Below are 55942 nucleotides of genomic sequence, written 5' to 3' on the forward strand. Positions count from 1 at the left end.
TTGCTCCACCCGCGCCACTTGGCGTACAAAACCCCGAGACTCTAACCGCCACCGGATGAAAACTCAGTGGCAGGTCACTTGAAGCCAAACCATTCCTTCCGCCGAAGTTCGAGCTCCTGTCCGGCATCAACAGGTACGCCCGCCGCCGACCGCTCGATCATAGATGCGCGCGGAAATTGGCGACGCCGGTGATGCCGGCATCCTTCAACGATTCGGCCCTATCCTCCCAGCAAGCGAACGGGTCGATCATGATTATCGCCGCATAGAGAGCGGACGTTGCCTGGTCGAGGGTTAGCAAGTCTCGCAAAAGACAGTCGTTCCAGTCGAGGATTGGCAGGGTCGCCATGACCAGCCGGAAGCCTTTTAGAAGGCTGCGCAAGGAGGGCGCGTAGACTTGCAATTGTGCGCCTTTAGCTATGTCCGACATCTGTGTAGCAAGTTTGCCGCAAACTCTCGCTCTCAACGTTTCTACCCAATATTACCCATTTGGCCGCCTCACCAATCTTATACCCGGGTAGAGCCGGGTCTAGACCACCTGTAGTTAGGAATGGTCTGGGAGGAAGATCGTGTCTCACCATTGTACGGACGACCAGAGGTCGGCCCGTGATGGTAACCTGTCCGAACTGGCGACTGGATCCGCGGCTACGGATGCGGTCGCGATCGTGGCCACGCTGGATACCAAGGGCCGCGAGGCGTCTTACCTTGCGGACATTATCGAGGCGTGCGGCCGCAAGACCATCCTGATCGACGTCGGCACTGGGAGGGATGGCGGCGACAAACCAGCCGATGCGAAGACCCCCACGGAACTCTTGAAGCAGATTGCTGAAAGGACGCGCAGTAAGGTTGGTGATCTCCTGGGGGCAGGAACGATCAGCGCGATTGTCGGGGTTGCGGGGGGTAGGGGAAGCGCGGTTTTCGGCGAAGTTGTGTCTGAGCTGCCTTATGGCTTTCCGAAACTTCTGGTGAGCAGCGCAAGGCCTGCGCTACTCGCCGAATTGGCCACTCACAGCGACATCATCCTCTATCCGACGCTGGTCGATCTGTTCGGCATCAATGTCTTTACCACTAGGGTGCTCAAGAACGCGGGGCGGGCCATTGCGGCCACGCACTATGCTCCCGTCAAGCTTGGGCGAGACAAGAAGATCGTTGCGATAACGGCCTTCGGCGTGACCACGCCGGCCGCGAATCAATGCGTAGCGCGGCTTGCCGACGCCGGCGTAGACGCGATCGTCTTTCCGGCTAACGGGGCGGGCGGCCGTAAAATGGAGCGGCTGATCGCGGCTGGTGAATTCGACGCCGTCATTGATTTGACCATAACGGAGCTCGCAGACGAAATCGTTGGAGGCACCGCAAGCGCCGGTCCGGATCGGCTCAAGGCAGCGTCGCGGCAACAGATTCCGCAAGTGATCGCGCCCGGTGCGATCGATATGGTCAATTTTGGCCTGCCATCGAGCGTTCCTGATCAGTTTCGGGGTCGCCAGTTCTATGCCCATACGCCTTACACGACGCTCATGCGCACAACTGCGTCTGAGAACGCGAGCATTGGCCGGCTTACGGCAGAACGGCTATCGCGTGCCAAAGGACCCACGATGGTCCTTTGGCCGGCGAAAGGCGTATCCGATTACGACCGCCAAGGAGGCATCTTCTACGATCCCGACGCCGACAAGGCTTGGCTGGATGCGGTCAAGGGACATCTCTCCGCGCACGTCATGGTCCGCGACCTGAACTGTCACATTAACGATGGCGAGTTCGCCGAGGCTGCCGCGGCATGGATCCTGGAACAACTCACGCAAGAAGGTGCATCCCATGCGGATGTTTGACCGAACCGAAATTATTTCCAGGATCGAAGGACAGGTGACGGAGCGAAAAGCAATTCTCGCGGCAGGAAGTAGCTGCGGCCTGGTCGCGAAATGTGCCGTTCTTGGAGGTGCCGACATGCTGGTGGTCTACTCGACCGGCCTGTCGCGTCTGATGGGGCTTCCCACGAGCCGGATTGGCGATTCCAACGCACGCACGCTGGAGCTTGCGGCGGAAATTCGTAACGTGGTGTGTTCCGTGCCGGTAGTTGGCGGTATCGAGGCTTGGGATCCTCTCCGGCTCGACCTCGATGCTCTCTTGGACAAGTTCTGGGCTGCTGGGTTCTCCGGCGTCATCAACTATCCGACGATCTCAACCATGGGCGACAACTGGCGTGACCGCCGCGGCCGCGTCGGCCTTGGCTTTGAACGTGAGGTCGAACTGATCGCTCTCGCGCGAAAGAAGAATATCTTTTCGCTCGCCTATGTCGCAAGCCCTCAAGACGCCAAAGCGATGGCAAGTGCAGGGGCCGACTGCATCGTCCCACATGTCGGCGCAACGCGCGGTGGCCTTGTCGGTCATGAGGAGGGGCAATCCCTTAAGGAGGCGATCCGGCGCATCAATGAGATCAACGCGGCGGCGCGAAGCATCCGGTCGGACGTGCTCTCGCTTTGCCATGGTGGGGCAATTGCCGAGCCTGAAGATACGATCGAGGTCTATCGGACGACCGAGTGTGTTGGCTTTGTTGGCGCATCCTCGATCGAAAGAATTCCAATTGAGCGGGCAGTGAAAACAGCGGCGGCGGAATTCAAAGCTGTCCCGCTTCCGCAAACTCATTGATGTTCACTGCAACGTGCAGCGAGGCCGTATGAACGCACCAAATGACCGAGCTAAGCCGGACACGATCGCTTTCGCCTCAAAAGGAGGGACGAGGGCGGATCAGGACTGGGAGACAGATGTCCTCGTGATCGGAAGCGGTGCGGCCGGGCTGTCGGCGGCGCTCTATGCGGCAAAGGCCGGACTGCGCGTCATTGTATGCGAGAAATCTCCGCGACTTGGCGGAACGACGGCCCTTTCGAATGGCATGATCTGGGTTCCTTGTTCTGCACAGGCGCGCGCGGCTAACATCGATGACACCATCGCCAATGCGAGGACATACCTGCAGCACGAACTCGGCGTTCATTATCGTGCGCAATTCATTGATGCTTATCTTGAAGACGGCCCGGCGGCGCTAACCGCGCTCGAGAACGGCACGAGTGTCAAGTTTACCCTGGCCACTACGCCCGATTATCACTCGAGCCAACTTGGCGGCGCTGATAAGGGACGGGCACTGAGCCCGGCCCCCTATGATGGGCGGCTTCTCGGCAAGGACTTCGATTTGATTGGTGATCCCATTCGGGTTGTGCTCGGGGGCATGATGATCTCATCGAGCGAGGTGAGAAGCTTTCTCAACCCACTCCAATCTGTTGCGTCGCTCAAACACGTCGTAACTCGCCTGAGCCGCTATGCGCGGGACCGGCTCAGCTTCAGGCGTGGTACTGAGCTCAGCGGTGGGAATGCCTTGATCGCGCGGCTGCTGGTGAGCCTGCACGAGTACGGCGTAGAAATTTGGCCATCTTCTCCAGCGGTCGAACTCACGCAGGAAGGCGGGCGCGTCACGGGTGCCATTATCAAGCGGATCGACGTTGGCATCCGCGTGCGCGCCTCACGTGGTGTTGTTCTCGCAACTGGCGGCTTTGCCCGGAACGCGCAGCTGAGAGCGGACGTCAGTGGTGCACACCAGCATGATGTTACGTTGGCCCACGCCGATGTTAACGGTGATGGCATTGGGCTTGCAACTACGCTCGGGGCCGCCATCGACAAAGATGTCGCATCGGCAGGCTTCTGGACGCCGGTTTCAATTCTGAAACGCGGCAGCGGCTCGCAGGTTGTGCCATACGGCTGGCTCGACCGGGGCCGTCCTGGGGTCATTGCTGTCGGTCCAAACGCCAGACGCTTCGTCAACGAATCGAATTCGTATCACGATATTTGCCTGGCAATGTTTGAAAACGGCTATCCAGCAGATAAGCGATTCTACTTCATCTGCGATCACCAGTTCGTTCGATTGAGGGGCATGGGGCACCTACTGCCATGGCCCTGGACGTTGAGTATCGGTAAATATGTCCGCCTTGGCTACGTCAAGGCAGGTGAAACGATTTCTGAGCTCGCAAAGCAGCTGGGACTAGATCCCGCTGTGCTTCAAAAGACGATCGAGGAACACAACGCGCACGCTGCCCAAGGACGGGATCCCCTCTTTAAGCGTGGGGAATCGGCTTTCAATCGCACGCTCGGCGATCCGACCGTCGGAAAAAATCCAAATCTTGGACCAATCAAGAACGGACCATTTGTCGCGCTGCCGATCGTTCCGGCAACGCTTGGCACGGCAACCGGATTGGCGACGGACAGTTACGGAAACGTCCTGGATGCACAAGGCAATGCAATCCAGGGTCTTTATGCTTGCGGCAACGACATGACGTCGCCGATGCGCGGGATTTATCCCGGGGCAGGCATAACAATCGGTCCCGCCATCGTATTCGCATATCGCACTGTCAACGCAATAGTGCTTTCCGCTGATCAGGAGCAAAAAGCCGTCGCCTCCAGAGCTTGACCATCTACCACACTCGTCTGTGGCGGGGAATATGTGCTCGGGTCCGGGGCGCGCATCGATAGAAACGTCGGCCCCGACCCGCGACATCCTCGAGGGGCGGCCGGGTTCGAGTTTGGTGAGCCCCGGCGGAGGGGGAGATCGCCGCACCAACTGTCTACGATGTATCGCAAAGAGCTGGGCTCCCAACAGGTGTTCCAAGACATATGACAGCGCGAGAAATCGATCGTTCAACAGCTAGGCGGCGTAGTGAGGAGTCGAAAATGTCAGGACAAGCAGCGCAGGCGTCTGCTTCCCCGACGCGATCGCAATCCGCTGGCCGCGAGGCAGTGATGCAACTCGACAAGATCGATTTTCGTCTTCTTGATCTTGTCCAACGAGACAATCGCCTCTGTAGTGAACAACTTGGAGGGAAGGTCGGCCTATCCGCATCCGGAGTTCAACGTCGGCTGAAACGCCTTCGATCGACGGGTGTCATAGAGGCCGACGTTTCCATCATTTCTCCAAAAGCAATTGGCCGTAATGTGACCGCAGTGGTTCTCATTTCCTTGGAGCGCGCGCGTGCCGATACCGTTGATCGTCTAAAGAGGCAAATTCGCAACATGCCTGAAGTGATGAGCGCATTCTGCGTTACAGGTCTGGCTGACCTCGTCTTGCTCGTTACCGTAAACGATATGGAAGATTACGAGCGGTTTGCCCGGCGCCTTACAGACGAAAGTTCAGACATAAAGCGCATTGAAACAATGGTTGTCATGGATCGGTTCAAAGCAGGATTTACTTTGCCAATAGCCTCCATCGCATGGTGTTAAGCGACTGACGAAGAGGACATTGGCTTGCTCAACTACCGTCGACCGCAGTCCGTAAGGGGCGGCTTTGGTCTTTATGACTAGATCGATGTATCGGTCGCTGATTGAGGCTTCTCGAGCTGACGTGGAGAGGACCCCTTCGCATGCCGTCGCGGCCGCGGGGGCAGATCTTGCCGCTAAAATTGGCGCCAAGGTCATCATCGGGTTCACGGCAGGCGGGACGACGGCTGCTCGGATCTCGCGCAGCCGGCCGCCGGTGCCGATCCTTGCCCTTACCCCGGACGAGAAAGCGGCTCGGCGCATGTGCTTGTTGTGGGGGGTGCACAGTGCCGTGTCTAGCGGTCCTTCTGGTTATGAGGAGATGACGCGGATCGCCTCGGCGGCCGTGCACCACGAAGGCTATATTCGATTGGGCGACTTGGCTTTGATTGTCTCTGGAGTGCCGTTTGGACTTAGAGGCGCGACAAACAATCTTCGCGTTGTCGCTTGTTAGGAAAATGCCCTTATCGCGCTGCAGAAGGCCACCCGATCGTCATATGGACCACCTCAGGATTCAGCTGTGACCGGGACCGATATTGCTTGAGTTCGAGGCAGCATCAGCCTTCCAAGCTGAATACGAGGGTTCGATTCCCTTCACCCGCTCCAATCTTTTCAAACACTTCCAGCATCCTCAGTTTTCCATTCGGACAAGCGTGCTGCTGCTCATTCGGACAAATGTCCATCTTTCGTTCGCGACGCGCGGCGCTTTTTGGTGCCGCTGACAATCTGCCGCGTGGTGCGTTTCACGTATTTCGGCAAGGTCTTGATCGTTGCCTTTCGGCCCTGTGCCATGATCTCCCGATCGGTCAGCTCGGCATCTCCGGTCTCGGTGAAGCCGCCGTGCCTGAATGATGCGAAGGATAGCTCGTCGCGCAATCCGGCTGCGCGAATCACCTCTTTCACCTTGCGGCTCATGTGGGTGAAGTCTGGCGTGTCTGGCTTCGGCCACGTCGGCCAGGGACCGCGGTTGCCCCAATCGCGACAAAGCATCAGGCCGCCGATGCGGTCGCGCTTGATTGCGTCGAGTTCGGCCATCAGTTCGGGGTAAAGCGCAGCGCCATCATCGTCGAACAATGGCACCCAGCCGCTTTGCTTCGTCTTCTCGTCGACAACGCGCACCATGTTGGCACGCTCTTTGGGACGATAGTGCGAAACGTCGAAGGTCGCGAATATGTCGGTCTCCCGCTGCAGCCATTCCCAGCCGATCAGCGCGGCGGTGGCGAGAGAGGAAAGGCCCATCTCGACGGCCTTGGTGCGGAACGCCATCAGCTCGTCATAGGTCGCGGTCGGTGTTTCGCGGTCGGATGATCGCAAGCCCATTTTCGCGAACGGATTGACCAGCGGCAACTTGCCGGGATTCCGGCGAGCGCAGACATTCCACGCGCGACGGCAAGACTTCATCGCGTGATTGATGGTAGTGCGGCGCTCTCGCTCGACCGGGTCGCCCTTAGCGTCGGTTGTTCGAAGGATCAGCAGCTTCTCGTAAAGATCATCGGTCAGCGCCGCATCGATCACCGTCAGGCGCCAGACGCGTGCCGTCCTTTAGGATATAGCCGCCGACCAGCTTGAAGCCGACCTCGTGGTTGCGCTTCGATTTGGGATCGAGCTTGGAGTAGCGGCGATCGGCGCGGTACTCGGCGAACATCCAATCGAGCGTCCCGACCGCGGCGATCGCCGGGGTGGTCGCAGTGCTGGTGTCGCCGGTTCGCCACGCGTCAAACGCCGGCAGCAAAATCTCTTCGGCGCGCTTCACCGCGGCGGCATAGTCGAGACCAAGAGCCTCGCTGTGCAACGGACAGCCAGTGCGTTTCGCCCACGTCGGCACATGGAAGAAATGTGCCCATCCGGCGCCCGTCGGTTTGCGTTCGACGTAGCGGGGCAGCGGCAGGGCAGAGCGGGGCGGCTTCATAGCAGCTTCCGGAGGTCCGCAGAGGTTTCATCATGGGTGTCAGGTGCGCTGGCCGGCGCGGCGGGGACCACGATGATCTCGCCCGGGACGATCTCGATGCGCCAATCCTTCACGCCAGACTTCGCCGCGGCCTTCATGGCCTTGGTGAGGTCGCCCTGCTTGAACGATTGAGCGCCGCGCGACATGTCGAGAAGGTCTCCATCTGGGCGCCGGCCGGCCAAGCCACAGCGCGATCGTGGTTTCGAAAATTCGAAAACCGGGCCCAGATGAAGTAGGGAAAGGTTTTCGCGACCACCCGTTTGGCCACGGGGATATCTCGACCATGATCAGCAGCGATTGCGCGGCGTCCGTCAATTGGATTTTTCCTCACACAGAATGGCGCTTTGCTGAATGAATCCAGTTGCTGGAAAATCAGATACTTACAGTTAGGTCGCGATGTTTTGGCGCGCGATCACTTTTTCGATTGTTACCCACGCCGGCCGCTCACAGCCGGTCTTACGCGACTGAGGCCCCGGATCATCTCCGGGGCCTCTTTCATTTTGCTTTCTGTGGGTCCGACTAAGGTTGGGGCGCGGCGCTGTGAACACCGGTGCTTAGCCCGTCTTCTATCTGGTCGATCGGCGGCGGAAGCGAGAGCAAGCGATGCCGGCTGCTGTAGGATTCCAGCAGTCGCTTGGCGCGCTCGACGGTGTCCTCGGTCCGGCGCATCATCGCCAGCTCGCGCTCCAGCCTTTCGAACAGCGGAACCACCACCGGACCGTCACGTTCGATGAGATGCGCACAGAGCGCGAGCGCGCGCTCCAGGCGTTCGATCGTGACAGGTTCACTCATCGCTGTCGTCCTCCGCGGCGATGGCATCAACCAGGGCCGCATTATACGCGGCGCGGAATTCCGGCGTCGTCGGATCGTTTGGCAGCGGAACACGAGCGCCTCGGTCGACGCAAAACCACAAGCGCTCGCTGCGATCGCGCTCGACATACCTCGGCAGGGGGGTGGCCACACGCGTGACTTTGCGCGCGCCGGTCTCCTCGCGGAGAGAGATCAAGGAGACGAAGAGGGCGAAGTGTGGAAATGTCGAGTGATCGGACCTATGGTCCGGCTTAGCTTCAGTCATGTTCATCCCATGGTTGGAGTTAGGTCCTGGCCGGTGTTGGAAGCACCGGTCAGGTCCGCCTTTCATAGCGCGAATCGCGCGAAACCCCAAATTCCAACGTCCAACAAGACTCCCAGCTCGCAGCTTCAGAGGCGGTCACGGGCGCCTGGCCTAGATCCGCTGCTTAAGCTGACGATATCGTTTAGCAAGTTTCTGGGCCTCTGGTGTGTACTCGGGGGCAAATGACGAGCCGCCGTGGGCGAGAACCATGGCGAAGCTAAGGAGCTCAAGCAGCGTGATCAACCGAAGGAAATTGACGGCATTGCCATACTGCTCAAAGATGCCATGCAAAATTCCGTGCCGATTGAGCTGATCGAAGCCGTTGTAATCGTCGGTGTGAACGAGGAGCCGTTCCGCGAAGAAGTCGCGTAATCCGGTCAACATGACGATCCGTTCTTCGAAGGGATGCGGCGAACGATCTTCCTTAGCTATCAACTCTTCAAGCTCGGCGATGACCTTCCTGGTGCCGTTGCCGACCTCTCGCTGACTTTCCCGCGCAATCTTGCGGATGACGCCCTCTAGGACAGGAACCATCGTAGCCACGGCGGCATGGTGCAGTCCCATGAACCAAGCCGTGATCGCCTCAGCCATCTGCGCTTTAAAATCGCGGACATGACGTGTGTGTCCGTACAGCCCGATCAAGAAGCTAGCGAAATGTTGCTCATCATAGACGGCCCGCAGCACAGTCTCTAGTTCTGCTTGCTTTTGTGGTTCGGCGGCCCGTTCGATTGTCCCGGCACAATAGGACAGCGCGCCGAGCGGAATGTACGCCGGAACAACCCAATCGACGCTCTTAAATATTGCTGCCAGACGATGGATGCCGCTGGCCGAAATGTCAGTGGTAGGCTGCGCAGGCATGTCTCGATTTCCCTCACCAAGTCTGAGGCCGGCGGCGGAGCCGTTCGGGGGGGCGAGCTAGCTTGAATTGGCGATCGTCGTCAAACGCTGCATAAGCTGCGTCCCGTCAATCAATTCAAGCCTGGACGGCATAAAGGGAGCGATCAGCGGATCTTTGCGCAACAAAGGCGCAAAGTTAGATGTCGTCGTTAGAAACCCTTTGGACGCGGTGTCGGTCTGCAGCACGCCCATGAGGGCGCGCACGTCATTAGCGGTCACCAGGTGATCAGGAGCGTAAGCCTTCACCTGATCAATGACGCGGACGCTGCCAAGTCCATGCTTGACGGCAATTACATCTCGACCGAGATCGGCGCTACGCGGCGTCAGAGTGACCTCGTCGAAGCCCGCTTTTTTGTAGGCACCGGCAATGATCTCTTCCCATTTTTGCGCTGGAATCTTGAAGGCCAGTGACGGGTCTGCTTCAAGCTGCTTGATGATTGCGAACCATGGCAGCGCAACCGCTTGGATCAGCCGTCCCTCGCTCGATTTATTGCCAGGAATGATCACCGCTTGCATCACCAGACTGGATGAAGCGGTAGCGGATTTGAACAAATCTGCGTTTCCCACTGCGACGAAGGATCCAGTGCGCGGCTCAAGGCGCACAGTGCGTGCGGTTGAGCCGCAATCAGGACATGGCTGGTGACCCAGTTGGTCTAGGTCGTCCAGCATGGACTTCCCACATCCAGAACAAATTACACTCATTTTGCGAGCGCGCCTTCTTCGCGCGCGAGAATGCGCTGGACTGTCTTCGCATCGTACTTGTCCAAGCCGAACTCGCTCATCCAGACGAATGCGATGCTGCGCAGGCTATCTCGGTTGGCCTGCATACCTCGGGCGCGCCTCAGCGCGTTTTGCTCATTGGTGTTCGGTACCAGCCGGCCATCGACGACATCGAATCCGAAGGGCCTTTTGCCGCCATTGTAGAGGCGCTGCGACGCGCGATGACGCTTGGCATCGCGCACCCGCTCCCGGATGCGGTCGCGCTCGTTCTCGGCCACCGCAGAGAGGATGGTGAACACCAGCTTGCTGATGCCGTTGCCGGTCACGTCGCCGCCGAGGTCGATCATGTGGAGTCCGACCTTGTCCTCCTTGAGCTGCTCCAGGGTGCCAAGCGCATCGGCCGCGTTCCGAAAGGCGCGATCCAGCTTGGCGGTGATGATAACGTCACCGGGCTCCAATGTGGCCAAAAGCGTATTCCCCTGGACACGTTCGGCCAGCGGCACACCGCCCGATATGCCGTCCTCCACGAAGAATTGCGTCACCTGCCAGCCCTTCATCATGGCGTAGCCGGTAATCTGCTGCTGTTGCGTTTCCAGCGACATGCCGCCGCTGACCTTTTCAGCCCTCGAAACCCTGCAATATCCGTAGACCTTCACGGCAGCCTCTGTGGCGTTGCTTTAGCAATGCCACACTGTGGTCAATGCCACAGGCAAAAGCAAGGGAAACCAGAGTTGCGGAATCCTTGTTTCGGACCCGGCATCGTCAGGCTCGTTTGGCTTCGCGCAGCTCAATCGGAGGGCGTGCGGGACAGTTGTGCTTGACCAAGGGATGTGATCTTTTTCTGGCACACAGCTGGGGGCGTAGTCCGTGCATGTTCGGTGGCTCGACTGAGCACCGCATCGGATTCATGAGGCCGGGTGCGAGCCATCCCGGTCGCCCAGGTCGGGGGTGAAATGGTCGGATTGGTAGTAATTGGCGCGATTGTCGCGTTTTTGCCGTTTCTCATCTGCGCGACCGGGCGCGGCGGTGTTTGGAAATTTCTTTGTCTGCTGTGCTGCATCCTCGCTTTAGTTGGCAGCGTGAGCATCGTTGGTGGCATCGTCGCTTGGATTTTGGCGTGGGTCTTCGCTGGCGTTGCTCTGTCAGCCGCTCATACTGAGAGGCGCATGGCGCGCATGGAGAGCAGATCACGCATGGCAAGCGGCTCCACGACCGGACCATTCGTCCCGGATGGAGTTGAAGCCGGTGTCCCGTATCGAATGCTTAAGAATGGCGCGATCGACGCGATGATGCAGGGGTCGGTGGTCCCGCTTTGCGAACATGGATCGCTTGCTCGATGCAACGTCCGGGGGATTCCTACCGTCCACAAGTGGTGCTGATACGCCAGCGGACGACTTCGGATCGAACGAGAGGCAACCTTGGAAGTTAAATCGCGATCTCGCTTGTGTGATCGTGGTTGTCCTCGTTGTGGTTGCGATCATCTATCTCGCGTGAAGCGCCGACACCGAGATGGTGCGATTTCGTTGGCGGGGGTAGCGTCCCCCTATCGAGGTCACCGGCGTGCCTCAACACCGGTGCTGCGAATGCTACCATCGCCCGCCGGGGCGACGGGCGCGGGGCTGTAGCTTACCTCTCCTGCCTCAAGGACATAGTTCAATGATGGGGCTGTTCTCGGCGATCGTGGACAGAGAAGCCCCGCAGCCCCCGGCGCGGGGCCTTCTAGTTCGGCTCCTCGGTGAACCTCTCCGGTTCACGAGAAACTCCACCGGATTTCCGGGATTTGGGGAAAAGTTCATCCATCGGGATCGCCTTGACGAACCGTGATGAAGCGGTGTTGAGGATTTGAGACGCCTTCTCGTGCGGGCTGGTGAGCTTCAACAGGTGATCCTTGATCGCCTCGACTTTCCAGACTGCCTCAGTGACACCCGATCCGCCTGGGCTGTCCTCAATGATGTGAAACACGTACTCGCGGCCAACTTCGAACATTCTGTTCTCCTGTTCTGGCACATGCAAACTGAGGGTGTGTCTTCAGCCCTTCTTCGGATATACCCGCTCCAGCAACTCAACCATCAACTCGGCGAAAGTTGCTTCTGTCGCAGAAGCAATCGGAAAATCTTTCCCGAAGTTGGTCGTCGTATGCATATGGCGCACTACCACCTTGCCAAACGCGCTGACGTTCACGCTCACCCTAGGATCGTTGCTCGTGGGCTTTCCGTCGCGAACGAGCATCAAATAGAAGCGCGCTTTGGCCGGCGCCACGTCGTCTTCATAAGTTTCTCTAAACTCCATTCGCTGATCTCGGATCGATGCATTCACAGCATTGCAGGCGCTCGTCACGAGAGGGCGCGCTTGATCCCAGGCCAATTTTGCTTCAACTTTCTGCCGAGTCTTGTCGGCCTCTTCTTTGGCCGCGGCATCAGCCTGCGAGGCAAGCTCGGCATCGTTCGCCTGCTTGCGTATTGCGACGCTTGCGAGCCTCTTCGAGAGTTCGTCTTCCACCGAATGCTCCTATGATTCGCGAACGCTTACGGTATCACGCGCCCTGACACACGTCAGGGTTACGCTGAACGCGTGCGGCTGACAAAGTCCAGACCGCCAGGGACGCCAGGGCTCCGGCTACTCGGCCTGGACCATGGTCGGCGCCTTCCGGCTGGCGCGCGCGGCCGCAACGCTGCGGATCGTTTCAAGGCGCGCGGCAAGGATACGCTTGCGCTCGCTCGCCTGCTGGCGCGCCAGGGCTTGCCGTGCATCCCGTTCGGCCTCGCTCTCGACGGGCGCGGGGGCGATCTGGCGCGCGTCAGGATGCCGCCGGCGCCAATGCCATGTTGAACGCGGCATGCCTGCTACTTCCCAAGGCGCTGGCTGCTTCGCATCACGTTGGCACCGCCCCGGGTTTTTCCGCCTCCAATGCCACGTGCTCTTGGGAATGCCCTCGACAACCTAAGGCGCCGGCTGTTTCGGGGTTTCGTCTGCGGCATCTGCACGCTCATCAGCCCACCTCGCACGGCGGAACGCCGTCGTCTGTCAGCGACCACGCGTCGTAAGCGGCAAGAGCCACGGCGTTCTGCGCCTCCGTCTTCGGCAGGCCGCCGAGAATTAGCAATGGTTCTTTCAGCTCTCGCGCAACCACGCCATCTTCGCCCGCGCCGTAGGGACGAATGCGCCTCTTGAGATGCCTGCCGAGCAGCGCGCCGGTGCGATGGTAGATCTGCCGATAGAGATTCTCGACCGCTCTTTCTCGGTCGCGAAGCCCGCGCATGATCTCGTTTTCGAAGAATGGATTGGCCTCAATGAGATTTTTGCGCGTGAAGAACCAGGCGAGCTCTGAAATCACCTTTCCATCGAACTGCGCAATTTCATGGCTGTAGCGGATGCTCCAGAAGTTGCTCTGCTCAAGCATTGGCTGGACGAAGCTCTCGATGCCGCAACCGGCTGGGTAGAAGCTTCCGATGTCTTCGTGCCGGAAGTCGCGAAACACGTAATGCATCAATTCGACGACGCCGCTGTCGCCGCAGCCGGAAATCAAAACACGTTCTTTCTTTGCCGTTCGCAGGCCTGGGCGATATTGAAGCGCCGAGCCGGATTTCCAATAGCTGAAATCGTCGATGGAAAGCCGGTTCTGCTCATTTCCGAAGCCCACGGCAAAGACGGCCAGATCGACCGTGTGATCGACCGTCGAGCCTCGCCGTCCCTTGATGGTGAGCTTCACCCCGCCGTCCGGATGCGGGCGACATCCCACCACCTCGGCGCGGGTCATCAGAAAGATAGGCAGATCTCCATAGTAGGTCTGGAATTCGCGAAGCCAACGATGCGCAACGTCGCTTGCGGTGCCCTCGGACCATTGGAAAATCGGCGCCTTGTAAATGGCGCGCGAATAGCCCGGGTCGAAGCGGGGCGGCAGGTCCCGCGAGTTCAAGTTGACGCTGATAAAGCGGCTGTGCGAGTTCCTGAAGCGGTCCAGCAGTCGGTCGGCCTTTTCATAAATATGCACGACACATCGTCGCTGCACGGCGAGGCTGACGGCGATCATCAGCCCGGAGAAGCTGCCGCCGACGATCGCGACGACGCTGCCGTGCTTGATTTTTGTTGAGCCTGGTCAGGGCCCAGGCGAGATTGGCTGCGCGGGCCTGTTGATGCAGGATCGAGATGTTGTCGTTGCTGTATCCCGTTGCGACGTAGGCGCCGGGGCAACGGCGCAATTGCGCCTCGTCGAGCATCCCGGTGGCTTGTTTGTTCAGAGAGGGTCTGTCCATCGGGTGCCGGTGATCGCGTTGGCTGGCACGGCGTTGGTCGCGCCGCGGAATTGTTCTAAAGAGGATCTGGAAAGGTGCGCGGCGGTTCTAAAAAATGATCATGCTCAAACGACAAACCAGGGCGCAATGGGCAGTCATCCTCATCTCATCGCTCCTTAAGCGGAGGTGTCGACGACTGCCTCGATCCTCAGGCCGTCGGTGTTGAGGGCCTTGATGACCGCCTGGTTGAGACCGCGCATGTATTTGAGCGTTTCCACGGCCTCTTTTGCGTAGGCCATGAAGTCAGCCCACATGAAGCCCATGAATCCGGAGTTCTCCCAGGACTCGAAGATCTTGGCCTTCTGCTTGTTACTGTGGGCAAGCCCACCATAGATGATGATGTCGACGAGGGTGCGTAAGAGCATGTAGCCGTCGGGAAAGGTCACGGTCGCTGGATTGTCAAGGTAGTCGTTCAGCTGGTTGCGGGCATCTTCGAAACATTCGCGCGCGGAAGGCGGCATCCACTCCTTGTCGTAGATGACGGCCAGCGAGGCGATTGAGAGCCTGTCATTGCGCTGGCTGAAGATGCGAGGGGGACGTCCACGGCCCCGATCAGGAAGCTTCACGCCGTGAGCGGCTGCGAAGCTTTTGGCCCCCATCGGGCGGCCTGCCGTGACGGCGGCCCGGATCTGGTTGGCCGCATCGCGCGTCGTGCCTTTGGCCAAAAATGCCTCCCAGGCAAAGACGCGGCTGGCGAGCCCTGCGGCCTCGATGATGTCCGAGCATTCGGCCTGGTGCGCGCGGTAGCTCGACCATGGCCGGAGTGCTGCATGCCCGCACAGATTGGCGCGAACCGGATTGAGCAGAACGTAGCGCACCGCCTCGAGCAGGTGCGGTTCATCGAGCGCTGCGGAATAGAAGCGGCTTTGCCAGAGCGCGCCGGGGCGGTCTTGCCTGCGGTTGACGAGGCGCGCAAAGCTGCGTGACGCTTCGCCCATGCAGCGGCCTAGCCCGTCGGGCCTGGAGGGGGTGAGGATCAGATGGACGTGGTTGGGCATCAGGCCGTAGGCCCAGATCGCCGTGCCGGTGCGCTGCGTTTCGTGCTGCAGAATGCTCAGGTAGCTTCCGTAGTCCGCCTCGCCAAAGAACACGCGTTGGCGCTCAAAGCCGCGATGGGTCACGTGAAGGGGATGGCCCGGTGCAACCATCGAAGGATCGTCACGGCGGGTTTAACTCGTGAAGCGGTAGAAACTGCTGCGTGAGACGGCTTCACCAGGTGTCTACGCAGACAAGAGCGTTTAGTCGTGACGCCGATTGCTGCAGATAGCGCGGCGTGCCCCGTTGTGGGCGGCTGCAAAGCCGAGCTCCGATTGCCTGATGGATTGGATGCCAATCGCAATTGCGTGTTCGACGTCGCGTCAGGAGCTGGCGGCAACCCTTCTGGTGGCGTGGATCGCGAGCACATTGGTCACAAAGCGAACGCCGCTGTGACGTGCCGCAATCGCACAGACCAGGTATTGTGCGGCAAACAGGGCGGCGGCTGCCGCGCATGCGATGCCGGACGAACCTGCAAAAAAGAGCGAGGCAGGCACAAGCGGTATGAGCATGATCGAGATGCCCGCCATATCACGGTACAAAAGGTACAGTTTGTGTGCCTCCGCGACGGCGGGGTCGCGGCTCACTCTCCTATAGAGCTTGTACCATTTCGCATTCTGCTCCTGTGGATCGCTGGGCAGCACGCCGACGTTTCGCTTGAGCGCGGCCATGTCGATGCGCGCGTCGGCAAGAGCATGCCTCGTGAAGGCTTCACTGCCCGGCAGCGGGTTGGCAAACTTCCAATAAACGAGGCGAGCCTTGGCCTCGTGAGAGAGTAGACCATTCAGGATCAGTACCGCGACGGGGAGCACCGGCGCCAGGCTCGCACGCAGAGCCGTGAACGAATCGGCGCGCACCAAGCCTGGCGCGACGAACAGAAAAATCGCTCCGGCGTCGAGCATGGCCATCATGACCAGCCACTTGATGTTACCGGCCTTGAGTGTCTCGGATCGGCTTGCGGCAGTCATTTTGCGGGCTGCAGCGTGTACTCGGTTTCGACGGTGATACTGCCGATGTAGCCGGAAAATGTGTTCTGGTGCTCGTTATCGAGGTCGTCCCGCGAGTATCGCGGATTGGATGCATAAATATGGACTCTATCGCCTTGCAGATCGAAAGTGATGTCACCCGCATGATTCTGGGTGATCTTCTTGTACCCAGTGTAATAATGGAGATGGCGGGAAGGTGCCTCACCGATCACGATGATCTGCGGATCGAGTTTTTCCAGCCAGCTGTCGGGAATCTTGCCGGATTTTCGGCCGTGATGCGCCGCAAACACCACGGTGGTTTTCTCCAGCTTGATGCTGTTGGTGATGCTCTCCATGAACTCGGTCTCGAGGTCGCCGAGCCACAAGAAGCTGGCACCGCCGCTCATGGCATAGCGGATCACCGCTGACATGTTGTTATAGCTGATCCCTTCCTCACCGTCAGCAAGCGCTTCCTTGAAGTGCGCGTTCGACGTATCCGGCCACAGGATACTGATGCCAGCGGAGCCTCGCTCATCGTCGTCCTGGTTCATCCAGCGACGCGAACATCCCTTGTAGATGTAGAACGCCTTACCGGTATCATCGCGGAGCTTGCAGTAATGCTTGAAGGACTGCGTCTCGTCATCCTTGATGACACTGTTCTTGACCACGTAGAAGTTCAGGATTGGCATCTTGGCGTCGAGGCGCTCGATGCCGCCAAAGTGGTCGTCGTCGGGGTGCGTGGAGATAAACCGTGTGATCCCCTTGTCGGCCGACTGCTCCTTCAGTTCCTTGATGATCCTGTCGGCGTTATCATAGTTCAGGTCGCAATCGATGATCGTGAAGTTGTCGCTCGCGTGCCGGATGTAGAAGGTGTCGCCATTTCCGACGGCGAAACTCTTAATGACGGTCATCGCAACACCGCCTTCCGGTGGCTTTCGGGCCGCGGCGGCCGCGTGTCGCTGCGGTCGTGGCCAAGACGATCAGATACGTGTCGCAAAGGCATGCTCCTACGTTCGCGCGCCCTTACGGGGCGCCCGTTTTTCAACCTTGGAGAAGTCGGAAAAACTCGTGCGAGTGGTCCCGCCTGCTGGTCGGCGATATGGGGTTGCCTAGGAACCGCGCAAGGCCGAAACGTAAAAATCTTCTATAGATGGCCGCTTATTGCAACGAATCACCAGGGACAGCTGACGCAGATAGGACAATATTGCTGACATGACTAATTGTTCGGCAGGTACGTGGTGATCATTTCGGTTGGATGAGGTGGGCGCTGGGCTCGTTGAGAAACCCCTGCCAGGACAACGATGAACGAGTCGCGGGCCCCGCCCCCGAGTTGGAGCGGGGACAACAAACAGGGGTGGCTTGCGGTTGCGATGCAACCATCGGTAAATGTTGTTCCAGGTTGGCTTGGCGTGGGGGGGGGGAATGTCGCGATCTTCTGTGAGGGCCGCCAGTGTGCTTTTGCTGCTGGTGGCAATCTGTTGCGCTCCCGTGAGGTCCCAGCAACAGGGAGCACCGGCCATCGCCGCGGGGCCAGCGAGCCAAAATCAAGCTGCCGAGCAACCGCGCGGCGATCAGGCGGCTCAAAAGCCGGGGACACCCGCCAGCGCCACGGCTCAGGGGGCCGCCATACCAAGCGACCCGCAGAAGCAATGCGTCAAGCCCAACGAGTTTGCGGTCGAGCTGCGATCCGGGCGCAATCCGGTTGGCGCCTCTATCGTGCTTGCCACGAATTTCTTGCCGACAAACCAGCGTGTCGACGTTGGGGTGCGGGCTCCGTATGAAGAGGGTGTCCGGTATTTCGCGGGGATCGACTACGGAGACGAGACCTATCTGTTCAAGCGGCAAGACGCCGTAACGCACCGCGCGACCGAATCCGACCCGCTGGTGCAGAAACACCTGTTGGAGCCAGATCAGACCATTGTCACCTTGAACATGGGCGATGATCTCGCCTGGTTTGGAGCCGGGTCGATCTGTATCTCTACACCTGCAACAGCCCGATTGGCCAATCGCCGTGGCGGGTCTCCTCCGTAAGTGTCCGTCTCAGTCCCTACTGGTTCAGCATCTTCGCGGTGATCGCAGAGGTGCTGATCTTGTACTTTTGGATCGCGTTCGCGCTTCGCAAGCAGGATCACACATTTGCATCGTTCCTTGCGGCGCTGAACCCCGCCAAGGTTTCCGCTGGACCCGACGGGAAGGGCAGTCTGTCGACCTTCCAGACGCTTGCCTTCTCGCTGGCGGTCGCCGCGCTCATTACGCTGCTTCTGCTGCAGACAGGCACCTTGGTGGATTTGTCCGGTTCAATCCTGACGCTCCTCGGGATCAGCGGCATCGGTGCGACGATTGCGAAGGGAACGGACAGCCAGCGCAACACGCTGTCCGCCGACAACCGGGCATGGCTCCTGAGACACGGCTGGATTCCAATGGCCAAGACGGTCGTGGACTCGTCGAATGCGACGTGGCGCGACTTCTTCACAACAGACGGTGTCTTCGATGTGTACCGCTACCAAAGCTTCATCTTTGGCCTTGTAGTGATCGGCGGTCTGATTGCGGCCGGGGTCAACCAGCTCTCGACGTTTGTCGTTCCAAACACGATCCTGGGCATCGTTGGCCTGAGCCAAGTTGTCTACATCGGCGGCAAGCTGGTCACCCCCACCAATATTTCCGATCTCAACGCTGCGATCGTCGGACTTCGGACGGAAGAGCAAAAACTCAAGGCCGCCGCCGTCGCGAAAAAGCAAGGCCAGGTGGCGAGCCTCGCCGAGGCCATCCCTCTGGTGGGGCAGGAAGCCTACGACGCGTACCGACAGAAGGCCAGAGATGTCGCCGCGATCTTCACGGACGCAACCGGCCTCGCCATCGAAGATGCGTCGATCGAACCGATAGTGACGTGACGGGGCTGACATGACCAAGAATATCCTGGTGTTCGCCGACGGTACGGGAAACGAGGGCGGTCTGTTGCCCGACGAAAGCCGCACGAACGTTTACAAGCTTTATCGGGCGACGCGGACCGGGCCCGATTCCATCATCGACCCCAAGCAGCAACTAGCGCTCTATGTTCCAGGCATTGGGACACCAGCACCCGGGCATAGTAGTCGTTGGAGCCACCTCAAGGAGACGGTCCAGCAGATGTTTGGATTCGGCATCACGAAGAAGATCGTCGATTGTTACGTCGCCCTCGTCGGCGTTTGGGAGCCAGGCGACCGCATCTATCTTTTCGGCTTCAGTCGCGGAGCCTACACGGCCAGGTGTCTGTCGCACGTCCTCGAGGTCTGCGGTGTTCCGCGAAACGAGCCGAACGGAGATTTCCTCAGCCTGGATCCGAAGTCGCTGCGACGGGTCGCCAGGGAGGCCACCTCCTGCGTCTATTGGCTCGGAATGCCGCGGGACAGCGCGGAAATCGATAGGCGAGCGGGAAATTTCCGCGACGCATACAAGTCGGAAGTTGGACGCGCCGCGGGCGCATCTGCCTACTTCATCGGAATATGGGATGCGGTGGCAGCCATCGGGTGGCAACGCTTCTTCCCGGATTGGGCCTACGACCGGCATTTTGCGTCAGATGTCCAGTATGCGCGGCATTTGCAGTCGATCGATGAAGGCCGGAAGGACTTCAAGCGAGTGCCGTGGGGCGGCAGTGGTACGGTGAGATGGCCCGACAGGCAGGGCGAACCGGAGCAGTTCGATCAGATCTGGTTCGCCGGCAACCACGCGGATATCGGCGGCAGCTATCCGGAAAATGAGTCTCGCTTGTCGGACATCACGCTTACCTGGATGGTTGAGTTCATCACCGAGAAGATACCCAAAGCAGGCCGCGTATTAGTCGATAAGAGCATGCTGCGGTTATACCCGTCCGCCGATGGCATGATGCACGACGAGTGCATGGTCGGCATGGGCGGCACCTCGCTGCATTGGTCAAAAGCCGTCCGGGACGTACTGGACACGGCGCAACTTCATCAGACGGTCTACGAGCGGCTCGCGATGAGGTCTGTGCGCAACTACACGAGCTTCGGTCCGTATCGGCCGGTCGCTTTACAGCGACACCAGAAGGCGAAGACATTCTTCGACGCGACTTCGGATGGAGATGTTGAGACCAAGCGCTAGCACCAAGGTGCCCTTAAAAGGATGCGGAGTACCTTCAAAACCTGTTAGCCAATCGGTATCGCATCGCCGCGGCGCTGACGCGGAATCGACGCGCAATGGACTCAATACCCGCTTCGTCTTCAATGTCGAGCCCACTGGCGTTGACGACTTTCATGAGAAGTGCACTTGGCATGAGCAATTCGGAGGCGAAGGCATTGGCCTCAATCTCAAGGGGGTCGATGCCCTGAGATGACACATCATCACGGAGGAGAACCCGGAACATACGATCGACATGGACCGCCTTCCTGATCTCCGCTCCGTGAAGTTCATGATGGCCGAGTTCGTGCGCAGCCGAAAATCGCTGACGATTTGGGTGATGAAGTGCATTCACGCCGATGATGCCAACGCCATCCTGTATGTAAGCCATGCCGGAAAGGTTGTCGTCCAGCGCGGCGTGCTGCAGCACGATGTTGCGTGCCTTAATGATGCGCTCGATCGGGACCGGTGGCGCGCTAACTCCGAAATTTCGAATTAGCGCTCGAGCCGCCCTTCTTGCCTTGTCCGGATCGGCCTTCATGTGTCACCTTTCTTTCCGCGATGGGCCAAGGCGTTTTCAATCAGGTCGCGGATTTGGGCCTTGCCAAGGGGGGTGACGCTTTCGTCGGAAAGTAAAAACATCCCAACATCCTCCGTTGGCTGAGCCTTTGGTAGCGAGGGGAGGATATCTGCCACCTTGTCGAGCTGAAGGGCGTCCGCCAAGCCGTAAACATGATGCAAGAGCACGCTTTGACGACCGCTTTCTATGTTGGCAAGCGACGCCCTTGAAATGCCCACGCGAGCCGCCAATTCGGCTTGTGTAAGCTCGAGCTTTCTTCGCCTCGTCGCCACGGCCTTGCCGAACGTGAGGTAGATTGTCTGATGGCCCATACGTCTGTTTGTCTCAAGCGACTTGTATTGTCAATGAGAAGCACAATTGTGCTTATAACAAACATTTTCTTGTGTGTATTGACAACATTGCGCGGGCCCGGCTAAACCGGCCAGCAAGCAATTTGGCGGAATCAAATGGAGAGGCGTTCATGTCTGAGCACAACGTTGAGGCTGGGCACGAAACGGTCGTCATCATCGATGAAGGACTGCATGAAGAGAGCCGTCAAATCAGCAAGTCGCATCCGACGGGAGCCGATATTGTGCAAGCGGCGCAAAAAGAGCCGATCGATGGCTTCTTTGTTCTTTATAATCCGGGCAATGGCGGTCTGAAAGAACTCAGGCAGACCGACGAGATCGATCTGCAGCACACAAAGGTACAACGCTTCTACGTTGTTCCTGGCGATCGACTTTTCCGGTTTCAGATTGACGGCGCCGAGTATGAATGGCCAATTTCGCCGGTGCCCGGCGCCTTGCTCTATCAGGTGGCGAAGCTGGACGCCGAGAAGGTTGCGCTGTGGACTCAAGGGCAGGCGACTGAGCGGGAGATCTCCCCCGACGAGGCTTCTGTTGATCTGGCGGGCTCCGGCGTCGAGCATTTCATCTCCAAGAGCCGGCAGCCCAAGCATCCCACGATCTTCATCAATGATACGGCGCATACCGTGCATCAGGTGCATTTGAGTGGTGCGCAGATCCGCGCTTTGGGCGGCATCGAAAGCGACTATCAGCTGTTTCTGGAGCAACCTGGCGACGATCTGCCGATCCCGAACGACAGGTCGGTCAAGATCGAAGACGGGCAGCGCTTCTATTCACTCCCGCCGGCGACGTTTGGCTCATGACACCGCACATACAAGCACAGTTTGAAGCTCTGAAGAGGGATCACCCGCAGGCTCAGATGCAGCCCGGGCCGGGTGGTGTGGTCATCACCATCCCGAACGTACGACTGGAGCCGTCCGGGAAGTGGAACAGGCCCTCAACGACCGTTCGGATTGTGGCGCCGGCGGCCTACCCTCAGGCGCGTCCCGATTGTTTTTGGGTCGATGCCGACGTCAGGCTCGCGTCTGGTGGCCTGCCGCAGAATGCCCAGCCAAACAATCAGCTGGGAGAAAACCTGCTCTGGTTTTCCTGGCACGTCTCGAAATGGAATCCAAATGTCGATACACTGCATACCTACCTGAGAGTTGTACTCGATCGATTGAGGCAGGGCGTTTGAAATCTTCGCTGATCTTCGCGGGCTCGTCTTTCGCTGACATGAAAAGCCAGCTCTTGGCCGCCTCGCCGCGGGAAGCGAGCTGCGTTGTTCTGGCCAATAGAGGGGGCCCGGGGCGCTTCCTCGTGGAAACTGTGGTTCATGCCCCAGAGGACGCCTACGAGACGCAATCCGAAATGCGGATCGTCCTCAAGCCCGAATTCCTCGCGAAACCGTTGAAACAGGCTCGGCAGTCGTCCCAGTGCACATTCTTCTGTCACACGCATCCGTTCGATCAATTCCCGAGTTTCTCATGCGTCGATGACAGGGGCGAAGCTGTTCTGATGCCCGCGGTCTTCGCGCGCGTCCCGGGCGGGCCACACGGCACGCTGGTGCTGGGCCAAGAGGGTTTCTCTGGAAGGGTCTATCGGGCGGAGGAGGACATCGACGCTCTGAGTGAGATCTCCGAGGTATCTTCGGTTGTCAAATTCTTCGGGATCGAGGCGGCCAAAGGAACCAGCGAGGCCTTCTTCGACAGAAACGTGCGCGCTTTGGGTGAGCAGGGGCAATCTCTGTTGCGCTCGCTGACGATCGGCATCGTGGGACTTGGGGGCACGGGATCGGTCATCGCGCAGGAGCTTGCCTATCTCGGCGTCGGAAAGTTGGTTTTGATCGATGACGACGTCCTAGAGGAAACTAATCTGAACCGCGTGGTCGGCTCCGGGCACGCGGATCTTGGTCGGAGTAAGGTTGCCGTCTCCGCGGACGCGATCAGACGATCAGGGATCGGAGCTACTGAGACGCAAGCAGTCGAGGGGTCGGTGCTGGATCAGTCCGCCGCGGCGAAACTCTTCGAGTGTGATTTCGTCTTCTGCTGCACCGACAATCACGGCAGCAGAATGATCCTCAATCAGATCGCATATCAATATTTGCTCCCGACGATCGATCTCGGCATCCGCATCGATGCAGAGGGGGGGCGAATCAAGGCCATGGCAGGTCGGGTGCAGATGCTCGCCCCCTCGCTTGCGTGCCTTCAATGCAATGGATTTCTCGATCCCGAAATGGTCCGTCGCGACCTGATGTCAGACGCCGAACGCGCTGCCGATCGCTATATCGTGGGCGACGCCCAGCCCCAGCCTGCCGTCATCAGTCTGAATTCAACCGTATCCTCTCTTGCGGTTACGATGTTTCTCGCAGCAGTCGCTGGCTTCCCCATGCGAGCACGGCACCAGAACTACGTGATAGGCGAAGGTACCGTACGTGGCGTTGCGACCATCCCGCTCAAGGATTGCATTGTTTGTTCGTCCAGCCGCGGCGCTTTGGCAAAGGGTGACTCGTGGCCGATCCCGTGGCGCAGCAAGTAGCGGTCGGCGAGGTCACCAAGCTGCCTCGCATCGATGCGCCGAGAGGGGCGGTGTTGTGCGCCGGGGTTCCATCCCCCGTCAGGACACGGCTCGAGGCGGTGGGCCTGACGCCAATTCAGTTCGACGACGACCTCGAGGTCTTGCGCACGGAGATTGAAGGACATGCTGCTGGCGCCAGAGCGATCATGATCTACTCAGGACCGCTCGTCGAGGATCTTCCCGCTCAACAGCGCCTTCGTAAGATCGTCAATGCAGTAAGATTGACGGCCGAGAAGCAGGCGCTGCTGGTTGCCGTCGTCGTCGAGGGTGATCAGGACGATTTGGCGAAGGGCATGGTTATTCTCGGGGCAAGCCATTTCGGCTCGTCGGCGTATGCGTCTAGCGAAGCGCAAATTGCTCTCGCGATCAAGGGAGTGCTCGAGCACGAACCAGGACCGGCCTGGAGGAATTTCGACATTGGTGCGGGAGCAGACGTCGAAGACAGGCCGTTGATCCAGCGCGCATTCAGCGACTGCGAAACATTGTCGGTCAAAAAGATCACTCCGAACAAGAGAATTTATCGCGTAGATGCGATGCGAGCGACTGCCCCGCATCCAGTGCCGTTCCTTATCAAGGTGGATACGCCCGCCAGGATCGCGTCCGAGCGCGGCAACATCGAATTGTGTGCCGATACCGTCCCATTTCCTTTTGTCCCTCCGATGATTCCTCAACGTTATACGCCGGGGGCTGGGCGATCGGCGCTTGTATCGCACTTCGTTGATCGTGCTATTCTTCTATCGGAATACGCGATCTCTCATAATCTGAACCGAGCCATACTTTCGATTTTCGACGACGCTTTGCGCGTATGGAGATCACATGCAACGTCGACAAACTACTGCCTAGGTACATATGCGCTCGACACCGCTCGAATAATTAAGAGTGCCCCACAGGACTATTTAGCAACTTATGCCAACCTTCAAAAAGCGGCAAACGTGCCCGCGCCTGAAGTCTTGCTTGCGAAGTTACGGAACATGCCGTCCATGCCCGTGTACGAGGTTTGTTCACACGGAGATCTTCATCTAAAGAACATTTTTGTCCGGCAATCGGGCGAGGTCGTTCTTATTGATTTTCTACGCAGTGGCATCGCGCCGGCTTCCCGCGATCCCGCCGAACTCGAGTGCTCCATTGCCTTGGATCCGGATGCGGGGCAGCCGCGGTTAGACAAGAATTCTTTGGATGAACTTTACTCACCGCCGCTTTTGCCTCCTAAAGTCATGTCAAGGCCAGGAAATCGCAGGTTCGATGCGATCTGCCAGGTCAGAATGCAGATGGGGGCAGCCGTCGGCGAGATTGAATATCAGTTGATGGTGGCCGTTCATCTTCTATGGTGGGCGCGCAAGGGAAACGTCGACGCCTATCGCCTGGCCGCCAATCTGATCTTGAGTGCAGAGGCTGGCCTATGCGCTTCGTAAAGGCATTTCTCAATTGGATCGCGTCCTTTTGGAAGAGTTCGCCGCCACAGACGACGGCTTCTCAACCCGGTACGCTACCTTCGCAGGCACGCGGCTATCGCAGCATCGTGCAATACGGCGCCGTCCATTGGGTGGATTCTCAAGCCGAAGCCACGCCGTTGCTCTCGAACAATGGGATCGTCATTGTCAAAGGCACTTCCGGCGCAAAGTGGTTGTTAATGAACTGCCCGGATCATTGCGGGGAGGTTAGGCGGATCAGTGTCTCAGAGGCGATCCCTCCAACATGGAAGTTCCGATCGGAAGCCGATGGCACGATCTCGTTGTTTCCTTCGGTTCACTTGACGTCGGGGTGCCGTGTCCACTTCGTCCTGCGCCATAACAAGGCTCACGTTATTTAGCCGCTTCGAGCTCAACGAGGCAGACTTGGACCGAATTCGCGACCGTCGGTGTGCCGCGTCCATCCTGCCTTCACCACCGCTCCTGCCAAAAAATGCTCTTTGCGGCGAACCATCCGAAGCACGCCGAGCGACGCCGGGTTCTGGCGCTAGGCCGCGACACGACGTTGCATGGCCGTCTGGAGACGCCTCTGCTCTCGGCGGTAGGCACTTAGGAGAGCCTTGACCCACAGAGCCATGCCATCAGCCTTCAATCGGATGCGTTGCGAGTTGTTGTAGTGCTGCTCCGTGACCGGAGCGAGCCTCTCGCGCTCTTCTCTGCTGGAATCCGAGTTGGGCTGCTTGTGGGCAAGTATCGCGCTGGCAGCTCCTCCGAGCCTGTGGTCTTCTAGGAAAGTCGTAATCGTTTTCCTACAGTCATGCGGAGTCCAGGGGCGGATTCCGAATTGTTCGAATAGGTTCGGCCTGGCCTTCAACTGACGCGGCTTTGGCCCGGGCTTACCCTTGCGATGAGGCTTCTGCCTCACGGTGTGGTCGTAGACGCGGCCCTGGAGCCGATAGATCAGCTGGTTAAGTGCCGACTTGCTCACGTGTTGATCGGGCGTGCGCGCCGGAAACATCCACGGGGAATCGCCGCCGGCCTCTTTATGGTATCGGTTGACGTGGAATTGGAAGCGAGTGGGGCCGACCACCGTCCCGACCTCCTTTCATTTCTTCTGTAGTCCAATTGGCGATCTTCCATGCCTTAAGCTCGCGGTACTCCTTGTCAGCGCGGAATAGGCGGTTCTTCCTGAGTCTCATCAACGCGCCGGTCCGCTGACCGGTCAACCAGGTGCGCTTTGCGCGGACATGCTCGAGATGCTTGAGGCGCGAGAGCTGACGCGGGACAGCCTCAGAAATATCCGCGCACACCGTTTGGCCAGAAGCGGGGACTGGTCGTACGGACACGACTGATCCTGCCGAATTTCGATCGTGATCGAGAATCTTCCGGCCACTGACGTCGCGGGCTATGCCGGCCTCGAGGACGAGGTGGAGTTCCATACGTGGCAGTTGCGCAAGGGCGTGGCCCCCGCGACCCTGACCGGGGTCGGGATACAGTTATCGATCGGAAACGATGAGAGTGATCTCGTCAAGGCGATACGGGAAAGCAGGAAAGCACGCAACAGACGACCAATCGCGCAGGGCAGCGCCTGGTGGAGCGCGAGCTCGATATGCTGCCGACGATCACAGTGCTGTCGGGTTGGCCCTTGCGGGTGATTGTATCGAACGACCTGCTGCTGAAGCTGTATCGGGACGTTCGGACAGCGGGAAAGGGCAGGTGAAGGATGAAGCTGAAGCTTGCAAAGTTACCCGATCGGACACTGATTAAAATGAGTATTTTACTCGCACCGAACCTCGCAAAGCGGCTGAACGAGTACGCCGATTTTTATGCGGGGGCTTACTGTTGTCGGCAGGAGGTTGTGAAGCTCGTGCCGTTTATGCTCCATGCCTTTCTTAAGAGCGATTCGGCCTTCAAAAGGAAACAAAAGAGCTGAGGTAGAATCGCTGTCGTGCGATTGATATGATCTGTCGGTCATAATGGATCGTGCCGATCCCCATCACGCGTCTGGCCGAGCGGCTCGCGCCGCGCTGCGCATTGGCGGGGATCGAGATCGCGCTTGTCGGCAGCCGCGGCGAGGTCATGGACGTGAAACCGGCGGAGACCGCCGAACTGATGGCGGAAGGGATTGACGGATGAGAAGGGTGTTGACGGTCGGGCTGACCTACACGGGCGATGCGCTCGAAGAGGAGATCGATAACCTCGGCCTGTGTCGGCCCGAAGTGGATCGCGCGCGGGCCGCTTATCCGCTCTCCTCGCGCATGGTGTGGAGCGCGTCTGGCTGGACGAGGCCGAAATCGACATCGGGGACTCGCTGATCGCCAAGATCGAAGAGGGAATGAAGCTCAGCCGCTACATCGCCGTCGTCCTGTCGAAAAAATCGATCGGCGCCCCTTGGGTGAAGAAAGAGCTAGACGTGGCGATGAATCGCGAGATCGCCAGCGGGAGGTGGTCGTGTTGCCGCTGCTCTACGAGGAATGTGAGCTGCCAGAGTTCTTGAAAGGCAAGCTCTACGCCGACTTCTCCAAGCCCGAGGAGTACGAGGCGGTTCTCGGCAAGCTCCTGCGGCGGCTCCGGATCTCCTGATGAGCGAGACAGGTCCGAGCATGGCGATGCTGATGGCGATGACTGACCTGTGGCGCCTGCGTCCGCCCGGGCCCGACAATATTCTTGCGCACCCTGCCTTCATGCGGCTGCGCGAGACCAGCCGCGACGACTATCCAAACGCCGGCAAGAAGGGGCCGAACTTCGCGCTCTCGACGGCATTGCGAGCCTTGGGCCTTCCGTGTCATGCAGCAAGATACGGCCTATCTTGCCTTGTCTGTGGAGGAAGCGGCGAAGAGACTGGACGCGGCGCTGCGCGCCACCCGGGCCAGGCGCATTCATCTTGCGCCGCTCGATCTTGCCGCCGACCTGCCGCCGCTCGCATTCGGTTCGGCCAGGGTGTGCCGGTTGGCTTGCGCGCGGACTATCAGAAGAACTTTCGCATCGCGCCTGATCGCCACAAAGGGATGCGCGCCACGAATAGAATGCGGGGACGGGTGGCCGGCCTTCTGGGCGATCGACGCTTCGCCGACCAGTATGAGCAACTCTTCAACGTGCGGAGCGCCTTCCTGCACGGGCGCGCCATGACCGCCATCTCGACGAAAGAGCGGGTGATGGCGCGGTCCTTGGCCCGCCAGGTCGTCGAGGCGCTGATCCTTGCGACGCTCGCGGGGCCGATCAGCTCGCGGGAGGACTTCCTGGACGGTCTGCTCGATAGGGGCGCGCCGTTGATCTAGCCGGAATGGACGGCTCCCGGGCAGGTCCGCCGGCTTGAAAACTGTCAGAAAACCGCGTATATTTCTGACAGGAGAACGGTCATGCAACGGTTAACCGAACAGATTCTCGCGCATGCCGAAGGGTTGCCGGAAGGCACGCCTGTGGCGGCTAAGAGCTTGCTCCACCTCGGTAATCGAGCCGCGGTGGATCAGGCCTTGTCGCGTCTGACCGAGCGGGGCCAACTGATCCGGGCCGGTCGCGGCGTCTATCTTCGTCCCGTCACGAGCCGGTTCGGCACGAGGGCTCCCTCCGTCCAACAGGCGGTCGAGGCGCTCGCCAACCAGCGCGGCGAGGTCATCGTTCCGAGCGGCGCTGCGGCCGCCAACACCCTCGGCCTCACGACACAGGTGCCGGTCCGATCGGTCTATCTGACCTCCGGCCGCAGCCGAACGATGAATCTCGGCAAGCAGGTCGTCGAACTTCGTCACGCTCCGCGGTGGCAACTCGCCCTTGCTCACAAGCCGGCGGGCGAGGCGGTGAGAGCGCTGGCTTGGCTTGGGCCGGAGAAGGCGGAAGCCGCCCTGAAAACATTGAAGCGGAAGCTCCCGCCGTCCACTTTCAGCGAACTGGTCGCGGCAGCGCCGCAGCTTCCGACCTGGCTCGCGCGCAGCGTGGGAAAGGCGGCGCATGGCTGACGCCTTTCTCCTCCTTCGGGTCGCCGATCGCCGCGAGGCGCTAAGCGTCGCGGCCGATCAGTCGGGACGACCAGCGCACCTGCTTGAGAAGGATGTATGGGTGGTGTGGGCGCTCGCCACGCTCTACGGATCGGCGCTCGGCGAGCATCTGGTATTCAAGGGCGGCACGTCACTGTCGAAGGCCTATGGGGTCATCCGGCGATTTTCCGAAGACGTCGACCTGACCTACGACATCCGGGCGATCGCGCCCGATCTGGTGGACGGTAACGGCGAGGCGTTGCCGAAAACACGCAGCGAAGAGAAGCGCTGGTCGAGCGAGGTGCGCAAGCGCTTGCCGGAGTGGGTGGCGGGGGCCGCACAGCCGGTCATCGCGGACGCGCTGGCCGCGCAGGCGTTGGTTGCCACGATCCGCGTCGAGGGCGAGAAGCTGTTCATCGACTATGAGGCGACTGCGGCTGGCTCCGGCTACGTGGCGCCAAGCGTGATGCTGGAGTTTGGCGCGCGATCGACGGGCGAGCCGGCAAGTCTGCGGGATATCGCCTGCGACGCATCGGGCCTGGTCGAAGGCGTGGTGTTCCCGACGGCACGGCCCCGCGTGATGCACGCCGAGCGAACCTTGTGGGAAAAGGCGACGGCGATCCACGTCTTCTGCCGGCAGGAGCGGCTCCGCGGCGATCGCTTCGCGCGACACTGGCACGACGTCGTGCGGCTCGATGAGGCCGGGCTTGCGGAAGCGGCTTTCGCGGATCGCGAACTGGCGAACGCTGTCGCGCGCCACAAGGGCATGTTCTTCGCCGAGAAGGCGGCTGACCGTAGTCCGATCGATTACGCGGCCGCCGTGAATGGCGGTTTGCAGCTCGTGCCCGGCGGCGATGCCTCCAAGGCACTGCAAGAAGATTACGGCCGTATGGTCGAGGACGGGTTGCTCTTGGACGATGCCGAACCCTTCGAGGCGCTGATGGCCCGCTGCGCCGATATCGCCGCGCGTGCCAACCGCGCGGGCGCATAGAAGGGGGAGGCGAATGCTTAGTCGGGGATCGGAATGGCGGAGGTGGGAGCCGCATATTCATGCACCGGGCACGGTGATGAACAACCAGTTCATCGGCCCCACGGCCTGGACTGACTATCTTACCGCGCTGGAGAGGGCCACGCCGGTCATCGAGGCGATTGCCGTCATCGACTATTACGTCAAGGATACCTATGAGGAGGTGCTGAGGCACAAGGCCGCTGGCCGGCTGCCTGCCACCAAGCTGATCTTTCCGAATGTCGAACTCCGGCGCGACGTGGCCACGGCCAGGGGCGGGTTCGTCAATCTTCACCTGTTTGTCAGCCCGGAGGATCCAAAGCACGTCGAGGAATTGCAGCGACTGCTGTCGCGCCTGCAGTTCAACGTCATGCAGGACCGCTTCGACTGCACGCGCGCGAACCTCATCCGGCTTGGCAAGAAAGCCGACCCGAACATCACCTCCCGCCTCGCGACCACTCTACAAGACGCCATCAAAACAGCCGATATCGCGGTGAAACAGGAAATCGTTGCGGCTGCGACGCTCGCGAGGACACTTCCTCGAATATCGATGAGCATCAACGAATTTGCCAATCGCTTTAATCTATCCGCGGCAGCGCGCGAGTCCGTTTCGCAACAACTCAGGAATCCGCATCTGGCGGAGGAACGCTTCCTGTTCTCGGCCTCTGATTTCGCGAGCATCATGGCTTATCGATCAATGGAGCTCGATAATGGCGCAACCCTAACCGCACCGTCCGCCGAATTCGATCAGGTCTTCAGGCAAGTGGCCATTGACGGCAGCGCGCACAGAGTTCGGTTCACGACACAGGGCACGGTGATCAATGACAAGCTCAAGCCAAAAGCCTGACGACCTAAGGGAACAGTATAAGGAGCGCCACGAGAAAGTTCTCGCTCCGCTCGCCGACGAGCTACGCGCCTATCTGTCTCGCTGTCTGGAAGGGCAACCGAGAATTGACCGGATCTCGGCACGTCCGAAGGACGTCGATGGATTTGTCGCCAAGGCGACCAAGCTGGTTGGCGGGAAGCCGAAGTATCAGGAGCCCTTAGCTGAGATTCAGGATCAGGTCGGCGCGCGCATCATCACATATTACCAATCGGATGTTGCTCGGCTTGATCCACTGATCCAGCAATGGTTCAGACCGATAGAGTATCGGGACCATGTGCCTGAGTCCCACTGGGAGTTTGGATATTTCGGACGGCACTACATCCTCGCGATACCGTCCGACGTCATCAGCGCCGGATGGCCCAAAGAAATGATCCCGCGGTTTTTTGAATTGCAGGTGAAAACTTTGTTCGAGCACGCTTGGTCCAAAGCCGAACATGATCTCGGTTACAAACCGGGCGAGGCTCCTCTTACACCGCAGCAAACGCGCAGTCTCGCCTACACGTCTGCCCAAGCGTGGGGCGCGGATAAGATGTTCGACGACCTGTTCCAGGAATGCGCCGGAACTACGGGCGGCGCCACCCACTGACCCGCGCCGGCAATGCCACGGAACGCCTATGACGAGAAAGCTGCCGCTTACTGACTTCCGCGCTGTCAGGCATCAACTTGAACCAGATGATTTTGCCATCAGTGATGGGGACGAAATTGCGCCGACCGACCTGATTGACGAACAAATATGGGCCGGCATTACTCATCTTACCGACGACGTGGCCATTCGCACGTCAGACCACAATGGCATCCGGCTGAAGTTACTCTACAGCCTGTGGAGCGACTGGATTGTTGCCATAGGTGACCCCGATCATCCCGATGAGCTCTACAACTGCATGCTGGACGCCGCCGATGCGTTTCAGTGCGTCAATTTTCTCCTGCTGCACGGCTACTACCGAGCCGCCATGGCAGAACTTCGTGTGGCGCTCGAATTGGTCATGATCGGTTCGTATGGCAACCTAAAGCCTACCGATGCCGATTATGTCACATGGAAAACCAGCGGCTCAGAACTGGGTTTCTCGCGCATCAGAAAGCGACTGCATGGGATGCTAACTCAGGAACAGTGCAACTGGCTGTTCGCTGACGGCGAGATTCTCAACAATATTTTTTCGTCAGTTATGCAATTTCACGCATTCGCGTCCCGATTCAAGCGATGGCGCTCTCTGGGAGAGCAACGGTCCAGTGTACGTGCATGAAGTCTTGATGCGCACGTTCTTTACAGCTCTGAGCGTGTACGCAATTTGCTACTTGCTCGTGCGTATCGCTCGCCCGGCCTTTACCCTCCCGGAAGACAGCCGAATACTTTTCGAGGAAGATTGGGTGCCGGGCCGCGAAGCTATCGCCAAGGCTTTCGAACAACTTTTCAAAGAACGAGCGAGTCATGGCTGATCTGCCGGGACTGGTAAATCAACTGGGCAGTCTAACGGTGCTTGAAGCGGCGGAGCTTTCGAAGATGCTTCGCGAGCGGTTCGAGAGACCGCTCAAGAGAAAGCATCTCAGCTTCAATGTGGGTAAGGTCTGTGATGCAGTTGTGCGCCGTCTCGAAGCGCGCGAACATCAGGTACGTGCAAACCTCCGATGGCCCAAGCAGGAAAATCACCAGCACCCGGTCGAGGTGGTCTTTGATCTGGGCAGCCAGCTTTATGCGCTCGAGCATACCGGCATCGAGCCGTTCGCTGACCACATACGCATGGAGGCGCAGACCGAGAAGCTCTTCGCACCGATCACCACCGCGCTCAAAGATGCGCTCGGAACGGATGCTCTGTTCGAACTCTACCTGCCGGTCAATTCGCTTAATGGGCGCAAAGCGGCTCAACTCTCGGCGATTCAGCAGGCGATCATCGACTGGGTCAAGACGACCGCGCCGAGGATCCCCAAGCGTCCTTACCCGGACAACAAAGGAAACGGCGTCGGCCCTTCGCGGCGGCCAAATGTGCCATTTGATGTAGCCCTTTGCCGCTTCGAGCCGCCAATCGTTCCTGGCAAGCATTTCCAGATCAGGCATACGATGGATGATGTCGTAAAGCTGCGCAGGGACCGGATGAAGGCTGCGGTCGACAAGAAATTTCCGAAGCTTGCCGCGTGGAAAGCGAACGAGGGGGCCAAATCGATTCTCGTGCTGGAGCAGAACGACATCCAGCTTACCAATCCCTCCATTTTAGCTGACGTCTATCTGCCGTTGGCCAAGGCGCGCGAGGACAGGCCCGATGAAACCTATCTGGTCGCATCATGCATGAGCCCGAATTGGTGGATGTGGCCAATCTTGATCGGCGATCGCTCGTACGACGACTATGCCAAGAGCGATGATCCGAGCTTCTGGGAATTTGAGCCATCCAAGCTTGCTTCGCTGACGAAGCGATAGTCAACGGGGAAGGGCGAATTCGATTCCCAGAGGCTTCAAGACAGTATCCAGAACCGCTTCGCTGTGTTCCCAGCCACCACAATATTCGGGTGAGAGCGCGATTGTTAGCACGCTGATTTTGCCGCTACTCAAATGAGCGCTGACTATCCTCATCAAATTCGAGATGTATGCTTCAGACATCATGCACTGAGGTCGTTCGGCGTCGATTCCATGCCAAAAGAAGTAATCCAGATCGAGGTTGAAAATCCAAGGGGCATGAGACTCATTCAACCAATAATCGAGGTTGGAAGGCACATCCCAGAGATCGCAGTTCATATGGGTGCAGTTTGGCGTCATTCCCTCACCATGGGTCGCGAAGTAGGCGGCGTCCATCGCGTTTCCGAACACGGCCAAAAAAATCGATAGATAATTGTCCCAGCCAAACAGAGGCAGGGGCTGCGGAATATCCTGGTGCTTGACCTTGCGCGCCAGATACTCATCGATGCCGAGGCCCCAGTCGGCCGGCAGATTGTCCAGCCACGTCGTCATCCGGCTGGCAAGCGTGTCGTAATGCTGATCTACGTGAAAGAGAGAATACCGCTGTTTCGGATCGATATGTTGCAGCCAGCACCACAACGCCGCGCGATGGTTGTCCATCACGTAGACGTTCTGGCGCCTCCACAAGAAGTTTTGGGAAAAGGCACCTGAGTAGTTCCTGCCGCGAAACGGGACCAGCCATTCGCCTTCGGATGCTTCCGACATCAACGTACCTCAAGCTCGAAGGAGCAACGGAGCAGGGCAGTTCAGGCGCAGCGCCCGATCGCGCGTCTAAACCCTTCGGCCTCGCAATCAAGATGTGAGGCCGGAAACGACGACGAAGGACATGGCGGGCGGTTAGCTCTTGTCTTCAAATTCCTCGACCGCGGAAACATATCCCTGGACATAGATCTCCGTCTCGCATGCGCCCGTGCTTGACATGAAATCCATACAAATCTGGTCCGGCGTATTGATGGCCAACTGAAACTTCCCTCGGTCGCTATTCCGCTGGAGATCGACCACATTGCCGGAGCCCGGAACAAGCTTTCCCCCGTGCTGCGGAAGCACGCACCCCCGGACAGTTCGCGGCTGGCAGAAGGGACTGTGGCCATCAGACGTGCCCCCCGATGTTATGCGGAAGAGCTGAGAACTTTGCACGCGGGCCTGTATTGTCTTTTTCGGCTTTGGCACCACGATGAGGGTCAGAACGGCATCATCCGGTATCGGGTAAGCGGATTTCGGCTCCTTGAGTACGAAGAATTTCGAGTCGAGACTGACGCCGATAGGCGTCTTTCGAAAGCGGAATGGGATGATCTGAATCTCTCCGACCGCATCGCCGTTGAGCTTGACGGGTTGAGTGAGCGGGCCAAGGTCAATCAACAACGACGAGTTTGCGATCGCATCCTTGCCAAACTTGCCCTCCATAGTCTGTTGGTCATCCGTGCGCAGCTTGATCGTCAATGGGAAATCGGTCTGCTTTCCCTTGAATAGAAAACCGCCCGCAAGAATGACAAACACAAATAGCGCCGCCGGTCCGCCAAATTCGAACGCTGCGCCGAACAGTTGCCCTTGGGCCGATCCTATCGAACGCAACACGCCGAACAGGACGACGGCACAGACGAGCGCCAAGAAGAGCAGCAGCAGGTAGTACGCCTGGTCTCCGAAGGCGTTCGCCACCAGCGCGTCCAGATGAGTGAATAGATAGCTCCCCACGAAGAATGCCAAAAGGGCCGCGACCAATGCGACCACCGCGTAAAAGGTCGGAGTGGCCGGTTGCCGTAAAACGGGCGGTTTAGGATGCGCGGACATCATTGTTCCCCCTCGGGATGGGCAGGGGCATTTTGCCTCTTGCTTGGCTCATCGCAAGACATATAAGGGGCCTCAACCCCAAATTGTTTGCGCCGCCGATACCTCGTACCCAGGCAAACCGTGTGGGAAGCCGCGATTTGGAAGCCGCGGACCTGTAGCCCGATGACGCGTCCGCTATGCGGACCGGGCTCTATGGGCTGCGCCCACCGAGTCCCCTGAAGAAAGTAGGGGCCTCGGCCTTCGGTAACGATCCCATCGCGCAAGGGCTGATGTGCGCCTTGCCGGGGGCACTCGGAAAAGCGGCTCGCCTGCGGCGAACGCTATCACCCTGCCGCGTTCCCGGGTGCCCCTTTTAACCGGTCGCGTCGCTGCACTCGGACCCGCGTGCCGGCTTTGCCGTCGCTATGCTCACGCTCTCCGGGTGCCATTTCAGTGGGCGATGCGCGTTGCGCACGCCGGTTAATCGATTGTACCGGTCGATCGTTTAGGGAGTGACCCGCTTTCGTTCCATCTTTGCCATCCTGTCTTCCTTCTTCACGGGCGACTCGCTCTTCTTGGGTTCGAAGCGCACCGCGATGGCGTTCGATCATGCAAGGTTCATCAGGAGGCGGCGGTTGTGGACTTCAATGGCATTTTTTCAATGCGGCGCCAGATCTCATCCGCGATCTCGCGAAGGACTGGATCTGAGATCCGCTCCTTATTGCCAGTGACGAACTGTCGTCGATTATCGAGCGTTGGAAAATGGTTGGCATAGACTAGCGCCTGGAAAACGGCGTCCAACTTGTCAAAATCGCGAGCCAAGCTCGCGCACCGATCGGCCCCTGTCTCAAACCTTTGAAAGTGACTGAACGAGGCGGCTAGGCCAGGTAAATGCTGATAGGTAGCTAGCGCGGCGATGCGATGCATCGTTGGTATCTCCTTTGACTTCGTCTCGCCGTCGGTAGGGCGGTAGTCGCCGATGTAGGCCTCTGCGATATCGTGATACAGAAGGATTCGGATGATCTGGGTTGTTTCTTTTGGATCGAGTTTCGGCGTCAGTCGTTCGCTCAGAAGGTCGACGAGAAGCATCGCACCATAGGCATGCGAAGCGACACTTTCCACGACCTGCTTTTCGGCCGTCATCTGGCGATCAACCCACCCGATCCGCGGTATTGCTTTCGTGGCAAATAGCTCAACCACCGCATCAAGGCTTGAGTAGAGTTCGCGCGAAAGTGCGTGTTCAACCATGACTAGAAAGGCTGAAAGCTCTGGGCCCAACGTCACGTTGCTGGCCATGAGCCTCTTTATGAGACCCGCCTCTTGTTCGCGTTGTTCTGTTGATAATTTCGCGAGTTCATGACGATACCGAACCAGCGAAAAATACGTCAGAATGCAGATTCGATCGTATTCGCCCGTCGTTCCGCTGCTTATCGCGGCCTCTATCCGTCGTCCAAGCAACTGGCGAGTACGACGCCAATTACCTCCTCTGTCTTCATGGTCGAGCGCCACTGTGACGCCTGTGGCATTGTGATCACGGTAGTATTCGAGATGAAAGCTCCGGTTCAAGCGATCTTCATAGGGATCGCTGATGACGGCGGCGATGTAAGAGTCGGTTGCTTTCTTGTCGCCATTTAGCGAGCGGCTGATATAGAGCGAGCGTCTTGCGAGCCGCCAGAATTTGGTCTGTTCGCTCGGCGATATTGTGCCTGGATCCAGCAACACTTGAGCGGCTGTGTCGAAAGCTTTTTCGGCCCGAAGCCTGCCCCGTTCGGAGCGCGCACGTCCGAAAAGATACAAAGCATAGGAAAGTGAAGCGGGCTCAAGGGTGTCCGAGATCTTGTGCGCTGCGGAGAGCACTGCGTCCTCGACGCGCTGGTCGGCCATGAGATCCTTGACAGCGCTGTTGACGTCGTTGCCAAACACCAATGATAGAAAAAGCTCCTCGTTAATACCCGTAGACTTGAAGATCGCGCTGCTACTCTTGGGATTGTTGAATTCACCGAGGATATAGACGACAGCCTTGGCGATCAGTGCGGTTTGGACAATGCGTGGAAAAAGCGCGAAGTCGCTCTCGTATCGGTCATGCGCGGTCGCAAGCTCTGGAGATCCGGCACTTTTCACCAGGATCCGGCAGTAAGACCGCAGAGCTGCTACGCAAAGCAGATTGAACTGCCGGCTCGTGAAGCGGCCGTAGAGGTCGCCGTAGAGGTTTTGCATCGATTGGATCACAAAGGCCGAGCTGTTCTTGCCTTCGAACGCCATCTTCCCGGCATTGTGTAGATATATGGATACCACGAAATGATTGAGATAAAGAAACCCGAGCGTTCGAAGCGCAGCAATGATCGCCTCGGGTGACTCGCTCGTGCTCGTTCCGCTCGTTCGGACGATACCGCCAATAACCGCCGTTGCTAAAGCGTCATCGTTTACTGAGATCGCTTTCAAGTCGACCGTACGGTCGTGCTTTCTGTTGTGAAGGTAAGGCGTCGGAGGGTAATCATTTGAGTCCGCTTGGAGTTCATAATGATCAATTCCGAACGCGAGCACCAGCGTTGGCTCGTTGCGCGCGAGCAGCTGGGAAAGCGCCTCGATGATCGGGCGCTCGCTGTCCGTTCCGATCAACCCATCCAGAAAAACGATAACGTTGTCCTTCGTGTCGATCAGGCCGGGAGCATCCCGATCGACACGTCTTCGAAGAACCGAAACGGCATCGGCCGATCCGGCTTCCTTGATTATTTTGCGGGCGTCGAGGAACACTGTTTTGGGTGCTTCGTGCGCATCATTAACTGAAAGCTGGAGGGCTCGCAGGAGTGCCGTCTTTCCGCCGCCGCCGCGCCCCTGGACCAGGAACGACCCGGCTCTGGGCTTTTCCAATATTTCGCTCAAGAGCTTCGAAAACCGAATTGGAAGAACGGTCTCACCATGATCTCTTTTCGAGACGGTAATGCGCATATTCGAAAAACGATCGTCGAAATCTGAAGTGGAGGGGGCGCCTAGTATTCGTTGTCCTGGATACTCTGGACTGTAGTCTTCCGGGACGCCACTAACTCCGCTCAGCTTTCGCTCGTCTCCAAAGAGACTAGGCTCAGCGATGAGTAATTTGACCGTATCCAGTGCATTCGACATCGCCCAGCGGCGGATAAGTCCGTTGCCGATCGCATCGTATTCCGGCTTCTGTGTTGTGGCCGGGTCACTGATAGCTCTGACTGCATAAAATGGCGGCGCCGGTGTCAATGTAAGTAGCCCATCCGCAATAAGCCCGCTTTCCATATCGGCGGCAACATAGTTGCGATCCGCGTTCTTCAATACGTGTTCTTTGAAGCGCGCTGATTTGATCAGCAGATTGCTGACTGCAAAAGGCCCGCTCACCACGGTCGGCGTCTTGGCGAGGTCCTTGACGCCCTCCCATTCTTTCAGCTTCCGTCGCTCATTTGGGGTGAGGGTGTAACCCATTCGTTTGGCGAAATTGTCAATGCTGGGAAGCTTGTTCTTCTTCTTGAATGGGACAGAATTTACGACGTATCCGGCACTGATGCTCACGGGAGCCGGTTTGCCGCCGGGAAGTATTTCATACCCATTCTTTTCGTCGTCCTGCGCAGCCGCTCGGTAATCAATGACATTGATGTGAGTGGGGACGACGACGTCACCAACCCGAGCGTCCTTTATTCGGCCCGAAATGCCGACGTTCAACACCAGCTTGGGTGAGAATTTCTCCGAAAAGCGAAGCGCCGCATCCCGGATTCGCAGGCCGATTTCGCCCACGCTCACCAACGCGCCACGCCGGGAGGTGCCGTTCGCGTCTTCGTATTCAAAGGAGTGATACGGAAAAATGCCCAGTCGAGGCGCCTCTTTCAGGTTATGAAACGGCAAATCGTGAAACGTCTCTGCTTCTTCCGTCAGGGCGATTAGAATCAGTACGTCTAGGGCTTCTGGTGAAGTCATGAAAAGGTCTCGACGGGAAATTGGGCAGGGGATCGCCGATTGAAGGCGCCACCTCGGCTATGAGCATTGAAAACTATTGGCGATGACTATTTGCAGCTTGAGAGCTTACGTGTGTTGATTGATTCAATCAACTGGAACGACGCAGCCGTCTTTCGAAGATTGGCGCAACTCCATAGGGTTAGGAAGACCGCCGCACAGCACATCATCCAATCTCACCTGGACAGGAGTGGTCGCCGCATACCGGATGGCTCCACGTGCCAAAAATGCAGACCAACCTCACTGCCGATGGGTTATATTGGCCGCAATCCAGACATCCCTAATGCGGTGACACAGCTGTACGGCGGCCCATCGGCCACTTTCTTCCCTCTGAGGCCGAGAAGATTATTCGCAGGTACGCCGAACTTTCGCCGAGCTAGCTGCAGCGGCGTCGCAATGTTCGCCGGATTTCGGCGTGCTGCCAGGGAAGAGTGTGGAAAAAATGCGACCTCCTCACAAATTCGGGAAAATGGCGCGCCGTGTCCTACTATTTTGCTTATGAGTGATCGCCGCCCATCTTTGGAAGTATCCTCCTGAGGAGCGCCGCCCGCGGCCTATAGGAGTTTAGATGATGAAGTCGCCCGAGCGGCGCTGTTCGATCTGAAGCAAACGACCCCCGCAAAAGCTCTCGGCTGCGCCCAAGAGATGCTACGAGCTTTTGTGATCTTCGCCAGCATCCGCGTGATCACCTTCCTCGTTAATGGCTGGGTACCTGCAAATTGCTAATGAGGGGGGCTGATTGGTCGTGCTCGACGTGATCTTTCAACAATCTCTGCTTCTTGGCTTGCACCCGGATCTGAGACGATCTTCAAAGGGAAGCGACCGACCGGCCTTGCGAATTCCATAGTAACATTCCCGCCTGCTTCTGCGACCAACGCCTTTAGGCGATCGAATTCGCCGCACCAGATCGTTTCCATGTCGTGGTCACGACTTGCATCGCGAGCTTCGGCCGAGCTGCCGATACCTACGGCACGCACCTGAAGGAGATCCGATCTGGGGCCGCCCAAGAGCTCTACTCCGTAGCCAGGATTGGCCGCCTTACGAATGACGGTCTGGCCGTTCTGGACCCAGGCGGTCGCCATACCCTCGAATACCTCGTATCCCAGGCCGGCAAGACCTTCGATTACCGCACGCCTGCGCTCCTCGGCCGCCATCGCCTTGAATTCTTCCTCGATGAGCAGGTCTGCGCGCTTGACGAGTTCTTGCCCCTTGCTGGGCAATGGGGAGGCGAGGGCGTCCTCGATTTCGGTCACCAGCGAGGTAGCCTCCGCTGACTTCATCATGGAAAGCTCGAAGCGTCGCGCCCGAAGCTCGTCGGCTATCCGAGGCGCACTGGCGCTCATCAACGGACTGTGCGAGCTTAACAGTATTCTCTCGATTGGACGGGCGGGAAGATCCTGCATGATGGTTTGTGATGTGTCCGCGAATTTGAGCCACTGCTCGGCGCCTGATGGTGTGGGATCGCCTTTCTGGGCCGGGGTGAGGAGTTGTCACATCGCGATCGACCGGAAAGCATGCCGACGCTGAAGGAAGTGGACAGGGCGCGGGCGTGGAGTGAGAAACCAACCAGACCTTAGGAAGGTAACCGTGAAGAAGGGTGAAGCGGAAGCGGCCATTTCGCACTTGGTTGATAAGTGGGTGGAGCAGGCAAAGGAGCCGTGGCCGCCCGATGGCCTGCATCACTACAGCTTCGGCACGTTCTGGACTTGGCTCCACGACAACTACCATCAGTGTACGCAATTTCGGGCCGTACCGAACGCTCGCTATATCGCAGAGATGTGGTTCGATAGGCTTACGAAGCAGACATGGCGCAATTAGCCGGTGCCTAAGAGCGAAAAAGGCCGGTGTTCAAGGACGTTAATCCGATCGCCTGCCTGTGGCCAATTCTTGGACTCACAGATCTAACCGTTCAGTGCCTGAGCCCAATTGCTCAGGTAGACACGGCTTCGCGCCGGATGCCGGACACAAAGTTAGGGGTAAGGCGCGAAAGATAGCATCAGCATCAGGCTCGCAAATCTCGCCTGCTTTAGGTCAACCCTTCACAGTCAGCGCGAGCCTCGCTCCGAAGCCTCCAGCCAAAGCGTCGAGTGGGGCGCATTCGGCTGAAGCTTCGAACGCTTCTTCGGCTGTCGAGGCGGACATCTCTGTGACGGGCTCGGTCCAGCCTGCGGGGCAGCTCCTGTCGGTCCCCGAAACAGGGCCGACGACTAGTCTGGGTGGGGCAGTCCTCGAGGTTCGCGGCGGAACGGCTGTGCTCAAAGGGCCCGGTGGGATTCCGAATCACAGCACGGGGCGATGTGGTCCCCGGCATCGGGCGAATCGACTCTATCGTGCGCTGAGGCCAGCCGACTTCGTCCGGCCGCAATCTCGTTTCGCAGGAGAGCCGGATCGACGACTCGGCAGCCTACGACCGGCACGTCAAGAACAGTCTCAAACGTTCAGTCGGGCAGTTGCCGAGACATGTCCGACATCTGGCACTGCTGGTGTGCTGATGGCGCCGCCACGAACGAGACGGCCGAGATCACATGTCGCCAGTGGCTGGATAAGCAGGTTGCAGATCGGCGAGCTCGACCGGCGTGAGTCGCAAAGCGAGCTGCGGGCACGGCTTTATTGCGCTCTAAGCGAATGAGTGAAGAAAAAGTGCGCAAGGTTGCGGATGGAGGTAGGTTACGTTCTCAATTTTCAACGCGGTACCCGATAGGGGATCTCTCGCCAATTTGTTGCGGGCCGCCCGCTATCTCAGGTTTTTGAAAAGGATCTTTGTTGCGGCGATGCGCATCTTGCATGATGGCTCGGTCGCGTGGGCGCGTTGTTGCGCAGAAGGTGCATTCTTTCATCGTCTTCTCTGAAATCCCGCACTTTTGGTGCGTGTGTGATCATGTTCACGCGCCTTAAGGTTATTAGGCAAGGAACAGGGCGATCTCAGGAAGATGGATCCGGGCTCATGATCTTAGATCGGACGCTGCCTTCAGCCTCGTGCTGCCTATCGGAGGCGAAAATAGCCTGCCAGAATTTGCGGCTAGCAATGTGAGAGCGCCAAGTCGCTGCATTGTCTCGGGGTCGCACGGTATTCCTGCGGGGGCCGCGCTCTGTCTCTATTTTGTGCGGTCAACTGCGCTAAAACAAGCCGAGCTTCGTAAGGAAAATCTACGCCTCCGGACAGAGCCAAGAACGTAGGTCGCAGCCCTGAAGACCTGCATTCGGCGACGAGCGCAGATTTCGCAAATCGAGGGATTGAGTCCGTTGTTTAGCTGCAATGGGAGTTGCAGCCTTCGAATTTTGCGCGGCTTTCCTGCTCGGCAAGAAGAACAACACAATAAACCAGCCGACGAAAGACGATCCGCATTGGACAACTCCAAGTCGCGAGGAAGTGATTGCAGATCGTGCAGGTAGCTGTAGATGTAATGTACAGCTTAAGATAGAGAGTCGCTTACCGAAGCGAGGCGTCCTGTCACATCCACTTCGCGAGCGCTGGCCGCTAACGAGTTCGATTCTTGTCGTGCGGATGAGGCCATGCCAGTCGCATGCGGTGACGAGGCAATCGTTGTTCGAGGATTTTCCAAGAACGAGTTCGCAGACGAGGCGAACGTTACTCGAGATCGAAAAGAAAGCTGGTTTCGTTTCATGGACTGGACATAGAGGGGCTCTATAATTTGTACTGTTGATCAGGCTGCAGATCGATCTGTTCGCGTTATACGCGAGTTGATTCGAGCCGCTCTGGCTGTGTCCGCACCGCAGAGGGAGTCAGATCCTAAGATGATGGTGGTCTGTATGAATCAGTCGGCGAATTGTGCGGTGTGGTCACCCGTCAGACAATTCGGATGCGTGTCATCAAGACGGCCTTGTCGCGTTCGTTGCCACGCGTCACCACCAATCGCGGAGCTTTGTTTAGACATTCACAGAGAGAGGCACCGTCATGAGTGGCACAATGATCATTGATAACGTCATCCCGCGTGCAGACATCGTCGAACATGCGGACCGGCTTGGTGTCGAAATCAAGAACATTACGCTGTCGGACGATTTGTCTGACGAGGTCATCATAGCCATTAACCGGCTGCTGCTAGAGCGTAAGGTCATCCTCTTCCGTGATCAGGGACATCTCGATGATGCCCAGCAACAGCGTTTGGTGCTCCGGCTCGGCTCGCTGATACCGAATCCCACAATGCTGGACGCAAGGGGAGACCTAACAATCCGGAAGACGCTTCCTGATCGCGCCTGCAGTCAAGTCGACCAGATGAACGATGACGACGTCGTCAGTGCCCGCCGCCAAACAATTTCAGTGCTGCGGGAGGCAGCGCTCCCGCCTTTTGGCGCGGACATCGCTTGGTCGAACACGGCGGCCGCTTATCTTGATCTTCCCGATCCCCTGCGCATGCTCGCCGATAACCTCTGGGCTGTGCGCTGCGCCGCATTCGATCACATTGCGACGGAGGGGGCCACGGAAGCCGACAAGAGAGCATTGGACGACGTATCCACTGGAGCGATCTACGAAACGACACATCCGATCGTTCGTGTTCATCCCGAGACTGGCGAACGCATGCTCTCGCTTGGCCGTTCTGTGCAGAACTTTGTCGGCCTGCAGCGCTATCCCAGCCAAAAACTGTTCGGACTGCTGCAATCCTATCTCACCGCGCCGCAGAACACCCTGTGCTGGAACTGGAAATCAGGCGACGTCGCAATCTGGGACAATCGCGCGACTGAGGCGTACCCCATGAACAAAATTGGCAGTCCACATTTGGCCATGGACCAGCTTGCGATTGACGCCGGCGTACCGCACATGAGGAGGCTGAAATCACGGGCCGCTGAGGCTGCCTAGCAGTGTCGGCACGTCGGGTTTTCGTAAGACGCTGGCGGTTCAAGGCTAAGTTGTGGCTCTGCGATGTCGAGCGGAGCCGGGCCTTCGAGCTTATCCCTCCAGGACCGGCTAACCGGCGCCGGCAACCTGCATCTTTTCTTGTCCATAAGAATTGCTGAGAAGCGCGAGCAGGCGGTGTCATTCTCGGGTGAGGGCCGGGTAGAATGCGAGCCGGCTCTTGGCTATCGGGGCCGTGCATTGAAAAGCTGGAGCGGATCGAGCTCGGCGAAGCGCTATCCAGCCTAAAAGCGGGCACGCTCACTGCGGAAATAAATCATGAATGTGGGCCCAGGCACATCAGGGTCCTGATCATCGATGAAGGCCTTTCAAGAGTGTCCTTCGCAATTGGGGATGGCGCTCACGCTCGCTTATGAGGAGGCGGGGTCGCGTGTTTGTTCGGACAGAAAGGCGTGGACGCGCTTGTCGCATACCTTAGGCATGCTGGGCGGTTCGCTGGAGCCGGTCGCGATCAAAGCGGTTTCTATCCACAATGACTGACGTAGTTGGCACATTCTTCAGGGGTGAACATGTTCAGTGCGCGTCCCATGAGATCCTAAGCGTCCGCTTCGTGACATCCTTGCCGATTACAAGGCCGTGCTCGGGCACGTCTACAGTCCGGCAGCATATGCAGGACGGCTGTCGCGTCTCGCTGCCATGCTCGACCGGTCGATATCCTTTGCGATGAACCGGCGGCCGCAGCCCTCGCCTCGCGGCCCTTTCCAGAACGGCTCGCGAACCTTCGGCAGGGCCCGCATGATCTTGTGTACGCTGTCGATGCCGCCAAGCCTCTTGCGCACGTTGCCGTAATTCGCCTGCGTCAGCTTCCACTGGATGCCCTCGAACGCAAACGCCGTCTCGAGGCAAGGACGTAGTGCTCATCGCGCCGTTCCTGGTCGACGGTTCGGGGGCTCGCCGCAACAGTTCTTTGGCTTTGGCGAATTCCATCTCGAGCGGCTTGAGATCGGGGCTGTAGGGCTGCGCGCGCCTGCGCCTCCGATGAGGCAGACGGCCTCTTCGTTCTTCTGGCCTGTGAGGATCACCGAAGATGCTCGTCTTTTTTAACGGGCCGCTCTGGGCGTTCGTTAAGCACGAATCGTGCTGGCGGAACATCCGATGGAGCAGGAGATCGGATTCGGCCGCCACAGATTCGAAGGGAGCACGGGCGCCGCTCCGGCTCGTTTCGCTCCCTTGGTTAGATGCAAACATAGCTCTCTCCATAATTACGTCCTGTTCCGACACGGGCGTGCCGGCTTGCGTCCTCTGGACATCGGCTTGGGTGGCACCGCGCCCTTCGCCGGCTCAGCGAACAATTCGGACAAGTGAATACGCAAGGTCGCGGCGATACGATCCAGGAGATCAATGGTCGGGTTCTCTTTCTTCTGCTCAATGCGCCCCATATACGAGCGGTCGATCCCGGCATCATAGGCCAATTGCTCTTGCGGAATGCCGCGCTCTACGCGGATCCGGCGCACATTCCAGGCCACAAGCGCACGAGCGTTCATGCGCAAAGGCAGCCATTCCGACGATTATGAAACCACTGGTTATAGCCAGAGTATTACGATAAGCTCACGCCTAAGCAGTTGGCTGCCCTTGCCCAATTGCTTCAAGGAGGCGGGTCAACGGTGAGACGCAGACGCCGTAACCCTTGTCAATGTCGTCGATCATCACAAGCGTTCTCGCGGTGCGATAGCCCGCTTCTCGCCGGAGAGCAGTAATGGCGGCTCAGAGGTACTGCGGCGTTTTCCGGGCACCGCGACCAGATAGGACAATCGTCGAACTGGAGCTCGAAAAGGGAAACGAATTTTCTCCAGGCGCTGGGTCTGGCCAGGGCATTTCACCAGTGCGCGCGGGCCGGTCACCACGGGCGCCCTCCCGGCATGAAAGAGCAAGAACAGCCTTGTTACAAGGCAAATCTCCGATCAGTTCCGGTGTGTACTGCGATGAAAGAGGAAATGCGCAGGATGGAGCCACCAGGTCATTGTGAGCCGATATGCGATCGCGGTCTTGGTGCGATATGAGTTTGGCGCTGCGACGATTCGGGCGGTACCACTACGCCCCCAATTTGGTTATCGTTGCACGGAATTCGATAGATTTTTCAGTTCGGTAGGAGTTTCAGTCAGTGCCGGCCGACCCGAAGATCGCAGAATTGGCGCCCAGCGCGCACGAGCTCACGTCATATGACAAGGAGCACGCTGTCACCTACATGCGACTTCTCGATGCCGACGCTGACAAGGCAGATTGGCGCGAAATTGCGCGCATTGTGCTCGGGCTTGAGCCGACCGTTGAACCCGATCGTGCGCGACGCACGTTCGAAAGTCATCTGACGCGGGCCAAGTGGCTAGCAGGCCATGGCTATCGTGATCTGCTGCGTGGCGGTTGGCCAAAGCAGTAAACACGGCCGATCCCAGCATCGAGGGAATTCCTCGCAATCGCAAAAGACGATTATTCCATCGATTAAGTGCGTGCGAGGCTCGCACGAGTAACGCACGTAACCGGAAAGGGCCACAATCTTCAGCCGCATTTCGCCTCGTGTGAAATCCTGCGGGGAAATGGTGCGATGCCGGGTACTGACTGGAGATCTGAGGAAGCATACAGCGACCTCAAGAAGGCAGAAGCTGCCGACGTGGCCTGGGAGTGGCTGCGCCGGGATCCCGATTACCAAGAGGATTATAGGCGGTTGTCTCGCCGCCAACGATCCAGCGCAACAACGAGCCACTTGCGACGGAAGTGGGGGCTTTCGTTTTCCAGCTGATCCGCAAAAGACATTCGACAAGCAAGCAGTCTTCTGGGCACCCGAAGTGCTGTCGACCGTACTGCCTATGCGGGCGGCCAATTGCGTGGCGCCCAAAAGCTACCAGCTCGATTTCACCAATCTGCTTGGCAGCGAGGTTCGTCGCGCGCCGGATGGCTGGCATGCCATCGTGCCGCTCGGAGGCGCGAAGCATCGCCTTTGGCTGAAGAGCCTTCCGGCGAGCGGGTCTGCTGTCGTGCTCGACCTGCCGCTCGACGCGAATTTCGAGCTTCGCTTGCAGGCCGCACGTCGATTTTGGCTCGCCCTTGAGCATCGGCCGCTCGGAACGCCTCCACTTGCTTTGCCAGCTTTGAAGCGGCGTCGGCTTATCCTCGCGCTGCGCGCACTGGATGGATGGCAGCAAGGAAATAGCTATCGCCAAATCGCGCAAGGTCTGTTTGGAAGCCATCGTATTGGCGAGCGGGGCTGGAAAACAGACGACTTGCGCAGCCGAACCATTCGGCTTGTTAAGCTGGGGCGGCGTCTCATACGCCTTCGCTGCCGCGCATTGCTCGACAAAGGCAAGGATGACAGTTCATGAGCTCTCGGGCGTTAAATGGCATGGCCTCGATTCCGTGCAACCAATTCATTTGCTGGCGTCGCTCGATCGGCGATAAGATGAGGTCTTTGCGTTCCGATCTCTCGCGCCGTCCTTTGTTTTCGGGACTACTGCAAAAGAAACGTAATCTTCGTCGGACGAAGACACCGGCGGTCTTGTTCGGATTGTCTCTGAAGTTGAGTGCCCTGGACGTGAATGGGGCCGGTACATCGATCTCCCGCAGAGTCATTGAAGAGACCTCGAGAGGCATTTCAGGTAGCCTGCGCTAGCGTCGCCCTCTTGCAAAGACGAGCGACCCACCGGCAAAAAGAACGAGCGATTTCGGGGTGCTCGCTGCGATCCACCGCAAAGGCGCGATATTGCATGCCACTTGGAGCGCGTGAGCCGGGGATGATTTGCAAGGCGCCCCCTCGCACTAGATCACTGACGATGATTTCCGGTGCGACAAGAAGGCATTTTCCTGTCATGACTGCCGGCAGAGCAAGATAATTATGATCGTACCTCGCGCCCGCTCGTATGTCGTTTGAGGACAGGTTCATGGCCCTCAGCCATGTTGGCAGGATGTCGGGTCGTGATGTGATGTTCAGTATCGGGATTGAGCGAACGATCGAGAGCTCTCTGCCCGCGACCAGGTTTGGCGGCCCGACGCACACCAGCTCCTCATTGTAGATCTCCCAACTGTCGGCGGGTTCGATGACGGAAAGGTCACGTGTAATCAATATGTCGAAGTCATCCGAAGATGAAGGCAGCGATAGCGAGCTGATGACGTCCACGATAACGCCGCCAGCTTCAGCAGAAAACGCTTGCAGATTTGGAATCAGAAGCGAGGAAGCAAAAGTCGATAGCGATGTGCGGACGACGATCCGGTTGGTGCCGGCGGCCGCCCGCCGCCGCATTCTCTTGGCGGTGAAGCCCACTGTCTCGAGCGGTTCAGAGACTGCGTTAGCAAATAGTCTTCCGAACTCAGTCAAATCACTGCGCCGGCCGCGCCGCGCGATGAGGTCCGCACCGAGATAGTCCCGCAGGACGGATAAATAGCGGCTGACCGAGCTCTGCGTCGTTCCCAAGCTGCTGGCGGCGCGCGTGACGCTGCCTTCGCGTGCGACGGTCACAAAAGCGCGGATGGCATTTAAAGGAACTTCGTCGTCTTGAGCCGCCATTGTCCGCTCCGGCGCCAGATTGAACATTCGTCACATTATTCGATGTCCATCGCGGGATTGCCGCGAATCAGGGGGCGGCGCGCACAAAATCCGCCTCGGAGCGCATTGATGCTTGGTCACCGCACAAGATCGGCGTCAATGGCTCGGTGCTGTCAGGGGGCTAGGTCCTTTTGCGGCGTGCCGGCTTCGGCTTGCGACCTTTACGTAAGGTAGCAGGTGGCGGCGCCCCCTTGGATGGCCGAACAAACAGCTCGGAGACAGCAACGCCGAGCGTCCCGGCAAGGCGATCGAGAAGATCAATTGTGGGGTTTGCCTGTTGGCGCTCAAGTCCGCTCATATAGGAGCGATCAATACCTGCATCGTAGGCCAATTGCTCTTGCGGAATACCGCGCTCGACGCGGATCCGGCGCACATTGTATGCCACAAGCGCACGAGCTCTCATGCGCGAAGGCAGCCATTTCGATGGTCATCAAACCACTGGCTATAACCGACATAAAAACATCACAAAACTGCGCGGGTTTTGCCGGCGCTGACCCGAGCGCCGTCGTTCCGCTGGCTCGACAGCCGTTCGATTCCGCTGCCCATTTGCGCTAACAGCCTCGAGCCAAAGGCAAAAGATGCTGACTGACAGGGCCCTATAGTCTTCCATTCAACGAAATGGAGTCGTAGCCCGACGAACGTGCCGCCCCAACCCGTCGAGATTGCAGCGACAGCCGTTCAGGCGAGATTAGAGTCGGCCTGCAGCACTGCATCAGCGCAGGAAGCGCGTTTTAGCTGCCTCAATCTCGTCCATTCTCTGCAGTCTGAAGAGTTCCTCTATCGTACAATATCCTTGTGGACGTTCTGGACGCCGCCATCAGCGATGACACGGCGGAAGGTGTCCCTCAAGGCTGTGCTTGAGGCCCGGATCCGAAATTGCCATAAATCATCATCTGGACGTTCCGCAGCAAGGCTCGTAACCTTGGGAAATGTCTTGTCCTCGATGACAACGGAGCTGGCGCCGGTCCTTTCATACTCGCCAATGGCATGGATGACATTGATCGCATTGCCATAGCCTGTGTCGATGTCGGCCACATCGCATATTGCAGGGTTTTCCGTCTACTTATTTCGATACCTGTCATCCAGCTGTGACACGATGGGTCTTGCAGGCCCGCAGCTTCCCAAAGAGTTTCAAGCCGGCAAGGAAGTGATGCGTGCCGCCAGCGGGTGGTGCCAGCCGGCCTCCCGGTCAGCAACCTGGAGGTGAACGCCTGTGCTCCATCGAGGCGATCGGCGGCGTCTGTTTCGATACGAGGGAAACGGTTTTCGAAGTGGATGGGGCATCATGGACGCCTGGTACACGCGGCTGGACAGCAAACTAATCGAAGTACCAGTTTTTGGTGCAGGAACCGCTTGGAGCGATGGCGAGCACTCACAGTTTCAGAGCCTCCCTGATCCGCGGCACCGTCCGCAGGTTCAGGCGAATGGTTCCAGCGTCATCGACCAGAACACGTGTCCCCGGTCAACGGGCTTCGGCTCGTTCGAGTCGAATCTAAATCGTCGCTCGCCTCTAATCCTGTTTGCTAGGGGACAGGGATTACCAAGTCTCCGTTCGGCGGCTCACAACATCAAATCAGTTATCTGGCGGCGCGAAGTGCGCAATTCTTGTCCAAATTCCGACACCGGCACAAAGCCCGTCGGGTTCAAAACACTGGTCGCCGTGAACTGCCGTTGAGCTATTCATGCGCAATTAGGCACTTAATGCGCGCAGACGATGCTGGCACGGACGTTGCTACTAAGATGCAGCAGTACTGAAAGTGCTGAGCACACCCAGATGCGAGTCGAGCGATGCTCTCCTTCCTTGAACCGATGTGGCCTGCTTGTGAGAGGACGAGCTCGTTCTTTGTAACTTTGTGTGTCGGCGTGCTTAGCGCTGTGACACCGACATTCGCTACGGCTCTCGTTCGGCAGCCCGTCCACACCACGGCACCCCACTTCTCGGTCGCGGTCGCGATCGGAGATCAGCGAGCACAAAACGTCGCGCAGTCTCTGACAATAACTTTGGAGCGTAACATGGCGCTGGGCTTAGAATCCCCAGCTCCCCCGATCAAGGTGGAGAACTGGCTGCGTGGTCAGCCCCTCACGAGCTTCCAGCTCGGGAAAGTGTACATCGTCGAATTTTGGGCAACTTGGTGCGCACCGTGTGTGGCGGCGCTGTCCGATCTGGTACAGCTGCAAGAGAAATACAGAGATAGCGGAGTTGAGGTCCTCGGAATAGCGGCTGGTGAGCGCGCTCAAACAGCGGAAAAGGCCCGAAGCAAGTTGGACGCATGGTTGACCGAAAAGTTGCCGAATCTCAACTATCGGGTCGGGCTCGACTACACACGCGAAATGGACGAGCTTTGGATGGATTCCAGCTTTTCTATCGGGATTCCCACCTCGTTCGTCGTCGACCGTGATGGCCACATCGCCTTTATCGGTTCCCCGACGCAACTCGAAGAGGTTTTGCCGAAGATTCTGACTGGCAGCTGGCGCATCAGCGATGAAGCGAAAGCCGCCGATGCTGAGCGGATCGCCAAGGGCGAACGCACAATGCCGATCTTCGCCAAACTGACGCCGGCGATGAAGGCGCAGGATTGGGCGAAGGCGCTTTCGGTGGTCGAAGAAGCCGTCGCTGTTCTGCCGGATGACGTGAACTTCCGCGTGCTCCAGGCGGATCTGTTGCTTCACAAAATGCGCGACTTGCAGGCCGGCCTGCCGGTGATGCGCCAATTGGTTCGTGACGCGATCAACAAAAAATCCGCGATGTGGATGGCCGGGGCGCTACGCCAAATCTTTGATCCGGCGATTGACAACTCTCATTTGCCGCAGGCCCAGCGCTTTGCGATGGGCAATGAGTTATCCGGACACATTCTGGCAATAAATCCTGCGCAACGCGGCGAGGCCCCTAAGTTCGTGTCCTATCCGGCGGTCGCTCAGTACTATTACGAGAGCGGCAACAAGGATCGCGCGATCGAGTTGATCGAGGTGACGCTGAAGTCGCTGGACGGCCCCGCACCTATCCCGGACAACCTGAAACAGGAGGTTATGTCGGAATCGGTCCAAACGCTCGCCAACTACAAGGGTCAGAAGGCTTGCTATGGGTCTGTTTGTGCGACTCCGCAACCCGGAGTCTCGCAAAGTACCAAAGCGCAAGCGCCCGAGGAGAGAAGATGAAAAAGGGTAACGATCTGAGCTGCTCACTGGTTAATTCGTCCATTTGTCCAGTGGGCCATCGGCAATTAACGATCAGCGAGCACGGCGGTGGATCGTTTGTGGCACGTTGGAAGTTCGGATTGCTATGACCTCCCACCCGGATTGACGCCGAGGTGATCTTCCAGGTGAAGTCGCGCCGCGATCCGATAACGCAAAGTCTCTGGCGGCCATATGCTGAACACTTCCTTCATCGAAATGCACCTTTGCGTACAGCCATGGCCGAGGCCGGAGCTAGGTGGACACCTCCATGCTTCTGCAGGCGGGCAAAGATGAGTGACGCCGATCCCGCCTACCTGGCTCACACAAGCTCGGATCGCGCAAGCCTGGCTGTTGTCTCAAATCGATGCTCTCAGCTACGAGGAGCTCGCAAAGCGTGAGGCGCTTCGGCTAAGCGCTTACGCGACGAGTGGGTGAAATGGGTAGAAGATTTCGGCCGCAGCCCCCAGACTCCGGGCATTTATCGCATTCCTCGTACGGCGCGCCAAGCATTGGGCACATCGGGTCTGGATCGACCGTTTTTTACACCGCGTCCGCCACAAACCCCTAGCGCCATGACCAGTCAAGATGACAAACGACCCGCTGCAATCGGCTTGGTTCTCCCGTTTGCGTTGGAGCACTGGCTGAAGCAGCCAGTCCGTGCCGCGATCATCCTCGTTGGCTTCTTAGGGGCGACGGTCGCTGACCTGTTCATGCCGGTCTATTCCGGCCGTCTGGTGGATGCATTGACGTCGGGCCCCTCCGACCAAGCGGCGCGACATGCGGCACTGATTGCGTTCGCTGGTATCCTCGCCCTTGGTCTGCTCTCGATTATGTTGCGGTTTACGGGCTTGCAGGCGATCGTGCCGTTCACGCTGAAGACCATGTCGGATGTGGCCCGTGGGGCCTTCATGCGCGTGCAGCGCTTCTCAACCGACTGGCACGCTAACTCGTTCGCCGGCTCGACCGTGCGCAAGATCACCCGCGGCATGTGGGCGCTCGACCTGCTTAACAATTCGATCCTGATGGCGTTGTTGCCGTCGCTCGCGGTGCTCGTGGGCTCGACGATCCTGCTCGGCCTGCATTGGCCCGAGCTCGGCGCCGTGATCGGCCTCGGCGCAGTGATCTATGTTGCCATCACGACGGCATTGACGATCGGCTACATCGCACCGGCGGCGCGTGTCTCCAACGCCTGGGACAGCAAAGTCAGCGGCACGCTAGCGGACGCGCTCACTTGCAATACTGTGGCGAAATCTTTCGGTGCTGAGGCGGGTGAGGATGCGCGGCTTGACGGTGTCGTCAGACGCTGGCGGGCGAGGGTGCAGCGCACCTGGCTGCGGTCCAACGGCACGAGTACGGTGCAGCTCGTGATGCTCTTGTGCTTTCGTGCTTCGGTGATCGGCGGCGCCATCCTGCTGTGGATAGCGGGGCGCGCCTCTCCGGGCGACGTCACCTATGTGTTGACAAGCTATTACATCATCCACGCCTATTTGCGCGAAGTAGGGATGCACATCAACAATCTGCAGCGCTCGGTGAACGACATGGAGGAACTGGTTGCCATCTATGGCGAGCCGATCGGAATTGTCGATGCGCCAGACGCCAAACCGATCGACATTCACGGTGGGATGATCACGTTCGAGGACGTCACCTTCCGTTATGACAGCGATCGCGTGCCGCTCTACGACGGATTGTCGATCAACATCCGCGCCGGCGAGCGGATCGGTCTGGTCGGCCGCTCCGGCTCCGGCAAGACCACGTTCGTCAAGCTGCTTCAGCGGCTCTACGACGTCTCCGGCGGCCGGATCCTGATCGACGGGCAGGACATCGCGCTGGCCACGCAACGATCGTTGCGCAGCCAGATCGCGATCGTGGAGCAGGAGCCGATCCTGTTTCACCGCTCGCTGGCTGAAAACATCGCCTATGGCCGACCCGGCGCCAGCATGGCGGCGATCAAACAGGCGGCGAGGCTCGCCAATGCGCATGACTTCATCATACGATCGCCGAAGGGCTACGGCACACTGGTGGGTGAGCGCGGCGTAAATCTGTCGGGCGGCGAGCGGCAGCGCATTGCGCTGGCGCGCGCGTTCCTTGCCGATGCGCCAGTGTTGATCCTGGACGAGGCGACGTCGAGCCTGGATTCGGAATCGGAAGCGCTGATCCAAGAGGCGATGGAGCGGCTGATGAAGGACCGCACCTCGATCGTAATCGCGCACCGCCTGTCGACGGTGCGCGGCCTCGACCGCATCCTGGTGTTCGATCGCGGCGAGATCGTCGAGCAGGGCACGCATCCGGCACTGATCGTGCAACCCGGCGGCATCTATCGCAGTTTGTTCGAGCGGCAGGCCATCGAGTTCGGTCCGCTCTCGGCGGAAGGGCAGCCTAAAACACCGCTGGCCGCATCTCCGTAGGCCTAGCGCTATTTGGCCGTGCTGGAGGGACATGAGCATAGCCTGATAATCCCACATCCCTTTTGCAATCTGGTGACGGAGGCAAGCGTGAGCGTTGATGCAAAGGCGCATGAAGAGTTCTTCCCGACGTGGCTCGCAGATATGGTTGAGCCGGGCCGGCCGTTCGGCTTAAGCGAGGTCCGACAGCGACGGCAGCGGGATCACGGAGGGACGGCGGACGCTGCCGCAGGATGCGCGGGTGCGCGGCCAGGCGCGGCGGCTTGGTGTGGCCCTGGCTAGCCCCTGCCATTTGGTGTGGGGCAGGTGGTGCCGCGCAGCAGCGGCCGTGAGCAGGTGGTGTTCGGCACAGTGCTGTTCGGCAGCATGCATGGCGGCGCCGGTGCCGCCGCACGATGGGCCTGTTCATCAACATTATGCCGCTGCCAGCTTCGAATGTCGGCGGGTTTGCCTATGGCGGAGAACCGCCGCGGCCGGAGGAAAACCTTACGCGCTTTGCTCATTCGAGTGAGTTTTCAAATCCATTTGAACATCTGGTGCGGACAGCCGCACCCTGCTTCGGCAGGCGGACCTAAGAATGATCGCACGCCAAGAATCTCGAAGCGCAGGCGCCAATCGATTGTCTCAGCGGGATTAAATCCAGAATTACGGGAGAGCATGGGCACCTGACCGACCGCATTCACAAATGCCGGCGCTTCTAACAGAAAAAGAAATACGCTCGCGACGATTTTCGACACGTGAATGCTTGGTGTCGCGCGCGGTGGAAAACTGTCCCCTCGACGTAACGAGGAATTGCCATCGCATGCTTAGTCTAGCGCATGAAAACTCGCGCGCTTGTGGCACTGCACGGGGACCTTGCACAAGCTCTCGGACTGGCGCTGATCGCGGCCACCCATGCACTCGATCATGCCATTCCAGAGTATCCTGCTACACATGGTGGTCGGCACCAGTAACGCCAAGCGGGTCCGCGGGTCCCTAGATAGCCACGGCGTGTCTGATGTACGACGATGTGTAAAGATTCGGACACAGTGCTTCGGGTGACCACGCTGTAACTTAAGCAGTTTCTTCTTTGGCACGACTGATGCTTTTGGGTTAGCCGCCGACGCGCCGGCCGATGGTATTCCCCTGGAGCAAGCGCGATCTGTCGATTGACTAGCCAAAAGCATGAAGCACCCTGTAGATGACTTCGATGATGACCTCATTCCTCATCCAGAACCAAATGCAATGTAGCTTCCAAAAGGCCGTCCCGATCCCGCAGACGAACGATATTAATAATGATGCCGCGTCCAATCGGCCGCACGATCGGTCTTTCGCTTCGAAAATTCGACAGCGACTGCTGTCAATGCTGCCGACGTCCTCACCTCGAACTTTGCGTTCTAGCACCGGTGCTAATGCGCGCCTTCTTAATAGATGTCGCCTCAGCCGAGACTCTTGCGAAGTCGATGCCCCTCACCAGCTTTACGCTTGGCGACGGCCTGCAGGTGGTCGTAATCCCTGACCATCGAACACCGGTGGTGACGCAGATGATCTGGTACAAAGTGGGCTCCGCAGATGAGGAGCCGGGAAAATCCGGGCTCGCCCATTTTCTCGAACACCTGATGTTCAAGGGCACGGAGAAGCACCCCGGCGGCGAATTCTCCCAGAGCGTGTTTCGC

The 55942-nt window shown here is 58.6% G+C and carries 59 protein-coding genes and 3 pseudogenes; 35 read left to right on the top strand and 27 right to left on the bottom strand.

Annotated features, from left to right (window positions below; all coding sequences use genetic code 11):
- Positions 1 to 157: 157 nt before the first annotated feature.
- Positions 158 to 427, bottom strand: a complete 270-nt coding sequence (locus XI08_RS16050) for a hypothetical protein (RefSeq protein ID WP_271575129.1) — start codon at positions 425 to 427, stop codon at positions 158 to 160.
- A gap of 139 nt (positions 428 to 566) precedes the next feature.
- Between XI08_RS16050 and XI08_RS16055 the strand changes: the two genes are divergently transcribed.
- The 5 genes from XI08_RS16055 (at position 567) to XI08_RS16075 (ending at position 5740) form a co-directional block, all read left to right on the top strand.
- Positions 567 to 1820 carry a Tm-1-like ATP-binding domain-containing protein gene (locus XI08_RS16055; RefSeq protein ID WP_271575130.1) on the top strand — a complete coding sequence of 418 codons (1254 nt, stop codon included), beginning with the start codon at positions 567 to 569 and terminating at the stop codon, positions 1818 to 1820.
- Positions 1807 to 2637: a phosphoenolpyruvate hydrolase family protein gene (locus XI08_RS16060; protein ID WP_271575131.1), complete on the top strand. Its 831-nt coding sequence runs from the start codon at positions 1807 to 1809 to the stop codon at positions 2635 to 2637. The genes XI08_RS16055 and XI08_RS16060 overlap by 14 nt, the downstream gene beginning before the upstream one ends.
- A gap of 28 nt (positions 2638 to 2665) precedes the next feature.
- Entirely contained in the window at positions 2666 to 4444 is a 1779-nt protein-coding gene (locus tag XI08_RS16065) for an FAD-dependent oxidoreductase (protein ID WP_271575132.1), read from the top strand.
- 329 nt (positions 4445 to 4773) lie between these two features.
- The gene (locus XI08_RS16070) at positions 4774 to 5250 is read left to right on the top strand and encodes an Lrp/AsnC family transcriptional regulator (RefSeq protein WP_038950841.1); all 477 of its coding nucleotides are present in this window, start codon (positions 4774 to 4776) and stop codon (positions 5248 to 5250) included.
- An 85-nt stretch (positions 5251 to 5335) separates the two neighbouring features.
- Positions 5336 to 5740: a pyruvate kinase alpha/beta domain-containing protein gene (locus XI08_RS16075; protein ID WP_258763445.1), complete on the top strand. Its 405-nt coding sequence runs from the start codon at positions 5336 to 5338 to the stop codon at positions 5738 to 5740.
- A 209-nt stretch (positions 5741 to 5949) separates the two neighbouring features.
- Here the strand turns inward: XI08_RS16075 and XI08_RS16080 are convergent, their stop codons facing one another.
- The 15 genes from XI08_RS16080 to XI08_RS16150 form a co-directional block, all read right to left on the bottom strand.
- The gene (locus tag XI08_RS16080; protein ID WP_271575133.1) at positions 5950 to 6801 is read right to left on the bottom strand and encodes a hypothetical protein; all 852 of its coding nucleotides are present in this window, start codon (positions 6799 to 6801) and stop codon (positions 5950 to 5952) included.
- Positions 6776 to 7195 (bottom strand): hypothetical protein, encoded by a 420-nt coding sequence (locus XI08_RS16085; protein ID WP_271575134.1) that lies wholly within the window; start codon positions 7193 to 7195, stop codon positions 6776 to 6778. Before XI08_RS16085 ends, XI08_RS16080 begins: the two co-directional genes overlap by 26 nt.
- Positions 7192 to 7380 (bottom strand): hypothetical protein, encoded by a 189-nt coding sequence (locus tag XI08_RS16090; RefSeq protein ID WP_271575135.1) that lies wholly within the window; start codon positions 7378 to 7380, stop codon positions 7192 to 7194. The genes XI08_RS16085 and XI08_RS16090 overlap by 4 nt, the downstream gene beginning before the upstream one ends.
- A 373-nt stretch (positions 7381 to 7753) precedes the next feature.
- On the bottom strand, positions 7754 to 8026 hold the full coding sequence (locus tag XI08_RS16095) for a hypothetical protein (protein ID WP_271575136.1): 273 nt from the start codon (positions 8024 to 8026) through the stop codon (positions 7754 to 7756).
- Positions 8019 to 8309, bottom strand: a complete 291-nt coding sequence (locus XI08_RS16100) for a hypothetical protein (protein WP_271575137.1) — start codon at positions 8307 to 8309, stop codon at positions 8019 to 8021. Before XI08_RS16100 ends, XI08_RS16095 begins: the two co-directional genes overlap by 8 nt.
- 150 nt (positions 8310 to 8459) lie before the next feature.
- Positions 8460 to 9206 carry a hypothetical protein gene (locus XI08_RS16105; protein ID WP_271575138.1) on the bottom strand — a complete coding sequence of 249 codons (747 nt, stop codon included), beginning with the start codon at positions 9204 to 9206 and terminating at the stop codon, positions 8460 to 8462.
- 57 nt (positions 9207 to 9263) lie between these two features.
- On the bottom strand, positions 9264 to 9797 hold the full coding sequence (locus XI08_RS16110; RefSeq protein WP_271575139.1) for a restriction endonuclease: 534 nt from the start codon (positions 9795 to 9797) through the stop codon (positions 9264 to 9266).
- Positions 9798 to 9943: 146 nt separating this feature from the next.
- Positions 9944 to 10621, bottom strand: coding sequence for a recombinase family protein (locus XI08_RS16115; protein ID WP_271575140.1), 678 nt, complete (start codon positions 10619 to 10621; stop codon positions 9944 to 9946).
- A gap of 1063 nt (positions 10622 to 11684) precedes the next feature.
- A complete protein-coding gene (locus tag XI08_RS16120) occupies positions 11685 to 11951 on the bottom strand; it encodes a hypothetical protein (RefSeq protein ID WP_271575141.1) in 267 nt (88 codons plus the stop codon).
- Between the two features lie 42 nt (positions 11952 to 11993).
- Positions 11994 to 12464 carry a hypothetical protein gene (locus XI08_RS16125; protein ID WP_271575142.1) on the bottom strand — a complete coding sequence of 157 codons (471 nt, stop codon included), beginning with the start codon at positions 12462 to 12464 and terminating at the stop codon, positions 11994 to 11996.
- A 117-nt stretch (positions 12465 to 12581) separates the two neighbouring features.
- Positions 12582 to 12803, bottom strand: coding sequence for a hypothetical protein (locus tag XI08_RS16130; RefSeq protein WP_271575143.1), 222 nt, complete (start codon positions 12801 to 12803; stop codon positions 12582 to 12584).
- Positions 12804 to 12954: 151 nt separating this feature from the next.
- Entirely contained in the window at positions 12955 to 13995 is a 1041-nt protein-coding gene (locus XI08_RS16135) for a hypothetical protein (RefSeq protein WP_271575144.1), read from the bottom strand.
- A gap of 378 nt (positions 13996 to 14373) precedes the next feature.
- Positions 14374 to 15405 (bottom strand): transposase, encoded by a 1032-nt coding sequence (locus XI08_RS16140; RefSeq protein WP_271575145.1) that lies wholly within the window; start codon positions 15403 to 15405, stop codon positions 14374 to 14376.
- Positions 15406 to 15615: 210 nt separating this feature from the next.
- Positions 15616 to 16260, bottom strand: coding sequence for a hypothetical protein (locus XI08_RS16145; RefSeq protein ID WP_271575146.1), 645 nt, complete (start codon positions 16258 to 16260; stop codon positions 15616 to 15618).
- Positions 16257 to 17168 (bottom strand): ComEC/Rec2 family competence protein, encoded by a 912-nt coding sequence (locus tag XI08_RS16150; RefSeq protein ID WP_271575147.1) that lies wholly within the window; start codon positions 17166 to 17168, stop codon positions 16257 to 16259. Before XI08_RS16150 ends, XI08_RS16145 begins: the two co-directional genes overlap by 4 nt.
- A gap of 541 nt (positions 17169 to 17709) precedes the next feature.
- Between XI08_RS16150 and XI08_RS16155 the strand changes: the two genes are divergently transcribed.
- The 3 genes from XI08_RS16155 to XI08_RS16165 are packed head-to-tail and all read left to right on the top strand — an operon-like array spanning position 17710 to position 20355.
- Positions 17710 to 18288, top strand: a complete 579-nt coding sequence (locus XI08_RS16155; protein WP_271575148.1) for a hypothetical protein — start codon at positions 17710 to 17712, stop codon at positions 18286 to 18288.
- 38 nt (positions 18289 to 18326) lie between these two features.
- Positions 18327 to 19148 carry a hypothetical protein gene (locus XI08_RS16160; RefSeq protein ID WP_271575149.1) on the top strand — a complete coding sequence of 274 codons (822 nt, stop codon included), beginning with the start codon at positions 18327 to 18329 and terminating at the stop codon, positions 19146 to 19148.
- A 10-nt stretch (positions 19149 to 19158) separates the two neighbouring features.
- A complete protein-coding gene (locus XI08_RS16165) occupies positions 19159 to 20355 on the top strand; it encodes a phospholipase effector Tle1 domain-containing protein (RefSeq protein ID WP_271575150.1) in 1197 nt (398 codons plus the stop codon).
- A 34-nt stretch (positions 20356 to 20389) separates the two neighbouring features.
- On the opposite strand, the gene XI08_RS16170 is transcribed toward XI08_RS16165, so the two are convergent.
- Positions 20390 to 20911, bottom strand: a complete 522-nt coding sequence (locus tag XI08_RS16170) for an ImmA/IrrE family metallo-endopeptidase (RefSeq protein ID WP_271575151.1) — start codon at positions 20909 to 20911, stop codon at positions 20390 to 20392.
- Positions 20908 to 21261, bottom strand: coding sequence for a helix-turn-helix domain-containing protein (locus XI08_RS16175; protein ID WP_271575152.1), 354 nt, complete (start codon positions 21259 to 21261; stop codon positions 20908 to 20910). Before XI08_RS16175 ends, XI08_RS16170 begins: the two co-directional genes overlap by 4 nt.
- Before the next feature lie 149 nt (positions 21262 to 21410).
- Between XI08_RS16175 and XI08_RS16180 the strand changes: the two genes are divergently transcribed.
- From XI08_RS16180 to XI08_RS16255, 18 genes and pseudogenes are all read left to right on the top strand, one after another.
- Positions 21411 to 22097, top strand: a complete 687-nt coding sequence (locus tag XI08_RS16180) for a multiubiquitin domain-containing protein (RefSeq protein ID WP_271575153.1) — start codon at positions 21411 to 21413, stop codon at positions 22095 to 22097.
- On the top strand, positions 22094 to 22471 hold the full coding sequence (locus XI08_RS16185; protein ID WP_271575154.1) for an E2/UBC family protein: 378 nt from the start codon (positions 22094 to 22096) through the stop codon (positions 22469 to 22471). Before XI08_RS16180 ends, XI08_RS16185 begins: the two co-directional genes overlap by 4 nt.
- Entirely contained in the window at positions 22468 to 23811 is a 1344-nt protein-coding gene (locus XI08_RS16190) for a HesA/MoeB/ThiF family protein (protein ID WP_271575155.1), read from the top strand. Before XI08_RS16185 ends, XI08_RS16190 begins: the two co-directional genes overlap by 4 nt.
- A complete protein-coding gene (locus XI08_RS16195) occupies positions 23784 to 25262 on the top strand; it encodes a phosphotransferase family protein (RefSeq protein WP_271575156.1) in 1479 nt (492 codons plus the stop codon). The genes XI08_RS16190 and XI08_RS16195 overlap by 28 nt, the downstream gene beginning before the upstream one ends.
- Positions 25263 to 25480: 218 nt before the next feature.
- Positions 25481 to 25660, top strand: coding sequence for a DUF6527 family protein (locus tag XI08_RS46325; protein WP_442869830.1), 180 nt, complete (start codon positions 25481 to 25483; stop codon positions 25658 to 25660).
- A 1322-nt stretch (positions 25661 to 26982) separates the two neighbouring features.
- Complete coding sequence (locus XI08_RS16200) at positions 26983 to 27192, top strand: DUF2274 domain-containing protein (protein ID WP_271575157.1); 210 nt, start codon at positions 26983 to 26985, stop codon at positions 27190 to 27192.
- A gap of 50 nt (positions 27193 to 27242) precedes the next feature.
- A complete protein-coding gene (locus XI08_RS16205) occupies positions 27243 to 27395 on the top strand; it encodes a hypothetical protein (RefSeq protein ID WP_258763426.1) in 153 nt (50 codons plus the stop codon).
- On the top strand, positions 27392 to 27574 hold the full coding sequence (locus tag XI08_RS16210; RefSeq protein WP_271575158.1) for a hypothetical protein: 183 nt from the start codon (positions 27392 to 27394) through the stop codon (positions 27572 to 27574). The genes XI08_RS16205 and XI08_RS16210 overlap by 4 nt, the downstream gene beginning before the upstream one ends.
- Entirely contained in the window at positions 27523 to 27756 is a 234-nt protein-coding gene (locus XI08_RS46330) for a toll/interleukin-1 receptor domain-containing protein (protein WP_442869829.1), read from the top strand. The genes XI08_RS16210 and XI08_RS46330 overlap by 52 nt, the downstream gene beginning before the upstream one ends.
- Positions 27711 to 27842, top strand: a complete 132-nt coding sequence (locus XI08_RS16215) for a hypothetical protein (protein WP_271575159.1) — start codon at positions 27711 to 27713, stop codon at positions 27840 to 27842. Before XI08_RS46330 ends, XI08_RS16215 begins: the two co-directional genes overlap by 46 nt.
- Positions 27842 to 28537, top strand: coding sequence for a hypothetical protein (locus XI08_RS16220; RefSeq protein WP_271575160.1), 696 nt, complete (start codon positions 27842 to 27844; stop codon positions 28535 to 28537). The genes XI08_RS16215 and XI08_RS16220 overlap by 1 nt, the downstream gene beginning before the upstream one ends.
- 81 nt (positions 28538 to 28618) lie before the next feature.
- Positions 28619 to 29212, top strand: a complete 594-nt coding sequence (locus tag XI08_RS16225) for an AbiEi antitoxin N-terminal domain-containing protein (RefSeq protein WP_038936594.1) — start codon at positions 28619 to 28621, stop codon at positions 29210 to 29212.
- Positions 29205 to 30221, top strand: coding sequence for a nucleotidyl transferase AbiEii/AbiGii toxin family protein (locus XI08_RS16230; RefSeq protein WP_271575161.1), 1017 nt, complete (start codon positions 29205 to 29207; stop codon positions 30219 to 30221). Before XI08_RS16225 ends, XI08_RS16230 begins: the two co-directional genes overlap by 8 nt.
- A gap of 13 nt (positions 30222 to 30234) precedes the next feature.
- A pseudogene (locus XI08_RS46335) lies at positions 30235 to 30678 on the top strand (TrlF family AAA-like ATPase); the annotation flags it as partial.
- A 379-nt stretch (positions 30679 to 31057) separates the two neighbouring features.
- Complete coding sequence (locus tag XI08_RS16240) at positions 31058 to 31708, top strand: GTP pyrophosphokinase (RefSeq protein WP_271575163.1); 651 nt, start codon at positions 31058 to 31060, stop codon at positions 31706 to 31708.
- Between the two features lie 28 nt (positions 31709 to 31736).
- Complete coding sequence (locus tag XI08_RS16245) at positions 31737 to 32363, top strand: hypothetical protein (protein WP_271575164.1); 627 nt, start codon at positions 31737 to 31739, stop codon at positions 32361 to 32363.
- Positions 32364 to 32370: 7 nt separating this feature from the next.
- Positions 32371 to 32556 carry a hypothetical protein gene (locus tag XI08_RS16250; RefSeq protein ID WP_271575165.1) on the top strand — a complete coding sequence of 62 codons (186 nt, stop codon included), beginning with the start codon at positions 32371 to 32373 and terminating at the stop codon, positions 32554 to 32556.
- Positions 32549 to 32638 (top strand): annotated as a pseudogene (locus tag XI08_RS16255) (50S ribosomal protein L7/L12); the annotation flags it as partial. The gene XI08_RS16250 and the pseudogene XI08_RS16255, both read left to right, overlap by 8 nt.
- A gap of 891 nt (positions 32639 to 33529) precedes the next feature.
- Here XI08_RS16255 and XI08_RS16260 read toward each other — a convergent pair.
- From XI08_RS16260 to XI08_RS16275, 4 genes are all read right to left on the bottom strand, one after another.
- Complete coding sequence (locus tag XI08_RS16260; protein ID WP_271575166.1) at positions 33530 to 34270, bottom strand: UPF0489 family protein; 741 nt, start codon at positions 34268 to 34270, stop codon at positions 33530 to 33532.
- A 132-nt stretch (positions 34271 to 34402) separates the two neighbouring features.
- The gene (locus tag XI08_RS16265) at positions 34403 to 35356 is read right to left on the bottom strand and encodes a hypothetical protein (RefSeq protein WP_271575167.1); all 954 of its coding nucleotides are present in this window, start codon (positions 35354 to 35356) and stop codon (positions 34403 to 34405) included.
- A gap of 597 nt (positions 35357 to 35953) precedes the next feature.
- Positions 35954 to 39271: an HD domain-containing protein gene (locus tag XI08_RS16270; protein ID WP_271575168.1), complete on the bottom strand. Its 3318-nt coding sequence runs from the start codon at positions 39269 to 39271 to the stop codon at positions 35954 to 35956.
- A gap of 758 nt (positions 39272 to 40029) precedes the next feature.
- Positions 40030 to 40590, bottom strand: coding sequence for a hypothetical protein (locus XI08_RS16275; protein WP_271575169.1), 561 nt, complete (start codon positions 40588 to 40590; stop codon positions 40030 to 40032).
- Positions 40591 to 40894: 304 nt separating this feature from the next.
- On the opposite strand from XI08_RS16275, the gene XI08_RS16280 reads away from it, so the two are divergent.
- The 3 genes and pseudogenes from XI08_RS16280 to XI08_RS16290 all read left to right on the top strand — a co-directional run.
- A complete protein-coding gene (locus XI08_RS16280) occupies positions 40895 to 41125 on the top strand; it encodes a hypothetical protein (protein WP_271575170.1) in 231 nt (76 codons plus the stop codon).
- A gap of 2110 nt (positions 41126 to 43235) precedes the next feature.
- Positions 43236 to 44123 carry a TauD/TfdA dioxygenase family protein gene (locus XI08_RS16285; RefSeq protein WP_271575171.1) on the top strand — a complete coding sequence of 296 codons (888 nt, stop codon included), beginning with the start codon at positions 43236 to 43238 and terminating at the stop codon, positions 44121 to 44123.
- A 588-nt stretch (positions 44124 to 44711) separates the two neighbouring features.
- A pseudogene (locus XI08_RS16290) lies at positions 44712 to 44831 on the top strand (DUF4070 domain-containing protein); the annotation flags it as partial.
- 551 nt (positions 44832 to 45382) lie between these two features.
- Here XI08_RS16290 and XI08_RS16295 read toward each other — a convergent pair.
- Entirely contained in the window at positions 45383 to 45664 is a 282-nt protein-coding gene (locus XI08_RS16295; RefSeq protein ID WP_028143513.1) for a helix-turn-helix domain-containing protein, read from the bottom strand.
- 617 nt (positions 45665 to 46281) lie between these two features.
- Here XI08_RS16295 and XI08_RS16300 point away from each other — a divergent pair.
- From XI08_RS16300 to XI08_RS16310, 3 genes are all read left to right on the top strand, one after another.
- Positions 46282 to 46554, top strand: coding sequence for a DNA -binding domain-containing protein (locus XI08_RS16300; RefSeq protein ID WP_038960166.1), 273 nt, complete (start codon positions 46282 to 46284; stop codon positions 46552 to 46554).
- Between the two features lie 165 nt (positions 46555 to 46719).
- Positions 46720 to 46914, top strand: coding sequence for a transcriptional regulator domain-containing protein (locus tag XI08_RS16305; RefSeq protein ID WP_071916574.1), 195 nt, complete (start codon positions 46720 to 46722; stop codon positions 46912 to 46914).
- A 46-nt stretch (positions 46915 to 46960) separates the two neighbouring features.
- Positions 46961 to 47494: a DUF2285 domain-containing protein gene (locus XI08_RS16310; RefSeq protein WP_271575172.1), complete on the top strand. Its 534-nt coding sequence runs from the start codon at positions 46961 to 46963 to the stop codon at positions 47492 to 47494.
- Between the two features lie 269 nt (positions 47495 to 47763).
- Here XI08_RS16310 and XI08_RS16315 read toward each other — a convergent pair whose 3' ends face one another.
- From XI08_RS16315 to XI08_RS16325, 3 genes are all read right to left on the bottom strand, one after another.
- Complete coding sequence (locus XI08_RS16315; RefSeq protein WP_248881472.1) at positions 47764 to 48672, bottom strand: LysR family transcriptional regulator; 909 nt, start codon at positions 48670 to 48672, stop codon at positions 47764 to 47766.
- Between the two features lie 160 nt (positions 48673 to 48832).
- Positions 48833 to 49114 (bottom strand): helix-turn-helix domain-containing protein, encoded by a 282-nt coding sequence (locus tag XI08_RS16320; RefSeq protein ID WP_071916573.1) that lies wholly within the window; start codon positions 49112 to 49114, stop codon positions 48833 to 48835.
- Positions 49115 to 49488: 374 nt separating this feature from the next.
- Positions 49489 to 49746 carry a hypothetical protein gene (locus XI08_RS16325; protein ID WP_028143509.1) on the bottom strand — a complete coding sequence of 86 codons (258 nt, stop codon included), beginning with the start codon at positions 49744 to 49746 and terminating at the stop codon, positions 49489 to 49491.
- A gap of 978 nt (positions 49747 to 50724) precedes the next feature.
- Between XI08_RS16325 and XI08_RS16330 the strand changes: the two genes are divergently transcribed.
- Together XI08_RS16330 and XI08_RS16335 are read left to right on the top strand one after the other, a co-directional pair.
- On the top strand, positions 50725 to 51867 hold the full coding sequence (locus tag XI08_RS16330; protein ID WP_271575173.1) for a TlpA disulfide reductase family protein: 1143 nt from the start codon (positions 50725 to 50727) through the stop codon (positions 51865 to 51867).
- Positions 51868 to 52457: 590 nt separating this feature from the next.
- On the top strand, positions 52458 to 54290 hold the full coding sequence (locus XI08_RS16335) for an ABC transporter ATP-binding protein (protein ID WP_271575174.1): 1833 nt from the start codon (positions 52458 to 52460) through the stop codon (positions 54288 to 54290).
- A 512-nt stretch (positions 54291 to 54802) separates the two neighbouring features.
- On the opposite strand, the gene XI08_RS16340 is transcribed toward XI08_RS16335, so the two are convergent.
- Positions 54803 to 55024, bottom strand: a complete 222-nt coding sequence (locus tag XI08_RS16340) for a hypothetical protein (protein WP_271575175.1) — start codon at positions 55022 to 55024, stop codon at positions 54803 to 54805.
- Between the two features lie 654 nt (positions 55025 to 55678).
- Here XI08_RS16340 and XI08_RS16345 point away from each other — a divergent pair.
- On the top strand, positions 55679 to 55942 hold a 264-nt coding region (locus XI08_RS16345; protein WP_442869831.1), incomplete at its 3' end, for a M16 family metallopeptidase.

Source organism: Bradyrhizobium sp. CCBAU 11361, from assembly GCF_028128935.1.
GTDB lineage: Bacteria > Pseudomonadota > Alphaproteobacteria > Rhizobiales > Xanthobacteraceae > Bradyrhizobium > Bradyrhizobium niftali.

What these genes read in the sequence shown, in the direction of transcription:
- XI08_RS16050 (WP_271575129.1), bottom strand. Translation starts at nt 427, where the DNA reads ATGTCGGACATAGCTAAAGGCGCACAATTGCAAGTCTACGCGCCCTCC.
- XI08_RS16060 (WP_271575131.1), top strand. Translation starts at nt 1,807, where the DNA reads ATGCGGATGTTTGACCGAACCGAAATTATTTCCAGGATCGAAGGACAG.
- XI08_RS16065 (WP_271575132.1), top strand. Translation starts at nt 2,666, where the DNA reads ATGAACGCACCAAATGACCGAGCTAAGCCGGACACGATCGCTTTCGCC.
- XI08_RS16070 (WP_038950841.1), top strand. Translation starts at nt 4,774, where the DNA reads ATGCAACTCGACAAGATCGATTTTCGTCTTCTTGATCTTGTCCAACGA.
- XI08_RS16075 (WP_258763445.1), top strand. Translation starts at nt 5,336, where the DNA reads ATGTATCGGTCGCTGATTGAGGCTTCTCGAGCTGACGTGGAGAGGACC.
- XI08_RS16085 (WP_271575134.1), bottom strand. Translation starts at nt 7,195, where the DNA reads ATGAAGCCGCCCCGCTCTGCCCTGCCGCTGCCCCGCTACGTCGAACGC.
- XI08_RS16090 (WP_271575135.1), bottom strand. Translation starts at nt 7,380, where the DNA reads ATGTCGCGCGGCGCTCAATCGTTCAAGCAGGGCGACCTCACCAAGGCC.
- XI08_RS16095 (WP_271575136.1), bottom strand. Translation starts at nt 8,026, where the DNA reads ATGAGTGAACCTGTCACGATCGAACGCCTGGAGCGCGCGCTCGCGCTC.
- XI08_RS16100 (WP_271575137.1), bottom strand. Translation starts at nt 8,309, where the DNA reads ATGACTGAAGCTAAGCCGGACCATAGGTCCGATCACTCGACATTTCCA.
- XI08_RS16105 (WP_271575138.1), bottom strand. Translation starts at nt 9,206, where the DNA reads ATGCCTGCGCAGCCTACCACTGACATTTCGGCCAGCGGCATCCATCGT.
- XI08_RS16120 (WP_271575141.1), bottom strand. Translation starts at nt 11,951, where the DNA reads ATGTTCGAAGTTGGCCGCGAGTACGTGTTTCACATCATTGAGGACAGC.
- XI08_RS16130 (WP_271575143.1), bottom strand. Translation starts at nt 12,803, where the DNA reads ATGCCGCGTTCAACATGGCATTGGCGCCGGCGGCATCCTGACGCGCGC.
- XI08_RS16135 (WP_271575144.1), bottom strand. Translation starts at nt 13,995, where the DNA reads ATGATCGCCGTCAGCCTCGCCGTGCAGCGACGATGTGTCGTGCATATT.
- XI08_RS16140 (WP_271575145.1), bottom strand. Translation starts at nt 15,405, where the DNA reads ATGGTTGCACCGGGCCATCCCCTTCACGTGACCCATCGCGGCTTTGAG.
- XI08_RS16145 (WP_271575146.1), bottom strand. Translation starts at nt 16,260, where the DNA reads ATGACTGCCGCAAGCCGATCCGAGACACTCAAGGCCGGTAACATCAAG.
- XI08_RS16150 (WP_271575147.1), bottom strand. Translation starts at nt 17,168, where the DNA reads ATGACCGTCATTAAGAGTTTCGCCGTCGGAAATGGCGACACCTTCTAC.
- XI08_RS16165 (WP_271575150.1), top strand. Translation starts at nt 19,159, where the DNA reads ATGACCAAGAATATCCTGGTGTTCGCCGACGGTACGGGAAACGAGGGC.
- XI08_RS16170 (WP_271575151.1), bottom strand. Translation starts at nt 20,911, where the DNA reads ATGAAGGCCGATCCGGACAAGGCAAGAAGGGCGGCTCGAGCGCTAATT.
- XI08_RS16175 (WP_271575152.1), bottom strand. Translation starts at nt 21,261, where the DNA reads ATGGGCCATCAGACAATCTACCTCACGTTCGGCAAGGCCGTGGCGACG.
- XI08_RS16180 (WP_271575153.1), top strand. Translation starts at nt 21,411, where the DNA reads ATGTCTGAGCACAACGTTGAGGCTGGGCACGAAACGGTCGTCATCATC.
- XI08_RS16185 (WP_271575154.1), top strand. Translation starts at nt 22,094, where the DNA reads ATGACACCGCACATACAAGCACAGTTTGAAGCTCTGAAGAGGGATCAC.
- XI08_RS46325 (WP_442869830.1), top strand. Translation starts at nt 25,481, where the DNA reads ATGAACTGCCCGGATCATTGCGGGGAGGTTAGGCGGATCAGTGTCTCA.
- XI08_RS16200 (WP_271575157.1), top strand. Translation starts at nt 26,983, where the DNA reads ATGAAGCTGAAGCTTGCAAAGTTACCCGATCGGACACTGATTAAAATG.
- XI08_RS16210 (WP_271575158.1), top strand. Translation starts at nt 27,392, where the DNA reads ATGAGAAGGGTGTTGACGGTCGGGCTGACCTACACGGGCGATGCGCTC.
- XI08_RS16220 (WP_271575160.1), top strand. Translation starts at nt 27,842, where the DNA reads ATGAGCGAGACAGGTCCGAGCATGGCGATGCTGATGGCGATGACTGAC.
- XI08_RS16225 (WP_038936594.1), top strand. Translation starts at nt 28,619, where the DNA reads ATGCAACGGTTAACCGAACAGATTCTCGCGCATGCCGAAGGGTTGCCG.
- XI08_RS16230 (WP_271575161.1), top strand. Translation starts at nt 29,205, where the DNA reads ATGGCTGACGCCTTTCTCCTCCTTCGGGTCGCCGATCGCCGCGAGGCG.
- XI08_RS16240 (WP_271575163.1), top strand. Translation starts at nt 31,058, where the DNA reads ATGACAAGCTCAAGCCAAAAGCCTGACGACCTAAGGGAACAGTATAAG.
- XI08_RS16245 (WP_271575164.1), top strand. Translation starts at nt 31,737, where the DNA reads ATGACGAGAAAGCTGCCGCTTACTGACTTCCGCGCTGTCAGGCATCAA.
- XI08_RS16250 (WP_271575165.1), top strand. Translation starts at nt 32,371, where the DNA reads ATGCGCACGTTCTTTACAGCTCTGAGCGTGTACGCAATTTGCTACTTG.
- XI08_RS16260 (WP_271575166.1), bottom strand. Translation starts at nt 34,270, where the DNA reads ATGTCGGAAGCATCCGAAGGCGAATGGCTGGTCCCGTTTCGCGGCAGG.
- XI08_RS16265 (WP_271575167.1), bottom strand. Translation starts at nt 35,356, where the DNA reads ATGATGTCCGCGCATCCTAAACCGCCCGTTTTACGGCAACCGGCCACT.
- XI08_RS16270 (WP_271575168.1), bottom strand. Translation starts at nt 39,271, where the DNA reads ATGACTTCACCAGAAGCCCTAGACGTACTGATTCTAATCGCCCTGACG.
- XI08_RS16275 (WP_271575169.1), bottom strand. Translation starts at nt 40,590, where the DNA reads ATGATGAAGTCAGCGGAGGCTACCTCGCTGGTGACCGAAATCGAGGAC.
- XI08_RS16285 (WP_271575171.1), top strand. Translation starts at nt 43,236, where the DNA reads ATGATCATTGATAACGTCATCCCGCGTGCAGACATCGTCGAACATGCG.
- XI08_RS16295 (WP_028143513.1), bottom strand. Translation starts at nt 45,664, where the DNA reads ATGAACGCTCGTGCGCTTGTGGCCTGGAATGTGCGCCGGATCCGCGTA.
- XI08_RS16305 (WP_071916574.1), top strand. Translation starts at nt 46,720, where the DNA reads ATGCCGGGTACTGACTGGAGATCTGAGGAAGCATACAGCGACCTCAAG.
- XI08_RS16315 (WP_248881472.1), bottom strand. Translation starts at nt 48,672, where the DNA reads ATGGCGGCTCAAGACGACGAAGTTCCTTTAAATGCCATCCGCGCTTTT.
- XI08_RS16320 (WP_071916573.1), bottom strand. Translation starts at nt 49,114, where the DNA reads ATGAGAGCTCGTGCGCTTGTGGCATACAATGTGCGCCGGATCCGCGTC.
- XI08_RS16330 (WP_271575173.1), top strand. Translation starts at nt 50,725, where the DNA reads ATGGCGCTGGGCTTAGAATCCCCAGCTCCCCCGATCAAGGTGGAGAAC.
- XI08_RS16335 (WP_271575174.1), top strand. Translation starts at nt 52,458, where the DNA reads ATGACCAGTCAAGATGACAAACGACCCGCTGCAATCGGCTTGGTTCTC.